Origin of the sequence: Rhizobium sp. CSW-27 (assembly GCF_018760785.1) — a bacterium.
GTDB lineage: Bacteria > Pseudomonadota > Alphaproteobacteria > Rhizobiales > Rhizobiaceae > Neorhizobium.
In genome coordinates this window covers 230325-286869 of record NZ_JAHHZO010000007.1, presented here as the reverse complement: position 1 = coordinate 286869, position 56545 = coordinate 230325, and the positions used below count along the sequence as shown (strand labels likewise).

Genomic DNA, 56545 nt, shown 5'->3' with positions numbered 1-56545 from the left:
ACCGCGACCACGGCGCTGGCCGTGCTTCTCGGCGCACCGGCCGCCTTTGCGCTGGCACGCTATGATTTTCGCGGCAAATCCGACCTCTGGTTCTGGTTCATCTCGAACCGCATGACGAGCCCGATCGTTCTCGCCCTGCCGGTCTATATTCTGGCCTTGCAGTTGAAGATGCTCGACACGCATCTGGTGCTGATCCTGATCTACCTGACGTTCAACCTTCCGATCGTGGTGTGGATCTGTACCGACCAGTTCAAGTCCATTCCACCGGACCTGGAACAGGCCGCGCGTCTGGATGGTGCCGATCAGTTCACGATCTTCCGCAAGATCTACCTGCCGCTCGGCGCACCGGGCATTGCCGTCTCCGCGATCTTCTCCTTCATCTTTTCGTGGAACGAGCTTCTTTATGCGCTGGTCCTGACGCGCCGCGACGTGCAAACCGCCCCCGTTGTCGCAACCAGCTTCATGTCCGGTTACGAATTGCCCTGGGGCAAGATCATGGCGACCGGCACGGTCATCGTTCTGCCGGTGACGATCTTCGCGCTGATCGTCTCGCGTCACATGGTGCGCGGCCTGACCATGGGAGCGACGAAATGAGCCAGCGGAACGGCACCAATCCGGGGATCAATCTCTCCTTTTGCGTCAAGCGCTGGATCACGCCGGACCGCTGGGCTCCTGTGGTTCGCGATCAACTGGGCCTCGACCTCATCCAGTTTTCCTTCGATCTGGTCGATCCGATGTGGCCTGCTTCCGTGCTTTCCCGCCATGCGCGAGAGGTGAGAAAGGCTGCCGACGACCACGGGATCACAATTCACAGCGCCTTTATCGGGCTGGCGCACTACACCTTCAACCAATTGCTGCATCCGGATGAGGAGGTGCGCCGCGTCGCCGAAACCTGGCTGGAGCGCGCCTATGGTTTTGCAGCCGAGGCCGGCATTCCAGGCGTTGGCGGGCCGCTTGGCGCCATCGCCTCACGCACGGATGGAAAGGAGGCCGACGCCATCGATGAGCGGGACTATGCCGACCTCGTGGAGCGCATGTTGCGGCTTGGCAACAAGGCCAAGGCCGTGGGCCTGTCGGAGCTTTACGTCGAACCGACGCCGATGCGACGTGAATGGCCGTGGACCATTGAGCAGGCCCGCCAGATGATGACCGATGCTGCTGGCAGCGCGACTCCGTGGCGTCTGTGTGTCGACTGGGGCCACGGCACGTTCCAGCCACTCTACGGGCCGCAGGCCGACACGATGGAGCCGTGGTTCACTGAGTTGCACGATGTCATCGGTGCGGTTCACATCCAGCAGACAGACTTCCAGTTCGACCGGCATTGGGATTTCACCGAGAAGGGCCGGGTCGACCCCGCCGAAGCCCGGGCGCTCCTTGCACGGACAGGACTTGCACAATCTCCGGTATTCCTTGAAGTGTTCTACCCGTTTGAACGGGATAGCATATCCCTACTGGAAGCACTGAAGGCATCGGCCGCGTCTCTCAAGCAGGCCTTTGCCTGAAATCAAGGAGACGACACAGCATGCCGCCCAAGGGACCAGATACGCCGCCAACGCCGATCGAAGACATGGACGCGCAGCAGATCCGTGCACGCGTGGCATGGCTCTATTTCATCGGCGGCCTGACCCAGCAGGAAATTGCCGACCAGTTGGGGCTGACCCGTCTGCGCGTCAACAAGACGCTCGGGCAATTGCGCACCGATGGCTCGGTGGTGGTGGATATCCGTCTGCCCATGGCCAATTGCATCGAGCTTGAGAAGAAGGTGCAGGCGCGTTACGGGCTGGAAGAGGTCTCAGTCATCCCAACCCTGCCGGACGAGGCCGAAAACCAGCGCGCCATCGGCGATGCGGCGGGCGGAGTTCTGGATCGGTTGCTGCAAGATGGCATGGGGCTGGGTGTCGGCTGGGGGAAAACCCTCACCGCCGGTCTCAAGCGGCTGACCCCGCGCCCCCTGCCCGATAGCTGGGTGACCTCGCTCATGGGCGGTCTGACGCGCGGTTCCGGCTCCAGCACCTTCGAGGTTGCGACCGGCTATGCGCGTGCGATTTCCGCCGAGTGCTGGTACCTCACGGCGCCTCTCTATTTCCCTTCGGTGGAAAGCCGGGAGGCCCTTCTTTCTCATCATGGCATCCGCGAAACCATGCGCCGTGCCCGGGCGGTCGATGTGGCGCTCGTGTCCTGCGGCGACATGACCGCGCGCTCGTTGCTGGTACAGACACCCACCGTCTCCGAAAATCTGGACGGTCTGCTTTCGGCGGGTGCAGTGGGCGATCTGCTCGGCGTCTTTCTGGATGCCAACGGTCAGCCGGTCGATCATCCCTTGAATGAGCGCGTGCTTTCGCTGACGCCGGAGCAGTTGAAATCCGTCCGGCATTCGATCCTCGCCTCCGGCGGCTGGTACAAGGTCGATATCATCCGCGCCATTCTGCGCGGCGGCTATGTCAAGCGCCTGGTTACGGATGAAAACTGTGCAGCCGGCCTGCTGCGGGACGAGATCCAGACACACAACAAAAGCCAATAGACAAGGCGAGGCTGGCGGCCCTGCCCCGGCATCGAAGAAGTGGGAGTAACGAGACGATGACTTTCCTGCAGTTGGACAACATCAAGAAGACGTTCGGGGAACTGAGCGTCATCAAGGGTGTGAATATTTCGGCCTCCAAGGGGGAGTTCGTCGTTTTCGTCGGTCCGTCCGGCTGCGGAAAATCGACGCTGTTGAGGATGATCGCCGGGCTTGAGGACGTCACGTCCGGCACGCTGTCCATCGATGGCAAGGATGTGACCTATGAAGAGCCCGCCAAGCGCGAAGTGTCCATGGTCTTCCAGTCCTATGCGCTCTATCCGCACATGAGCGTGTTCGAGAACATGGCGTTCGGCCTGCGCATGGCCAAGCTTTCGGAAGACGAGATCAAGCGCCGGGTGGCGGAAGCTGCCCGCATTCTGCAGATCGAACCCCTGCTGGAGCGCAAGCCGCGGGCACTGTCCGGCGGGCAGCGCCAGCGTGTCGCGATCGGCCGATCGATTGTCCGCAATCCGAAAATCTTCCTGTTCGACGAACCGCTGTCGAACCTGGATGCCGAATTGCGCAGCCAGATGCGCGTCGAGATCGCCAAGCTGCATCGCAATCTCGGCGCCACCATGGTTTACGTGACACACGACCAGGTGGAAGCGATGACGCTCGCAGATCGCATCGTCGTGCTGCGGGCGGGGCTGGTGGAGCAGATCGGCTCACCGACCGAACTGTACGACCGCCCGGCCAATACCTTCGTGGCCGGTTTCATCGGTTCGCCCAAGATGAACTTCCTCACGGCAAAGGTCACGGGCGCAGATGCCTCCAGTCTTCAGCTGTCGCATCCAGCCTTTGCCGGTGAAAGCCTGTCGCTTGCCCACGGCTCCGCCAGCAAGGCAAAGGTGGGAGACAAACTTCTGGTCGGCCTTCGGCCGGAACATCTGGATGTGGCAGCCCCCGCTCCCCTTCTCCGCCTGACGGTCGACTTTGCCGAAAACCTCGGTGGCTCCACGCAAATTTATGCCCGGACGGGTGAGGAAGCCGTCACCATCCTGACCAATGGCCGACCGGACCTGACACCAGGTGACCAGATGGCAGCAGGGATCGATCCGCGCCACATCTATCTCTTCACCCCGGACGGGTTGGCGCTTTGACACAAAGGAAACGAACATGAAGGCTCTGGTTCTGGAACGCAAAGGCGAGCTGTCGCTGCGTGATATCGAGCTTCCCTCCAAGGTCGGTCCCACCGACGTGAAGATCGCCATCCACACCGTCGGCGTGTGCGGCAGCGACGTGCATTATTATACGCATGGCGCCATCGGTGCATTTGTCGTGCGAGAGCCGATGGTGCTCGGCCACGAAGCGGCAGGCACAGTAATCGAAGTCGGCTCCAACGTCAGGACCCTGCGGGTCGGAGACCGGGTCTGCATGGAACCGGGAATTCCCAACATGGAATCGCGTGCGTCCAAGCTTGGCATTTATAACGTCGATCCTGACGTGCGCTTCTGGGCAACGCCCCCCATTCACGGCGTGCTGACGCCAGAAGTGGTGCACCCGGCAGCCTTCACCTACAAGCTGCCGGACAATGTCTCGTTTGCCGAAGGTGCGATGATCGAGCCCTTCGCTGTCGGCATGCAGGCCGCCACCCGCGCACGAATTACACCCGGTGACGTTGCGGTGGTGATCGGCTGCGGCCCGATCGGCATCATGACCGCCATCGCGGCCCTTGCGGGGGGCTGCTCGCGTGTGATCATCGCGGATCTCAGCGCGCCGAAACTGAACATCGCCGGTCAATATGCCGGCATCACACCGGTCAACATCACGCAGACTTCGCTGCGCGACGCCGTGATGAACGCAACGGACGGCTGGGGGGCGGATGTCGTCTTCGAAGCCAGCGGCAGTCCGAAGGCGTATCAGGACATCTTCGATCTGATGCGCCCGGGCGGCGCGCTGGTGCTGGTGGGCCTGCCGATCGAGCCGGTCAACTTCGATGTACCCGCTTCGATCTTCAAGGAAGCGCGCATCGAGACCGTCTTCCGCTATGCCAACAACTTCGATCGCGCCGTCAATCTGATCGCATCCGGCAAGGTCGACCTCAAACCGCTGATTACCGACACCTTCGATTTCAGCGAGAGCATCGCTGCCTTCGAGCGGGCCGCCAAGGGTCTGCCTGAGGATGTCAAGCTGCAGATCCGGCTTGTCGATTGACGACGGGACATTCCGACGGGAGTTTCATCATGACGAACAGTATGGACGGCAAGGTCGCGGCCATCACCGGGGCCGCTTCGGGCATTGGCTTGTCCTGTGCCAAGAAGCTGATCGCTGAAGGCGCAACGGTGGTTCTCGTGGATCGTGCCGAGGACAGGCTGAAAGCCCTTTGCGAGGAGCTGGGGGATCGCGCACGCATGGCGGTGGTCGATCTGCTGGATGGGCCACAGGTCTCCGGTCTTCTTCCCAAGATCCTGGAGGTGGCAGGGCGGCTGGATATCTTCCATGCCAATGCGGGCGCCTATGTCGGCGGGCCAGTGGCGGAGGGCGAACCGGATGCTTGGGACCGGATGCTGAACCTCAACATCAACGCCGCCTTCCGCAGCGTTCATGCGGTTCTGCCCCATATGATCGCCCAGAAGTCCGGCGACATCCTCTTCACGAGTTCCGTCGCCGGTGTCGTGCCCGTCGTCTGGGAACCCATCTACACCGCCTCGAAATTCGCGGTGCAGGCGTTCGCGCATACGGTGCGCCGCCAGGTGTCGCAGCATGGCATTCGCGTCGGTGCCGTTCTGCCTGGTCCGGTGGTGACGGCCCTTCTGGATGACTGGCCGAAGGAGAAGATGGAGGAAGCGTTGGCGAATGGCAGTCTCATGCAGCCGCAGGAAGTGGCGGACGCTGTCTTCTTCATGTTGTCTCGTCCGCGCAATGTGGTGGTCCGGGACCTTGTGATCCTGCCCAATAGCGTCGATCTATAGGCCAGATCCAAACTGCACGCATATCCGGAGGAGCAAGGCATGAACGGTTCGAAGTACTTTATCGGGGTGGATGTCGGCACGGGCAGTGCCCGCGCCGGGGTCTTCGATGAAGAAGGCAAATGCCTTGGAACCGGCAAGCGCGATATCGAGATCTATCGCGATCATGTGCATATGGTCGAGCAATCCAGCGCCAATATCTGGGCCTCCGTGTGCCATGCGGTTCAGACCGCACTTGGTGAGGCAAACGTTTCCCCGGATCAGGTTGCCGGCCTTGGGTTTGACGCGACCTGCTCGCTCGTCGTCCTGGGTGAAGGCGGGCATCCACTCGCCATCGGCCCCTCCGAGAATTCCGCGCGCGACATCATTGTCTGGATGGATCACCGGGCTGTCGATCAGGCGGAACGTATCAACGCGCTGGGCCATGGTGTGCTGCGTTATGTTGGCGGCCGCATCTCACCCGAGATGCAGACGCCGAAACTCTTGTGGCTGAAGGAGAACCGGCCGCAGATCTTCCGTCAGGCCTGGCAGTTCTTCGATCTGGCGGACTTCCTGACCTGGAGGGCCACGGGCAGCCTCGCACGCTCCACCTGCACGCTGGCCTGCAAATGGACCTACCTTGCGCATGAAAACCGCTGGGATCCCACCTACTTCCGCCAGATCGGACTTGCGGAACTGGCCGACGAGGATTTCGCCCGGATCGGCCAGGAGATTGTTGAACCCGGCACGGCCGTCGGCAACGGCCTGACAGAGGCGGCAGCGCATGAGCTTGGCCTGAATCCAGGCACACCGGTGTCCGCCGGAATGATCGATGCGCATGCGGGCGGCATCGGAACGGTCGGCATCGGCGGAACGCCGGAGCGCAATCTTGGCTATGTGTTCGGCACGTCATCCTGCACCCTGACCTCGACCGGCAGCCCGAAGTTCGTGCCTGGCGTCTGGGGGCCGTATTTTTCTGCCATGGTGCCGGGCCTCTGGCTGAACGAAGGCGGGCAGAGTGCGGCGGGCGCTGCTATCGACCAATTGATCAGCTTCCATCCCGCCTTTCACGAGGCACGGGAACGGGCGAAGGCTCAGGGGCTGTCCCTGCCTGTCATGCTTGCCAATCTGGCCGTGGAAGCGCAATCGTCCGCGTCCCGTGTCGTCTCGCTGGCACGTGGGCTTCACGTCGTGCCGGAATTCCTCGGCAATCGCGCGCCCTTTGCCGATCCGGCGGCGCGCGCGGCGATTGCCGGCCTGGGCATGGAACGGGATCTCGACAGTCTTGTCGCACTCTATGTCGCCGGCCTTTGCGGCATCGGGTATGGCCTTCGTCAGATCATCGAGGCGCAGGAGGAAGCCGGGGCGGAGGTGCAGCAGATCATCATCAGCGGCGGCGCAGGCCAGCATGATCTGACCCGCCAGATTCTGGCGGATGCCAGCGGAAAACCGGTGATCGCGCCGCAAACATCGGAACCCGTGTTGCTGGGCGCAGCCTTGCTCGGCGCGACGGCGGCGAAGTCCTTTGAGAACCTCAGGCAGGCCATGCAGGCGCTGAGCAAACCGGGCCGCATCTATCAACCTGCTTCCGGCGATATCCGCACCATCCACGATAAGCGTTTCAACGCCTTCCGCACGCTGCAGGCGGAATTGCGAAAGATCCGGGATTTCTAGGCCAATCCCCTGCGGGTCGCGGGAGCTTATCGCGACCGGGAGAGCGGCGCCCCCAGAATCTTCCGCCAGCGGACTGGCGGAAACCCGACATGTCGAGACACTATTCGTCACGGGATGGTCTATGGTGCGGCGCCCCTCGTGGCTCTTGGCACAAGGGGCGCCGGTCAGAAAGCCTGCGGATCAGCCGCCCAGGACAAAACGGGAAAAGGCGAGAGAATTGCGTGCGTCCTCATCCATCTTCGCCTCATCGGCGCCATTGGTGAGATCGCGCCATACCCGGATGTCGGAGCCGATCGTGCCGCCGGTCTTGACGAAGGGTTCCATGACGACTGCGCCGGTATAGTTGATCTCTCGAAGAGCCGCGCCGATCTCATGCCATGGAAGGCGGCCCTTGCCAGGCACGCGGCGATTGCTTTCGCCGGTGTGGAAATGACCGAGCAGCGGGCCGGCCGTGCGGATCGCATCGCCGAAACTGTCTTCCTCGATGTTCATATGGAAGGTGTCGAGCATCACCTTGACGTTCGGCTTGCCGACATCCTCGACGAAAGCGACGCCTTCGGCCGCCGTGTTGAGCACATGGTTCTCGAACCGGTTCAACACCTCGATGCACAGATTGATGCCGAGGTTGTTGGCAAAATCGGCGATGCCGTGAATGCCTTCAACGCCGCGCGCGCGATCCCCATCCTTGTCAACCGGCTGCGAATAATCGATCGGCCAATACGAATGCAGCGCGCCCCCGATCGTCCTGATGCCGAGCTTGGCGACGTTGGTCAGGGTCTTTTCGAAAAAGGCCTTGCCCGCGGCACGCACGGACGCGTCCGCCGATGCGAGGTTCTTGGCTTTCGACGGACCAATCCCGGCTGTCAGAATGATGTTGTTGTCGATGGCGCTCTGCCGGATGGCGGCCAATTCGGCATCGCTGTATTCGTTGATATGGTGCGCGGCGACCTCGATTACGTCGAAGCCGAGCTTTGCGACCTTCTCGATATAGGGGCCGAATTTCGCACTCCATTCGTGCTCCCAGTACGAGTAATAGATTCCGTGTTTCATGGATGGCTCCTTTTGATAACAAATCTTGGAGAGGATGCCCGAGGTCCCTGGTGGCCACGGCGTGGTTTCGCCTGCGCCCTGGCAGCCTCAAGCACCGTTGTTCACGCGCAGATTCGGTTCCGCGCTGTTCGACATGATGAAGAGACCGTTCGGCAGATCGTTCTCCTCCACTTTCCGGGTGATGTCCTGAGGGGCGAGGCCGAAGCCCCGCCAACGCTCCTGAAGCCGATGACGCAACGTTTCCACATCGACATCGACAAAAATCGCGAGATCGAAGATTGGCTTCAGCCGGTCCCAGGGGGGCTGCTGCGCAAGCAGATAGTTGCCTTCGCAGACGATGACTTCCGTCGATTGCGCGATAAGGCGGCCGCCGGCCCGGGCGATTTCGATGGAACGGTCGAAGACGGGGACGGCGACGACATCGTCCTCGTTCGCCTTCAGCCGCATCAGCATATGGCGCAGGCCATGCGCATCGAAGGTATCAATGGCGCCCTTGAACGGACGGCGTCCCATGTCTTCCAGAACGGCGTCGTCATAATGGTAGCCGTCCATGGGAAAGAGTCCTGCACGAAGACCATGCTCTGCGGTGAGCATCTGGACGGCCTGTTCCGCGAGCGTCGACTTGCCGGAACCCGGAGCGCCGGCGATCGCCACGAGAATGCGGCTGCATCCCAGCTTTGCGAAACATTCGGCAGCTGCCGCAGCGATCTCCCTGGCGTTTGCATCCATGCTGTTCACGCGCTTCTCAGTCATGCTTGAACTCCCCACCGCGTTCGGCGCATTCACGCCAGTCCATACTGGACGGCCTTGTTGCGGATGAAGGACAGGCCGTTTTCGAATACCTCATCCGCATCGCGCGCAACCGGCCTCCAGGTCGAAATGGCTCCAGCCATCTCGACCGGCATGGCCGCAAAGCTTTCCAGCGTCAGCGCGCCTTTGAAGCCGATGGCCGCAAGGGCTGCGAAGATGGGGTCCCAAGGTACGTTGCCGTAACCCGGTGTTCCGCGATCGCTTTCGGACAGATGCATGTATTTGAGGTGGTCGCGGGCGGCGAGGATGCCGTTGGCGACACCCTTTTCCTCCATCGTCATGTGGAAGGTGTCGAGATGGACAAACACGTTATCCATGCCGATCCGCTCGACCAGCGCCACCGCCTGTGCGGCGGTGTTGATCAGATGGTTTTCATAGCGATTGACCGCCTCGATGCCAAACTGGAGCCCGAGTGACTTCGCATGCCTTGCAGCGACACCCAATGCGCGCGTGAGGTTGTCATATTCCGCCTCAGTCGGCGGGAACCCCGTCCGTTCGTTGGTGCCGCCGAAGGTGACGCCGGTCAAAGCCTCCGCCCCCATGTTCGCGGCCGTGTCCAGTGCAGCCTCGAGGTGGTCGATCGCAGCATCGGGCCGCCGGGAGGGCCATGCAGGCTCGGGCATCACCAGAGAGCAGGCCGCGCGAAGCGCGTGTTTCTCCAGCAAGGCACGGCTGTGCTTCGCATCCACCGAGGAGATATCGATAAGCGGGATCTCGATGAAATCCTGCCTGTGGTGGGCAGCACCTGCAATGGCGCGTTCTGCTCCCGCGTGGTCCCACACGGTGGTCCACATCATGGCGTGAATACCAAAACCCTGCACGTCAAACCTTCTTTCCAGTGAAGATACGAAATTTCGAAACGATGGTCCGCGCCGCCATCACCACGATCATCAGCACGCCCCAGAGTGCGGTTGCGAGGTGCTGGTTGGCGCCCATCAGGTTCAGGCCGGAGGACAGGAGCTGAAGGACAATCAGCGCCACGAAGACCGGGAGAACACGTCCGAAGCCGCCGAACGGATTGATCCCGCCCAGGAATGCCGCAAGGACAGTGATGAGAAGGTAGGATTCGCCATGGCCGACGCGCACGGAGTTGAAGCGCGCCAGCATGATGATGCCGGCGATGGCGCACATGATCCCCGAAAGGGTATAGACGAGCACCACGATCTTGCGCGTGTTCAACCCGGAATAATCGGCGGCCTCCATGTTGGAGCCGATCATCAGCAGGCCGAAACCGAGCTTGCTGCGCGTCAGCAGCACGTGCCAGACGGCGACGCAGACGATGAAGATCAAAAGCGGGATCGGAAGGCCGAACAGCGATCCGTGGCCGATCGGCGCGACGTAGTCCGGAAACCCGGAGACATCGCCGCCCCGCGTCAGGAACTCGCCGAGACCGCGCAGAAAGATCATCATCGACAGCGTCACGAGGATGGGATGCGCCCTTGTATAGGCAATCGCGACACCGGTCAGCGCGCCGGCTGCGCCACCCGTCACCAGTGCTGCAACGCATGCGAGGGCGAAAACGCCGGCGGAGGCATCGACGCCTCCATGCGACTGGAGAACCCAGGCGGCGGCAAGACCGGAGAGGTTTGCAGCAAAGGTAATCGACAGATTGATGCCACCGGTCAGCAGCGGCAGCAGCATTGCCAGCGTCAGCAAACCCAGTTCCGGAAGCTGAAAGGCCACGGACCCGAAGGTCGCCATGGACAGGAAGTTGTCTGCCGCCAAGCCGAAGATCACCATCACCGCAATGAAGGCAACGACAGGACCGGCCATATCCGCGCCGAACCTAGCGTTGAACGTCTGAATGAAAGTCTTCATGGACGCTGGCTCCTCTTTCGTGCCGAAGCCTTCATGGCATTCGGCAAAAGTCTGTCGAACCGGGCGGAGGACAGCGTGATGGCGACCAGGATGATGGCCCCGACAATCATCTTGAAGGCAAAGGGCGAGACACCCATGAGGTTGAGACCGTTCTGGGTGATGGAGACGAGAAGAACCCCGAGCACACAGCCAAGGACGGACCCCTTGCCGCCGCCCAGTCGTGCGCCGCCGAGTACCGTCGCAGCCAGAACATCGAGTTCGCGGCCATAGAGCGCATTGGGCACGACCTCCTGCGCATAATGCGCCTGCATGAGGCCGGCGATGCCCGCCATCAACCCGAGCCAGCCGAAGGAGATGACATGCATCGCGCCGATATTGATGCCGAAGCGACGGGCGCCCTCGGGATTGTCGCCGAAGGCGTAAAGCTTGCGACCGATCGTTGTCCGAGACATCATGAACCAGGTCGCGATGCAGCAGAGGATCATCACCACCACCGGCAGGGTAAGCTCGACCCAGGAACCGTCGGCCATTTCGCGCTCATAGAAGACGACGCGGTTCGAGAGCCAGTCCGGCAGATTGTAGATCGACACGCCCTTGGTGAAGAACATCAGGAGGCCGAAGAAGATGTTGAAGGTCGAGATCGTCGCGACAATCGAGATGATTTGCAGGCGATAGATCAGGAAGGCGTTGATCGATCCGAGACCTATGCCGACGAGGCCGGCGATTATGAATCCCTCTGCCCAGTTGCCGCCACCCAAGGCGCTGAGCGCCAGGACTGTCACGTACTGGACGACGGACGCGGCCACCGCAAAGGAGATGTCAATGCCGCCCGAGATCAGGACGACCAGCAATCCGACAGCAAAGATGATGTTGACCGCCGATACGTTGAGAACGTCGAAGGCATTGGACACCGTGAGAAACCGGTCCGTACCGAAGGACAGTCCGATGCAGAGCAGCACCATGACTGCCAAGAGCGCAAATTCGGTGGTGTGAGACGAGACGAGCCTACGCATAGACGGCGGACTCCAGTTCGCTGAGCGACGTATGGCGCGGGTCATAGACAGCCTCGAGACGCCCCTCCACCATGTGGATGACGCGGTCGGCATTGAAATAGACTTCCGGCGGTTCGTCGGAGATGATGATGATCGACAGGCCTTCGGCGGCGAGTTTTCGAACGATCTCGAAAATGCCGGCGCGTGCGCCAACATCGACACCGACCGTCGGTGCATCGAGGATCAGGATCTTCGGGCTTATCGCCAGCCATTTGGCAATCGCCACCCTTTGCTGGTTGCCGCCAGACAGGGTGCGGATCGGGTCATCCGGCGTGCCGATCTTGACGCCCAGCGCCGAGATCCAGTGCGACACGACATCCCTCTTTTTTGCCGGAGAGATGAGCCCGTGAGAAAGAATGCGGTCCAGCGATGCCATGACCAGATTGTCGGCGATCGACTGCGGCTGGTTGAGGCCGAGCGACAGCCGGTCCTCCGAGAGATAGGCGACCCCTGCGCGGATGGCGTCGCGATTGGAGGCGAAGTCAACTTTCTGCCCCTCCAGGAGGATTTCGCCTTCATGCGGCCGATGCATGCCAAACAGCGTCAGGGCAAGTTCGGTGCGTCCTGCCCCCAGAAGGCCGGTGATGCCGAGGGTTTCGCCACGGCGCAGGTCGAAGGAGACATTGCGGAATTCGCCATGCCGGGTGAGATTGCGGACAGACAGCACAACCGGCGCTTCATCATGATCGGAAGCGATCACGGCACTGTCGAAATTGCGGCCCGTCATCAGTTCCGTCACGCGCGACTGCGTCATGCCCTCGACCGGATAGACGCCGACCAGCGAACCATCGCGGAGGATAGTGATACGGTGCGAGATCTCCAGCACTTCCGCGAGGCGGTGAGACACGAAGACGACCGCAACGCCCGAGGCAGACAGGTTGCGCACGATCTCGATCAGGTAATCCGCTTCGGACTGCGTGAGCGACGCAGTCGGTTCATCCATGAACACAAGGCGCGCTTCGCCGACCAGAGCACGGGCGATCGCCACGATCTGCCGCTGGGCAATCGGAAGTTCCTTCAACGGCTTGTGAATATCGAGACGGACTCCAAGCCGCGCCAACGCCTTCTCGGCCGCCTCGTCGATCGCGTGCTTATCGACCATGCCGTAGGTACCGGTGACTGCCAGCTGAAAGCCAATATTCTCGGCAACCGACATTTCGCCAAACAAGGCCAGATCCTGCCAGATCACCTGGATCCCGAGGGACTGGGCAAGCGTCGGGGTCATTGCGGAAACGGGCTTTCCGTCAAAGACGATCTCCGCGCCCTCTTCCGGCTTGTAGACCCCCGTGATCACCTTGATCAGCGTGCTCTTGCCGCAGCCGTTTTCGCCGGCCAGGCAATGAACTTCTCCCGCATTGACCTCGAAAGAGACCCCCTTCAGCGCGCGCACGCCGCCGAACGTAACCTTGATGTTTTTCAGGGAGAGAAGCGGTTCTGCACTCATGATGGCGCGTTTCCTCTTCTGGACGGGTTGATCCCGACGGCTTGATTTTTTTGAGATTGGGGCTGCGCGGATCTGTGGTGCCGCGCAGCCCCCTCGGTCTCCGGGAGGATCAGAGACCCATGGACACCAACTTGTCGATGCTTTCCTTGTCGATCTTCAGAAGCTGGTCGACAACGATCGTGTTGCCCTCCGGCTTGATGGTGCCAAGGCCCTCGATCGTATCACCGGCCTTCGGCGTCTGCCCCTTGGCAATACGATCCGCCAGCGTCACGAAGACTTCCCCGGCCTGTTTCGGATTCCACATGAAGCCACCCGTCAGGGCACCACTCTTGATCAGCTTGGCGCCCTGCCCCGGCGAGAACGGACCGATGACGAAGACCTTGCCGTCCTTGCGCCGCTCCTCGACGGCGCGACCGGCACCGATCGGACCCTGCGAACCGAACGCGAGGAAGCCCGCGAGATCGGGGTTGGCAGACATCAGGTCAAGGGCGGTCGAGCGGCTCTTGTCGAGATCTTCAGCAACGCCGTACCGATCGCCGATCAGCTTCATGTTGGGATAGTTCGCCTTGATGTAGGCAATCGCGGCATCGGCCCAGGCATTGTGCAGCGGGACCGTCAGTGAACCGACGAAGACGGCATAGGAACCCTTGCCGCCCATCTTCTCTGCCAGAAGCTTGCCATGCGCCTCCCCGAAGCCCTTGGCGGAAGCCAGCTCGAAATCCCAGTCCGCACCCGCCTGATTTGGCGATTCATGGGTGATGACCTTGATGCCCGCGGCCTGCGCCTTCTTGAGGACCGGCTCCAGCACCTTGGCGTCGTTCGGCACAACGCCGATGAAATCGACCTTCTGGGCAATCAGGTCTTCGATGGCACGCACCTGAAGGGCCGGGTCAGCGCTGGTCGGCCCGACCATGAAACCATTGACGCCAAGCTTGGCGCTCTGTTCCTTGATGCCTGCCTCCATGGCGTTGAACCACGGAATACCACCGATCTTGACGACGACGCCGATCTTCGTTTCGGCGGCGAAAGATGCGGTGGATGCGAAAAGCGCCAGCGAAACGCCGAGCGCGGCTGCAAGAATTCTCTTCATGGGGTTCTCCTCCTCTGAATATCCCCTGACGCGGAAAGGAATGCCGGCAAAAGCATTTGCTCCGGACAAACCCTTTGAACCCGATACAGGCTCCTCCCTCGTCGCTCCTCTAGCGAACCACCTGCACAATCGATATTTCTCTCTTGCACAATCGATGGTGCAATTACATTATCACCCAACGGACTTTCGTCAAGAGGGCCAGTGATCTACAAAATGCCAGGAGCGGGGAGATTCCGGCATGAGCGAAAACGAACAAAAGAAAGCAACGATTTACGATCTCTCGATCCAGTCGGGCGCGTCGGCATCCACCGTCAGTGCGGTGCTGAATGGCACATGGCGCAAGCGGCGGATTTCGGAGGAAACAGCGAGGAGAATTATCTCCCTTGCCGAAGAGTTGCGATACACGGCCAACCAGCAGGCGCGGGCGTTGCGCAGTTCGCGCTCAGGGCTGGCGGGCCTGCTTCTTCCGGTCTACGACACACGCTTCTTCTCTTCCATGGCGCAGACATTCGAAGCGCAGGCGCGCCAGCGCGGCCTTCTGCCAGTGGTGGTCTCCGGACGGCGCGATCCGGAAGAAGAGCGTCGTGTGGCGGAGTCACTCGTCGCTTATTCGATCGATTCATTGTTCATCGCGGGTGCGACTGATCCTGATGGCGTCCATAAAGTGTGCGCGCGGGCGGGCATTCCGCACGTCAACATCGACCTGCCGGGAAAATTGGCCAGTTCGGTCATCTCCGAAAATCGTCAGGGTGCCAGGGCTCTCACCGCGGCGATCATTCGCCATGCCCAGCAAACCGGGCCGCTGAGCCCGGATGATGTCTATATGTTCGGCGGCCGCGACGACCACGCAAGCCGGGAGCGCATCATCGGTTTCCATGCGGCCAAGGCCGAGATCTTCGGCACCGCAACCGGTAACGACACGGAAAGCACAGGCTATTCACCAAGCATGACCGCTCTCGCGTTTGAGCGCTTTTACGATCGCCACGGCCGATTGCCGCGGTGCTTTTTCATCAATTCCTCGATCAACTTCGAGGGCCTCCTGCGCTTCATGGGCAAACATGACGGTGAAGCCTTCGGGGATATCGTCGTTGGCTGTTTTGACTATGATCCGTTCGGTTCCTTCCTGCCTTTTCCCGTCTACATGATCCGGCCGAACATCTCCGAAATGCTAGAGAAGGGGTTCGAACTCCTGGAGTCGGAAGAAACGGGGCCGCATATCATCCTGGTCGAGCCGCAACTGGTTGCGCCAAGAACGGCTCTCGAGGGTCCTTTGGATGCCCTGAAGGACAGTAACTGTGATTAAGCATTAACGTTTGACCCCTTTCGGCGCGGGAGACTGACCCCGGTCGGTACAGGTCAACACGCTGATCAATTTGCCTTTTCTTCGGCGTGGCGGGGTCAGCCGTCGGTGCCGATGGTGGTGTCAAATGCCACGCCGAAACACACCGAAACATCTGTGCCACCGGGTTAGCCGGAAGCCCTTCCGGCTGCCGCGAGACTTTCGTGGTATCGCCGGTAATTGTAATGCTCGACGAAGGCCGCCATCTGGGTTTCGAGGTCTTCCTTGAAGAAGTAGTTTTCCAGCAGAATGCGATTCTTCAACGTCTGGTGCCAACGTTCGATCTTGCCCTTGTGTCTGCGGATGAGTGTTCTGCCCCTGTTCACGCCAACCGTTGTTCAGCGGGAAACCAACGCGATGCCCTCTATGTCATCCGGAAAGGCACAGGCAGCAGCACCGTCTTACGTGGATGCCGATGATCGGCAGTCCGCATGGCATGCCGATCCAGCCAAAGCCCGCCGCTTCGCCACCTATGACAGCGCCGACGATCTTCTCCACATTCTTTTGAACGGGAACGGTCTCCCGGCGGCGGCAGACGACTATGACACCCTGCCGGCATGAGATCACGCGGACATTGGAAAATCATTCTTCACGCATGGCGTAAGCCCAATAGCCAGCGATTGGCTTGAGCAGAAAAGAAGCCGGCGTTCGCGCATCGGTCCGGATGAAGGCTTCGACCGGCATTCCCGGCAAAATTGATTGGTCTCCGAGGTTCTTTTCCGAATCTGGCTTAAGCGCCAGTTCGGCCACAAAGAACCTGCGCCCTGACGTCGGACACGCGAAGACAACCATGCACCCGGCAGAGCGATATTTCCATAAAACTGCATTGACGCCACGACTGCGATCAGGAAATCTCAGCAGCTCACATCTCTCCATTCTTGGCTGAATATTGAACCATCAAATGCCGGGACTAAACACCTACAGAGCGCCGCTGTTGAGCAGGTACAGGATCGCGAAGAGCCCGAGGATTGCCAGGAAGCCGATTCTTTCGTAGTTTGGAGCCGTTTCCATCTCCTCAGGCCTTCTAATTTAGAATCAATTTATTTTCTAAAATTATGGATACAATCGAACGGAAATCGGATGAAGTGCGCATTCTTGCGGATGATTTCTTCGCACCCCCGCATGTCACACCGCAGACCGTGTTGAAAGACAGACGTCGAGCCCCTCCCCGGAACGGGAAATGCAGTCCTAACCGGCAACCGGAAACACCCGCCAGTGGCGTGGCCGGAAGTTGAGCCCGGATTTCATGGCGGCCGGATGATCGACGGGCACGTCGATCTCCACGCGATGGCGGCCGCCACCGAGTTCCACCTCCAGACGTCGGGCGCCGGCGAGGCGGCGGCTCCCCACGACCACACCTTCAAAGCAACCGCCGCAACCCGTAAGCAACTCCAGATCATGCGGGCGGAAGAAGAGCCTTGCCGGGCCGTTTCCATCGGCCTTCAGGCCCACGGTGCGATCGTCAATCCAAACCTCGCCATCTTCCATCCGCACCGCGACCTCGGACGCCTCGCCTATGAAGCGGTGGACGAAGGGGGAGCTCGGCCGGTCATAAACATCATCGGCAGAGCCGACCTGCTCGATCCGGCCCTGGCTCATCACGACGACCCGATCGGCCAGTTCCAGCGCCTCCTCCTGGTCATGCGTGACGAAGACGGTCGTGTGGCCGGTTCGATCATGGAAGTCGCGCAGCCATTTGCGCAATTCCTTGCGGACTTTTGCATCCAATGCACCGAAAGGTTCGTCGAGCAGCAGCACGCGCGGCTCGATTGCCATGGCGCGCGCCAAAGCCACGCGCTGCCTTTGACCGCCGGACAACTGGTTCGGATAGCGTTTTTCAAGACCTGAGAGCTGTATCATTTCCAACAGCTCGCCGACGCGTCGGCGAATCTCGGTCTTCGGGGGGCGCGCTGCAGCCGGCCTGACCTTCAAGCCGAAGCCGATGTTTTCCGCCACCGTCATGTGGCGAAAGAGCGCGTAGTGTTGGAAGACGAAGCCGATATTACGCTCCTGAACGCTTTTGTGCGAGGCATCCTCGCCGCCGAACAGGATCTGCCCGTCTGTCGGTTGGTCGAGCCCGGCGATCAGACGCAAGAGCGTCGTCTTGCCTGAGCCTGACGGCCCCAGCAGCGCGATCAGTTCGCCCGAGTGGATGTCGAGCGAGACATCGTTCAGCGCCGGGAAGCGGGCAAATTCCTTGGTCACATGGGAAACGGAAACATCCATGATGTTTTCAGGCCTTTCAGTGTCGGCGTCCGCCGGCATTGCCGGCGTCGAAGCGGATTTCCAGAAGGGTCTTGAGGGCGAGCGTGACGAGCGCCAGCGCTGCAAGCAACGAGGCCACCGCGAAGGCGGCCGCCATGTTGTATTCGTTGTAGAGGATCTCGACATGCAGCGGCATGGTATTGGTGAGGCCCCTGATATGGCCGGAGACCACCGAGACCGCTCCGAATTCGCCCATCGCGCGCGCATTGCAGAGCAGCACGCCGTAGAGTAGTCCCCATTTGATGTTGGGAAGCGTCACGAACCGGAAGGTCTGCCAGCCGGAGGCGCCAAGCGAGAGCGCTGCCTCCTCGTCGCCCGTGCCCTGGTCCTGCATCAGCGGAATCAGCTCACGCGCCACGAAGGGAAAGGTTACGAAAACGGTCGCCAGCACGATACCTGGCACGGCAAACAGGATTTCGATGCCGTAGCGCTTCAGGATGGGGCCAAGCAGGCTCTGGCTACCGAACAGCAAAACGTAGACGAGACCGGAAATCACCGGCGAGATCGAGAAGGGCAGGTCGATCAGCGTGATCAGAAAGGCCTTGCCCCTGAACTCGAACTTGGCGATCGCCCAGGCTGCCGCCACGCCGAAGACGAGGTTGAGCGGCACGGCAATGGCCGCGACCGTGAGTGTCAGGCGGATCGCCGCCGCCGCATCCGGCTCGACCAGCGCGTCCCAGTACCGGCCGATCCCATTGCGAAACGCCTCGACGAAGACGACGATCAGCGGCAGGAACAGGAAGAACGCAAGAAAGCTGCCCCCGATGCCGATCAGTACCAGCTTGGTCAGCAGCGTCTCGTCCGTGGGGCTACGCAGGTGGGGCTTGCGCAACATGCGGTCAGTCATGGCCATACCTCGCGCGGCTCCAGGCCTGGATCAGGTTGATGACGAGCAGCATGGCAAAGGAGATCGCCAGCATGATGGTCGCGATCGCCGTGGCGCCGGCATAGTTGAACTCCTCCAGCCGGATGACGATAAGGAGCGGCGCGATTTCCGAGACATAGGGAATGTTGCCGGCAATGAAGACGACGGAGCCATATTCGCCGACACCGCGGGCAAAGGCCAGCGCGAAGCCAGTGAGGATGGCCGGAGCCAGGCCGGGCAGCAGGACCTTGAACACGGTCTGGAAGCGGTTGGCACCAAGCGTCGCGGCCGCTTCCTCCACATCGCGGTCGATCTCCTCCATCACCGGCTGCACGGTGCGCACTACGAAGGGCAGGCCGATGAAGATCAGGGCGATGGTGATGCCGATCGGCGTATAGGCGATGCGGATGCCGAATGGCGCAAACCAGGCGCCAATCCAGCCCTGCGGCGCGTAAAGTGCGCTGAGCGAGATGCCGGCAACCGCGGTCGGCAGAGCAAAGGGCAGGTCCACCATGGCATCGATCAAGCGCCGGCCGGGGAAATCGTAGCGGACAAGGACCCAGCAGATCAGCACCCCGAAGACGGCATTGACGGCTGCGGCGATCAGCGCCGTGCCGAAGCTGACCTTCAACGCGGCGAGCGTGCGGGCGTCGGTGAGGATGGCCAGCAACTCGGCGCCTGATAAGGAACTGGCGCGCCAGACGAGACCCGCCAGTGGGATGAGGATGATGAGCGAGAGGTAGGCGAGCGAAAAACCGAGCGTCAACCCGAAACCCGGGATGATGCTCGGCTCCTTCACGCGCCACCGCTTGAATGCGGTTGCAGATGTCATGCCGAGCGGGGCTCCCTAGCGCGCGGGCTTGTAGATCTGGTCAAAGATGCCGCCGTCGCCGAAATGTTCGGGCTGCGCCTTCTTCCAGCCGCCGAAGATCGGGTCGTCGATCGTCACGAGCTTGATGTCCGGCAGGGCCTTCAGCAGTTCGGGCTTGACGACCTCGCGCCTGGCCGGACGGTAGAAGTGCTTGGCGGCAAGGTTCTGACCCTCATCGGAATAAAGATACTGCAGATAGGCCTCGGCCACCTTGCGCGTTCCCTTGGCGTCGACATTGGCATCGACCACGGCAACCGGCGGTTCCGCGAGAATGGACATCGACGGCACGACGATCTCGAAGGCATCCTTGCCGAATTCCTCGCCGGCCAGATAGGCCTCGTTCTCCCAGGCAAGCAGAACATCGCCGATCTGGCGCTGCGCAAATGTGACGGTGGAGCCGCGGGCGCCGCTGTCGAGAACCGGTGCACGTCTGTAGAGATCGGCGATATAGGCCCTGATCTCCGCCTGGTCGCCCTTGAATTCCTTACTCGCCCAGGCCCAGGCCGCCAGATAGTTCCAGCGCGCGCCGCCCGAAGTCTTCGGGTTGGGCGTAACGATCTGTACGTCACCCTTCACCAGATCGCCCCAGTCATGAATGTTCTTCGGATTGCCCTTGCGGACCAGGAAAACGATGGTGGATGTGTAGGGGGCGGAATTGTTGGGCAAGCGCCCGCGCCAGTCCGGCTTGATCTTTCCTCCGTTTGCCGCGATCGCGTCGATGTCGCTTTCCAGTGCCAGCGTCACGACATCGGCCTCCAACCCGTCGATGACGGAACGCGCCTGCTTTCCGGAGCCGCCATGCGATTGCTGGATGGTGACGGTCTCACCGGTTTCCGCCTTGTAATGCCTGGCGAAGGCGGCATTGAAATCCTTGTAGAATTCGCGGGTCGGGTCATAGGACACGTTGAGCAGCGTCGTGTCCGCCATGACCTGCGGTGCAACGAGCAGGGTTGCAAGCAGGCTGGCAGCGGCCAGGGTGAACAATCGGGCGGGTCGGGTCATGATGGCTTCCTCCGTTTGGTGCATTTAGTCTATCGACAAAATAGACATTTTCAACGGAGCAACGCGCCGCCGCAAAACCGTTTCCCTTCGCCCCGTCGCGGCAGAACGAAGCGGATGTGGCGGGCATGAAACGCGCAATGGATACAACCGGTCTCCGGCCTCCGGCAGCAGGATTTTCCGGCCAAGAGGCCGGAAATTTGCTCACCAGTACAGAAGCAGCGCCACTCCGGCCGCAAACCCGGCCGCCAGCGACACCGGCCAGCCGGCCCTCAGAAAGTCCCGGAAGCGATAGCTGCCGAGACTATAGGCCAGCGTGTTGTTGTGGTGGCCGAAGGGGGTCAGGAAATCGAGTGACGCCCCGACGGTGACGGCCATCAGCAGCATCTGCGGCGAGAGCCCTTCGGCGCGCGCAACCTCGAGCGCGATGGGCGCAAGGATTGCCAGCGTGGTGGTGTTGTTGACGAAGGGCGTGATCAGCATCGCCAGCGCCAGAAGCAGGAAGACAGCGGCCGCGCCACCCTGCACCGGCAGCCAGTCGACGAGCGCATGCGCAATCCCCGCCGCCGCACCCGTCGTTCCGAGCGCCGATCCCAGCGGCAGCATGGCAACCAGCAGAATGATGATCGACCAGTTGAGATTCCGCAGCCCCAGCCGAAGGTCCAGCCATCCGGCGAGGCAAAACACGACCACGACGCCGCCCAGTGCGAGTTCGGCAGCCACAAGACCGAGTGCCGCGGCAACAACGCCGAACACGAAGACGATCATCGAAATCACGCCGACAGGCGATGACGCAGCCTCCTGCTCATCCGCCACCTCGACAAGGTCGAAATAGGCGATGAAGGCGCGGAGCGCCTGGCTTTCTCCTTCCAGCCGCAGACGATTGCCAACACGCAGCGGCAGTTCCTCGAAGGGACCTTCGAAACGGGCGGGTTCTCCCTCCACGCCCAGGATTGTCACCCCAGCCGCCACCTCCGGATCAAGCGTTGCCATGCAGGACCCCAACATCACGCTGTGCGGCATGACCACGGCCGCAGCCCGGCGCCGGTGATGGCCCCGCCGCGCGAGTGCATACGTAAACGAGCCGGTTGCGAGGCACGCATCGAGCTTCGCCGGATGGGCTTCCACCAGCAGGCGATCCTGCAGCATCACCGGGGTTTCAGGCTTCAACGGAAACACTCGGCGCCCGTCGCGCACGATGTTGCGGATGCGGCCGCCCATTTCTTCCTCGATCATCGCCACCGTGGTTTGCCCGGAACTGTCGGACCACACCAGAAGCTCGGTCATCACGTGCCGAAAAAGGGTGCTCTCCTCATCCTCCTGCGGCAGGTCGTCTTCCGTCATCAGCGAACGCGGCAGCCAGAACACCATGACTGCGAGTGCTGCGGCGCTTGCCGCCAGTCCCACCGGCGCAAAATCGAGGAACGCATAGGTCCTGCCCGTGGCCTGGGTCAGCAGCGCGCCGGCCACCAGATTGGGTGGTGTGCCGATCGACGTCCACGCCCCGCCGAGAAGCGTGGCGTAGGACAGCGGCAGAAACATCCAGCGCGCCGGAATCCGGTTGCGCGCCATCACCGATACACAGACCGGCAGCATCAGCGAGAAGGCGGCGACATTGTTCATGACACTCGAAAGGAGCGCGGCCAGCACGCACAATCCCAGCACCGCTCTTCGGGGGTGATGCAAACGGGCCTGAAGCCATCCTCCCATCTGGCCGAACAGGCGGGCCCGTCGCAGCACCTGCACGATGAGCAACACCTCGATCACGGTGATCGCGGCAGGTGACGTGAGGCCGGAAAAGACCTGCCCCAAAGGCACGAGCCCCAGGATCGTTGCCAAGGCCAGCCCGCCGATCGCAACCGATTCCGCGCGGAACCGATCCATGGCAAACATCAAAACCAGCCCCAAGAGCAGGACGATGATGAGCATCTGATGAGGTGTCACGCCGGGCCAATCTCGCATTCTCCAAGGCTTTCCAGCATAGGCAATTTGCGCACCGCCGCCAGTAACGATACCGGTGGGCACAATCAATCTACTTTTTTAGTAGATATTTTGCCGCCCTTCGCTAGCTTTTCCTTCCGGCAGCCGAACGGAAACGCATGCAGCTCCTCTTCCGCAAGGAACAGATCATGTCGAAACGCCGCCTCGCGATCACCTTCAGCCCTCTGCGCCACGCGCCGGGTTCAGCGGTGCAGGGACGAAAAAGACAATGGACCCTCGCGGCTATCTGGAGTGGCAAGTCCAACCCTCCGCCGCTATATGGACAAAAGGGAATTTCTCCTGCTGCCGGGCGAAAGGAAAGTACGCTCCATGTTGTCGATGAAGGGCAAATACGGACTGAAGGCGCTCTGTCACCTTGCCGGTCTGCCCGAAGGCGCCGTTGCGCAATCGGTGGAAATTGCCGAGGCACAGGCCATATCCAAGAAATTTCTCGACGCGATCCTCGCGGATTTGCGTCACAGCGGGTTTGTGGTGGCCCGCAAGGGACGAGGCGGCGGCTACTGCCTCAGTCGCTCGCCGGATTCGATCATGGTCGGGCACGTGCTGCGGGTTCTGGACGGGCCTCTGGCCCCGATCCTGTGCGCCAGTCGCACGGCCTACTCACGCTGCCAGGATTGTCCCGACGAGAACGCCTGTGCGGTGCGCCTCACCATGCTCGAGGTGCGTGAAGCGATCGCAGCTGTCCTCGACAACAAGTCGCTGAGCGCCATGCGCCGGATGGTCGAGGACGAGAAATCGGACATCGACCGGGTGCTGGCAATGTCCTGATCGGCCGAGTTTCGCAGATCTCCCGGCTTGGCGCCGTGGAGGAAAGACAATGACCCGTCATGTCGTGATTATCGGAGGCGGCGCGAGCGGCACGCTGACGGCCGCACATCTGCTGCGCCAGCGCTTCGCTCCCCGCCAGTTGCGTGTGACGCTGATCGAAGCCCGTCGCGGCCTGCTGCCACAGCAGCACCGGATGACGCAACCACTGCCGCTTGCCGCCGCCGATATTCCCTTCGGCACCAGTCTTGCCTATCTGCTGCATTGGCTGCGCGCCACGATCCGCGCCCATGTGTCCCATGGCGGCGACTGGCGGGACCTGATCGACGGACTTCGCCCGCATACCCGGGCGCTCTGGCACCACATGCCCCCCGATTCAGCCCGGCAGATTGCCGAAGCCCGATCATCAGGACAGTTGCAGCTCATCCGTATTGGGAAATCACTGCCGTTCCCGACATCCGCGAGCAGGCAGCCCGGCTTGCTGCGCATCTGCTGGACGACGACTGGCAACAACCGTCGCCTCCTGACCTTTCGCCGCATCGCGATCGCGTATAGGGACACTGGCGAAACCACATTGCGGGGAGCCCGTCAGCATCATGGAAACCACCTCGATCGAAAATCGCGCCGACTTCGCCCAATGGGCCATCGAACGCGCCCGCGCCATCGTTGCCGATCAGGGCAGCGACCTGGCCCTTGCCGCCCGCGACATGGACGAGGCGAGGATTGCCGAAACCGGCAACGCCCTCGGCCAGGCGATCGTGGAGGCCCTGCTTGATGTGTTCGACGGCCTGCTGTCCGAAGGCTGAGTTGCAATACAGCGGGCGGGCCGCAACCGACCGCGCGCCCTTCGCCATGGGATCACGCAGATCGTTGCGATCCCTCCGCCCGCGCGCGCATCAGGGACATGACCATCGGACCAAGCCCGAATTCGCCACGCGCCGCTTTTCGCGTCAGATCGCGCAGATAGCCGCCGGCGGAATGGATGTGTCCTGCCCGTTCCAGAATGCAGGCAACCGCAATGGCGGCATTTTCACCTCCCATCACCTCGCAGGCTTCCTGATAGGCCGAAGGGCTGACCCCCAGCATCGAGCGGACGACCACGGCGGCGGCCATCAGGTCGCGCCATCCCGATACAGCACCGCCCGGTGCGTAGTCGACAATCTGCGGGCAGGCCCGCAAGACAACGCCGAGCGGGAAGGACGGAGTTTTATCCCCCGTCGCTTCGACACCCGATGACTTCCTGCCGTTCGGCCTGGCGCGAGGTTGCCGATCGGGCACCGCCGCCGCGCCCTGCTCCTGGTCGGAGCATGGTTCAAGTTCATGGATGGATTCGGGTTTTGAATTCTGTATGTGGGCGCCATTTTGGCTGTCATTGCCGTCTGTATTTTGTGCTTTTTTCTGGAAATCCAGCAGGTTGAGGATCTCCGCGCGCAACAGTCGCATCTCGTCCAGCACGCTCTCTGCCTGCAGCCGGTCCGGATGTCGCGGCAGTCGGGCAACAAGTGCGATATACATGGCCTCAATCGCATCCCAATGACCTGAGACTCCCTCGTCCATAGCCGCCGAGATCAGTTTGCGGACATCGCGCCGGCAGATGGTCAGCTCTTCCTTGGCGCGGCGGAGACGCTGTCGTTCCGCGGCAATATCCTGCGCCAGAAGCGCCAGTTCCGCTGCCCGCGCCACCAGAGGCGCAAGATCGAAGCCATAGGCCTGTTCGATCGTGCCGTCCCGCCCGCGATGAACATAGCGCTTGCCATTGGGACTGTCGCGCCGCTGGATGAGGCCCGCCTCGACAAGTGCTGCCAGATGGCGCCGAAGGGTCGTTCCGGTGATGCCATGCGCCCGCACCGAAAGCTGGGCATTCGACGGAAACACCACGAGGTCCTGCTCGCCGTCCAGTTCCGTGCTCGGATAGAAGGTCAGCAGTGCATCAAGAACCGTCAGCGCCCGGTCTGGAAGACCGAGCCGTTCACGCGCCTCGCAGGTGTCGCGAAACACCTTCCACTTCTCCACCGGCCTGGCCGGCTTCGTCTCTGCAGCCTGCAACTGCTCCCTCACGAGGGCAAGTCGCACCGGCCGCCGCCCGAAGGGCGTCGTCACACTTTCTTTTTGCATTTTCCTTCACCCTACGATTGGCAAAAGAAAACTGCTCGCCGAAACGGCGCCAAGACTCTTGACTATGATTCGTGGAAATGCGATTCTCGGAGTGTCTAGTTCAGAGAGAGGCTTCCACGGGCAACCGTTCGGGGGCCTTTTTCTTTTGTCGTTCAGTCTCCCTTGTTCGTTTCATCAAGAAAACGCTCGTAGAGAGCGTCGAGGTTTCGTGACAGGAAGTCGCCGAAACGCGTGGCATTGCGGGCTTTCATCGACAGCGAAAAGCCCCTGCCATCGTTTTTCATTTCGATGACGACGCCGCCATCCTCCGGCTCCCATTTGGCCTTGGCCGCCTCCGGCGAGGACTTCCTCACCGCGCGGGCCGACCGGTTCAGGCCGTTATAGATCGCCAGGAACCGCTCGTCGGACCCCATCTCGGCGAACGCATCGTCGGCCAGGATCTTCTGCAGCCGGATGCCGTTCGCGGCCCTGCCGACCAGCAGCGACAACTCCACCCAGCGCTCGCGGCCGATGGAGGGTGCGTCACCGATCATCTGGATGACATCGGCCGGAATGCGCTCCGTCACCGCCAGCATCTTGGAGATAGCAGAGGCATCGGCCGCCAGAGCCGCGCAAATCACTTCGCGATCATAGCCCAGCTTTTCCAGGCGGCTGGCAAACAGGGCGCGCTCGATGAAGGTGAGATTGGCGCGCGCCGAATTTTCCTGCCCCTGGGCAATGACATGGGTACGATCATCGATGACCTTGACGACCGCCCTCACCTTGCGCCCCAGTTCGCGGGCGGCCCGAAGCCGCCGATGGCCGAAGACGACCTGATAGATGCCATCGCGGGCAGGATGCGGGCGCACCAGAATGGGCGTGTCCTGTCCGCGAAGCCGGATGGCTTCCACCAGATCGCGCACATCCTGATTGTCCCGCGCCAGGCGATCCTGCACGAAGGAATCCTCGACCAGATCCGGCGCAATTTCCACCACGACCTCGCCCTCGAGATATTTCTCGGCCTGCTGGGCAAGCTCATCCAGAGAACGCACCAGCGATTTACCGGCTCCGCGCATCGGATAGGACACGACGGCAGCCTGCTCTTCGTGAAGAGCAGTCAAGCCTTCGAGCAGGTTCTTTCTTGCCATCCTGTGCACTCCGTTCGTCTCTATGTCGCTGTTTGTTATTTATAATTTGTTCGTTTTGTCGGCCGACAAGTCATCGCCCCCATGACCGATGAATCAGCTCGGCAATCTCCCGATTGACCGCATCCAGAGATTCGATCGCCCGGTCATAGGTCCCCCTGTTCATCGAGGCGCGTTCCACCTCGTAAAGGGTCTGCTTGGTGATGCCGGCATCCGAGACGGCCGTCGACTTCACCATCTGGTTCTTCAGCATGAACTCGTGGAACATGGTCGACATGAAGCCCACCATCTGCGCCTGGGGCACGTCGGTCGGCTCGTACCGGGTGATCAGATAGCGATACCAGGCAAGGTTCACCTCGGCGCCCGCAGCGCGGATCGGCTTTAAAATGCCGCCCAGCATCAGCAGGAACTGCCCCATCGACATGACGTCCAGCATCTGCGGGTGAATGGTGATCAGCACGCTGGTCGCAGCCGTCAGAGCCGTCAGCGTCAGGTATCCCAGTTGCGGCGGACAATCGACCACCACCACGTCATAATTGCTCTCGACCTGTGCCAGTGCGCGCGAGATGCGCGTGAAGAAGGTCTTGCCGTCATTGGTCGTCTTGTCCGCCATGGCCAGCGGCGTATCGTATTCGTATTCCTGAAGATCCAGGTTGGCGGGAACGATATCCAGGCCGGGAAAATTCGTCGGCTTGATGATGTCCGCCAGCGGCTGGCGTTCGCCATCATAGCGGATGGCGTCGTAGATCGAGGCAACCTGATCAAGTTCCGGCTGAAATCCATGCAGGGACGACAGCGATGCCTGCGGATCGAGATCGACCGCCAGCACGCGGTGCCCGGTCAAGGCGAGATGCTGCGCGAGATGCGCCGCCGTGGTGGTCTTGCCGGAGCCGCCCTTGAAGTTGACGACGGCAACCACCTGCAGCTTTTCGCCATTGCGCCGGTGCGGCACATACATCCGGCTTTCCGAACGGCCATGCTGGTCGAGGTACCGGCGCAGTTCGAGCATCTGCTCGGCCGTATAGGAACGCCGACCGGAGGACGAGGTCTGGGGCGAAGGCCCCTTGCCTTCCAGATGCAGTTTCTTCAGGGTACTCTGCGAAACGCCGACATAGCTTGCGACCTCGGCCAGCGTGAATGACCGCAGCGTCTTCTTCGCGTTCGGGGGAAACCGCTGAACGCTGAGCAGGTGCAGCTTCTTGGAGATGAGGTCGCCCTGTTCGAGGATCTGATCCTCGAAATGCATGGCGCTCCCTCTTGGCGAGAAGCCGATATTAGCGTTCATGGACTCAATGCCCCGAGATAACGGTTTTCAGGCCTCCACAGCCATCTAACCGTTATTATCTGCGATTCGGCAATTGGAACAAGGCGTTTACGTCGGCGCCGGTGTTGATAGCCGCCAAACTATCGCGCGACACTGAACGCAAACGGCGATTAACTTCATGCAAACAAAGGCTTGACCTCATTGAAGAAAAGCGGCCGGCCGGAGGCGTCCTGACCGTCGCCTGACGCCCTCATGGGCCGCAAGCCTCCGCGAATCGCAAAGAAGGCGGCCATAAACGCTGTCCAGGCCCCGACTCAGGACACATCGATTCCCGGCCAACAGAGGCACAGGTCCTCAGAACCGGTGATTGCGAAGCCCCAGGAACGTCTCCGTCACCACGAACACGACAAGGGTTGCACCACCGAGAGCGTCGAGACGGCAGCGGCTTCCGGCCTGAAGTTGGTCCTCAGATAGTCGTAGAGATGGATCGGCAGCGTCGCGGTCCCAACACTCTTCCGGCGGCCTTTGCCACGGCCAGCGGATCGAGTTGCCCGGATCGTGTTGCCGCCCCTGCCAGTCGCCCACCCGCATCGCCGAGACGCACGAGAATGGCACTGGCAATCGAGAGCGGAGAGATTGCGCCGGCACATGCGGGGGCAGCCGGTTCGACAGCGCTGCAAGCAGGATGCGAACACGTTTGTCCGGGGCTAAGGGTGTCGCACGACGCAATGCGCCATCGACCGGATCGAGACGGGGCCGGCAGACCATTCTGAATGTTCCCCTTGTTTTATGGGGTCATCGTGATCCACGCGCAGATATTTGTCAGACCTATATTTAAAAAATATAGCCATTTCCCTCTGCCCGTGCGATGGTTTCCGGGACGCGAGTGGAGAGGGGTCATGATCCTCAAATATGATGAAGTGGTGCGATCCGGCATTGCCAAGCAGGTTGCCGAGAACATCCGTTCCGCCATCATGGATGGCAGGCTGAAGGTGGACGAACGCCTGCCAAGCGAAGAGGATCTGGCCCGCAGCTTCGGCATATCGCGCCCGACGGTGCGCGAGGCGCTGAAGCGGCTTGCAGCGCAGAACCTCATTCACTCCAAACGCGGGCCGACAGGCGGCAACTTCGTCAAGCGGCCCGATCCCGAAGGCCTTTCGAAGGCCATTACCGGTGCAGCGACACTGCTGGTCGGCGTAGGGGCCTTCGACATCGAGGAAATCATCACCGCCCGCCGCGAAACCGAGACGATCTGCTGCCGGCTCGCCGCGGAACGTCCGGATCCCGCCTATCTGGCGCTGATGGAAGACGAAATCCGCGTGCAGGAGGACAAGTCGCTGAGCGACGAGGATTTCTGCGCCTCCGACGTGCGCTTTCACCGCGCGCTGGTGGATTCCACCGGCAACGGGCCGCTGAAGCTGATGATGTACACCGTCATCGAAGCCTTCATTCCAATCACCAACATGATCGTCTTTCGCGTGCGCGAGCGCCGCCGGGTGGCATCGCTGCACCGGGATATCCTCGAGGGCATCCGGGCGGGGGATGCCGCCCGCGCGGTTGCCGCGCTCGGGCAGTTGCTCGATTACGTCAGCCAGTCCTATGCCGCTGCCCTGCAGGCACGGGAAAACCGCAAGCTCGCCGGCTCCCCCGAAGCCTGACCATCGCTTTTTCATCCATCAGGAGCGTGTCTTCCCATGAGCGAAACCTTCACGGCCCTCGTCATCGATCTTGTGGATGGCAAACCGAAGGCGGAATTCCGCACCCTCAGCCTCGACGACCTGCCGGACCATGAGGTGCTGGTGGAGATTGCTTGCTCCGGCCTCAACTACAAGGATGGCCTGGCGGTGAGCGGCAAGGGACGCATCGCCCGCCGCACCCCCATGGTGGCCGGCATCGACATTGCCGGAACCGTGGTGGAATCCCGTTCGCCGCTCTGGAAGGCGGGCGACCGGATCCTTGTCAACGGCTTCGGGCTGTCCGAAACGGAATGGGGCAGTTACAGTCGCTTTCAGCGCCTGAAGGCGGAATGGCTGATGGCCATTCCGGATGGTTTTTCCTTCGAGCAGGCCATGGCCATCGGCACGGCCGGCTATACGGCAGCACTCTGCGTAAACGCGCTGGAAGCCTGGGGCGCCATCCGACCGGGCGGCGGAGAGGTGCTGGTCACGGGGGCTGCCGGCGGTGTCGGCTCCGTTGCCGTCAGCCTTCTGGCCAGCAAGGGCTACACGGTCACCGCCTCGACGGGCCGGCCGGAAACGCATGATTATCTGACCACGCTCGGCGCCAGCGCCTTCATCGAACGGGCGAGCCTGACGGAAAAGGGCGGCCCGCTGCAGAAGGAGCGCTGGAGCGGCGCGGTGGATTCCGTCGGCTCCACCACGCTCGCCAACATCCTGTCGCAGACGGTCTATGGCGGCGCAGTCGCGGCCTGCGGTCTGGCCGGCGGCGCCGATCTGCCGGCAACCGTGCTGCCGCATATCCTGCGCGGGGTCGCGCTTCTCGGCATCGATTCCGTGATGGCGCCGATGGAAAAGCGGCATGCGGCCTGGACTACCCTCGCGGATCATCTCAACCGCGACCATCTGGCGGCGATGACGACGGTCGAGCCGATGTCCCGCCTTCCCGAACTCGCCGCCGATATCATCGCCGGCAAGATCCGCGGCCGGGTCGTCATCGACGTGACGGCCTGAGGCAGGCACCCTCCTCCCGCACCGCGGCCCGCCGAACGGATGCCCGGCTCGCACCTCCATGGCGCGCCGGCAGCCACCTTCCGACCGGGATCGCCCTTTGCCATTTTGTCGCCGTGGCGCGCGCCCGGCGGGTGCATCAAGGTCCACCTCTCCGGCAATCGCGCCGGGCAATCGCGCTCTCCTGCCGATTGCGTGATCAGTCGCGGCAGGTGCTCCTGCAAGTCGCAGTGCTGAACCGTCAATGACCTGCGCGCAGACGCGCCCGTCAGAAGGCGGACGCAAGCCATGTCTGGACAAATGCAAAGATCACGCGCTATCAAGTCCGTACATAAACACAAAATCCAGGGGCGACGATGTCGATCGGGAAGAGCCAGGCCGCCATGCCGTCGCGTAAAGGCGGTAAAACCGTCGCCCGGTGCCAGCGCCGGCACGGAGGCGGGGTTGCGTCGCCGAGGCGCGTACCGGCCTGCCAGTAATCACCCCGACGACAGCAAAGGAGGATAAGCCATGACGGACGCGCGTCTGAGAGAAGCCCTTGAGGCGAAGGAATTCATTCTCGCGCCGGGGGTCTTCGACCTCATCTCGGCGCTGATAGCCGACCGGCTGGGCTTCAAGGCACTCTATGTCACCGGCTATGGCACGGTTGCCTCCCATCTCGGACTGCCCGATGCGGGGATCGCCACCTATCGCGACATGATCGAGCGCATCGGTCAGATCGTGAAAATGACGAAGACGCCGGTGATTGCCGACGCCGATACCGGCTATGGCGGGCTTCTCAATGTGCGGCACACGGTGCGTGGCTATGAGGAGGCCGGCGTGACGGCCATCCAGATCGAGGACCAGGAATTTCCGAAGAAATGCGGGCACACCCCGAACCGCCGCGTCATTGCGCTGGAAGACATGGTGCGAAAGGTGAAGGTGGCAAGCGATGCGCGCTCCAGCCGCGATTTCCTGATCATTGCCCGCACCGATGCCCGCACCAGCCTTGGTCTCGACGAGGCGCTCCGGCGCGGCGAGGCCTATCGCGAGGCCGGTGCCGATATCGTCTTCATCGAATCCCCCGAAAGCGAGGAGGAGATGCAGCGGATCGCCGGGCAGATCAAGGCACCGCTGTTTGCCAACATGGTCAATGGCGGGCGCACGCCGCTGCTGTCGGCCGAACGGCTGCAGGCGCTCGGCTATGCCATCGCCATCCATCCGGCGCTCGGTTTCCTCAGTGTCGGCGCAGCCCTCGACAAGGCCTATCGCGACCTGAGGGACAACGGCATCACCTCGCCGCAGATCGACCTCTATTCCTTCGCGGAATTCAACAAACTGCTGGGCTTCGAGGACGTGTGGGACTTCGAACGGCGATACTCGGAAATCTGAGGCAGACAACAAAGGGGAACCGCCATGACTCAGGACCTCGATGACAATTACAGGATCGCCTATGGCACCAGAGCCGGTTTCGGCAAGAAGCCGGCCCTGGTGCTGATCGATTTCGCCGAGGCCTATTTCGACCCAGACTGCGTCCTCTATGCCGGGGTGGACGACGCGCTGGCCTCTGCGCTGCGTATTCGCGAGGTCGCTCGCCAGCATGGCATTCCGGTGATCCTGACGGAGGTCACCTACCAGCCGGGCGGCATCAATGGCGGCCGCTTCTTTGAAAAGGCCAGGCCGCTTGCCTCCTTCATCAAGGGGCGCAGGACGGCGGAATTTGCAAACGGACTCGTGCCGCGCGAGGACGAGATCATCGTTTCCAAGCAATATCCCTCCGCCTTCTTCGGCACCTCGCTGGCCTCGACGCTGACGGCGATGGGCGTCGACAACGTCGTCCTGACGGGGTTGACGACGAGCGGCTGCGTGCGGGCCTCCTGCGTCGATTCCATGTCGCACGGCTTCATCACCACCGTGGTCCGGGACGCCTGCGGCGACCGGCATCCGGCTCCGCACGAGGCGAACCTGTTCGACATGAATGCCAAATATGCCGATGTCGTCTCCGAAGCGGAGATCATCGCCTTCTTCCGCTCGCTCGGACAGGACAAGCCGGCGCAGGGGTGACGCGAGCCTGCCGGGCCGGGCCTTGCCCGGGTGGCAAGCGGACGCGTGCCACAGCCCGCTGCCGATCAAGCCTCGAGGATGGCAACCGCCCGGCACCAGCCGGCCGAACCACCCCTGATCTTGACCGGCAGGCAGGAGACGGTGAAGCCTGTCGCCGGAAGATCCGCAAGCCGCGTCAGTTTCTCCATGTGCATGAAGATGCCCTCGCGCCCGGCCTTGTGACCTTCCCAGATGAGCCCTGCATCACGTGTCTCGGCAAAACGGCGCGCGGTGACGGGAAACGGCGCGTCCCAGGACCAGGCATCGGTGCCGGCAATGTGGACGCCCTGCGCCATGAGCCAGAGCGTCGCCTCGCGGCCGATGCCGCAGCCGCGACCGAGATAGTCCGGGCGACCGTAGGCCGCGCCGGCGGCCGTGTTGATGAGCACGATGTCGAAGGGCTGCAGGCTGTGGCCCGTCGCCTTTACGGCGGCCTCGAGATCGGCAGCCGTCGCCACGTATCCGTCCGGCAGGTCGCGCAGGTCAAGCTTGACGCCGGGGCGGATGCACCAGTCGAGCGGCACCTCGTCGATGGTCCAGGCGCGCTCACCTTTGTTCATGGTGGAGGCAAAATGCCAGGGCGCATCGAGATGCGTGCCGGCATGGGCGGTCAGGTTCAGCTGCTCCACCGCCCAGCCCTCGCCGCCCGGAACCTCGGCAATGTCGAGACCGGGAAAGAAGCGCAGCACTTCCTCGCTTCCTTGGGCATGGCTCGTATAGCTGATCCTCGGACCAAGGCCGGGCGGATCGGCGGGCACGTCGTTCTCGATGGCGACGGAAAGATCGATGATTGTCATGAGGCTCAGTCTCCGGAAAGGGCGGCTTGCGCCAGCGTGTCGAGATCGGCATCGCCACGAAAGCCAAGCGAGAGGGCCAGCGCGGCATCAAGCGGCGGCATGGCGCCAAAAATCCGCCGGAGGCCTTCATCATTGACCCAGCGAATGTCGGCGGGTCGACCGGCAAGACGGGCGACGGCCTGCGCCACCGCATCGACGCTCGCATGAAGAACCGGCGGCTGAACGAGGTCGGCGGCATCGCCGCCAGCCCTTGCGGCATGCAGCAGCGCTGCCACCGCCGCCCGTCGAGACATCCACCAGCAATGGCTGTCCGCCGGAACGGGACAATCATAGGCCTCGCCAGCCGCCACGCGGTGAAAGATCAGGCTCATGAAGGCCGAACCATGTCCGCTTTCGCTCGCCGGGCGGGCGACGATGCCGGGAAACCGCAGGCTGACGGCCGACAATGCACACCGCCGCCGCAGGTCGGACAGTAGGATTTCCGTCATGCGCTTGTGCGCGCCATAGGTAAGATCCGGGGCCGTTGGCGTGTCCGGCGTCACCGTCCGGCCGGCGAGATCGCCGTAGACGGCAATCGAGGATGCAAAGACGAAACGGCAGCCAGGCTTGCGGGCGGCCGCCGTCCGCGCCAGCGCAAGCGGCACGAGAAGATTGGCCGCATGTCCGAGTTCCTGCTCCTTCTCCGCCAGCGCACCCGGCAGGCTCGCCAGATGAAAAACCAGGTCGAAGCCGGTCTCAAGCAGATCGGCGAGAAAACCGGCCTCGGCCAGGTCGCCGCAGACCGTCCCGGCGCCCGGCAGAGGCGGTTCGCCAAAGGCCCGATCCGTCAGCACCACCTGCCGGGCCTCCGGAAAGGCTTCCATCAGGCGGGCCACGAGCCCGCGTCCGAGAAAGCCGTCTGCGCCGGTTACGAGGATACGCATCAGGCCTTCACCACGCGCTGCTCAATGGTGCCGAACGGAGCAGAGCCGTCCGGCAGGCGGGCTTGCATGCGCACCCGGTCTCCCCAGCTGAGGAAGGGCGTGCGCGCTGCGCCATCGTCCAGCATCTCGATCACCCGGATTTCCGAGATGCAGGAGGAGCCTGCGGCGCGATCGGCATTGGAGACCGTGCCGGAGCCCAGGATGGTTCCCGCCGAAAGACGCCGGGTGCGGGCGCAATGGGCGATCAGTTCCCCGAAGGAGAAGTGCATTTCGCCGCCATGCGCGCGGCCGACCTCGCGCCCGTTGATATCGACATGCAGCGTGAGGCCGACGCGGCCATCTCTCCAGTGCGGGCCGATCTCGTCGGGGGTGATGGCGACCGGGGCAAAGCCGGTGGAGGGCTTGGCCTGCAGGAAGCCGAAACCGGCGCGCATCTCCCGCGGGCCGACGGCGCGCAGCGACCAGTCGTTGATCTGAACGAGCAGAAGGACATGGGCCTCGGCCTGCGCGGCCGTCGTGCCCATCGGCACCTGCGACAGCACCACGCCGAACTCGCCTTCCATGTCGATACCAAGGGCATCATCGGCAAATTCCATATCCGCCAGCGGCCCGCGAAAATCGTCGCTCGCCCCCTGATAGATGAGGGGAATGGTCTCGAAATCCGGATTGGGCGGGTTGTCGAAAGCCCGGTCCATCAGCCGCCCGTGGTTGAGAAAGGCCGAGGCATCCAGCCATTGCGGCGCGCGCGGCAGCGGCGCAAGGCAGCGTTGCGGCTCAAAGCGCGTGGCAAAGGGTTCCTGCCCATCGTTCAGCCGCGCGGAAAGCGCCTCAAGCCGGGGCGCCACGGCCTGCCAGTCCTCGATGGCAGACAGGAGGGACGGGGCGATGCCGGCCGCCGGGACGGCCGATTGCAGATCGCGCGAAACGACCCACAGCTGTCCGTCGCGGCTTCCATCGTGATAGCTAGCGAACTTCATGGCAACCTCGTTCGGCCTTAGGAAACGGCCGCTCTGTTTCAGTCTGTGCCGCCGGGCGTCAGTGCCCGGCCAGCGTCTCCGCCAGGGCCGGCTCATAGGCACCCGAGATGAGCACGAACAGCATGCGGCAGGGCGCGCCCGAGCGATTGGCCCAGGCATGGTTGGTGCCGCGCTGGATGACGACGGAGCCGGGCTTCAGAAGCACCTCGTCCTCATCGAGCACCAGCGTCATCTCGCCTTCGATGACGATCCCGTAGTCGATGGATTCCGTCCGATGCATCAGCGGATGCGGCGAGTTTTCCCGCACGGTGGAGGCAGCCCTGTCGCCGATCTCCTCGAAGGCCTCGCCCATGCGCCGGTGACCGGTCTTCAGGAAATCCTCAGTATCCGGCGGAATGTCGACGAAGCGGATACGGGTGCCGCCGGGCGGTGGCGGCAGCACCAGCGGACCGATCGTCGGGTCCGCGCCGTTGGCGACGCGGGCCGGGCTTTCGCCGGTCGACCAGACCTCGTGAAAGACCGTGCCCGGTATCGCGGCCAGTTCCACGACCGTCGGCAACGGCCCGACCTCGCTCAGGATCGAGCGGCCGTCGTCAGCATGGCCGGTGACGATGCGGGTGATGGAAGGAAATGCGCTCATGCGATCTTTGCCTTTGTGAAGAAGCCAATGGAGACAACCGCGACCAGGACGCCGGCGAGGCCGAGTGCGGCAAAGCCGAGATTTTCGCCCAGCGCGCCGCCGACAAGCGGACCGAGCGCCGCGCCGACCATCAGCATGGCGGGCGTGGCGGCGGCGGCCCGTCCGCTCGGATCAAGCGTGGCAAGCCGGCCGAAGACGAAGGTATGGGTAAAGATCTGCACCGCGACGAAGATGGCGGTTGCCGGAGCCCAGACGGTGAAGATGGTGGCACCTGTGACGACGACCGCCAGCAACGCCTGGATCGCCGGGCCGATCTGGGTGATCAGCGGCGCAGGCACCCGCGTCTGCAGGAAGGCCGCCAGCGGTGCCGGCACCAGGAAATTGACGAAGCCGAGGGCGACCAGCACGGCCAGCACATGCGCCGGCTCGAAACCGCGCGCCTTGCCGATCACCTCCACGAAGGAAAACACCATCGACTGGTTGAAGGTCATGATGCTGATGCCGAGAATGGTGAACCAGGTGGCGCGGCTGAAAGGCAGACGGCTGTGCTCAACCCGCGCCGAGGGGTTGCGAAAGAGCAGTGCCGAACACAGCGCCGCGATCACCATGACACCGCCGAACACATGGAACAGCACCGGTCCGCCCCGCGCGATCAACAATTGCGGAATGGCCGCAAGCAGGATGATGGCGAACAGGCCGAGCGCCATGCCGGCGGCCGCAAACAGGCGATGCGGATTGGCGCTCTGCCCCATGGTTCCATGCACCATCGACAGCGCCGTTCCAGCCGAAACGCCGGCCAGAAGATGAAGGATGGCCAGCGGCAGAAAGGCGGTCTGGCTGGAGGCGATAAAGAAGGAGGCCGCAGCAATGGAAAAGCCGAGAATGGCAAGCAACCGCTGGTTCAGCCGGTTGAAGCGCGGCGCGCTTACCCCGCTTGCAACCACGGCGCCCAGCAGGAAGAGCGTCGCCAGCGCTCCTGCCTGCTGCGGGCTGAAGCCGTAGCGCTCGACCAGCGCTCCGACCCAGACGGGAAGTGCCACGAGATCGAGCATCCCCGCGCAATGGCCGATGACGAGTGCCGCCGATCCGGCAGCACCGAATTTCTGTCCTGACATGCCTTCTCCTCCGATGTTCATGCGCCAGGGCAAGGGCGGGCGGTCTCCTCAACCACCGCGCCGGCGCGATTTTGGTTGTCAGATGGCTTCCGCCAGCGTTTTCATGGAAACCTGCATGATCGAGGCATGCTCCTCGCGGCTGCCGCCGTGGATCTCGATGTCGGCAAGCCGGCCGGAATTTTCGACCACCATCCGGCAGCGCTCCCAGCGGCGCGCCTCGAAGGCCGCAAGCGCCGTGGCGGCATCTCCGGCCGCCCCCAGTTCCTCGGCCAGCACCATGGCATCCTCGATGCCAATGCAGGCGCCGGCGGCAAGATGCGGCGTCGTGGCGTGTACGGCATCGCCGATCAGCACCACGCGGCCGCTCGACCATGGGCGCGGCAGCAGCATCTGCTCCAGCGGGCGATAGATGATCTGATGCTCTGACGAAAGCTCCGACGCGATCTTGCGGATGATCGGGGAGGAAAACCGCTCCAGCAGGCTACGCAACGTTTCCACGAAGGTTTCGGGGGCGACGAAATCGTTGGTCGGGCGGTCTTCGGTGAGAAACAGGTAGGCCTGATCCTTGTTGACGCCGTTGAGGCCCACCTTGAGCGTCGGGCCCATCCACATGGCGACCGTATTGATGTCGTGCGGTCTCGGCAGCACGGCCCGCCAGACCGACTGACCGATGAAGCGCGGCTTCGGCGCCTCCGGAAAGACGTGGGCCCGGACCGCGGAATAAAGACCGTCAGCGCCGACAACCAGATCATAGCGGCCTTCAGTGCCGTCGTTGAAGTGAACGGTGACGCCATCCGCATCCTGGTGCAACTCGTTAAAAGTGACCCCAAGCCGCACGCGCGTCGTGGAGGCTCGCACGGCCTCCGACAGGATCTTGGCGAGTGCCGGCCGCATGATGCCGCCGCCACCAGGAATATCGGGACCGGCGACACGCGGGGTCGGCAAGGTCACCAGCACGCGGTCGTCGGGGCCGCGGATCTCGACGCCGTCGCTGACGAAGCCTTCCTCGAAGAAGCGGTCCATCAGCCCGAGCTGGGCGAGAACGCGCAAGGTGGAGCCATGCAGGCTGATACCCGCTCCATAGGAGCGCCATCCCGCATCGATTTCCACGAGATCCACCTGGAATCCCTTGCGGGACAGCTGCAACGCCGCCGTCATGCCGGCAAAGCCGCCACCGATGACCAGCACAGTCTTGATAAGCGATTTCATGTCATGTCTCCTCAGCAGGCGCCGCGACGAACACGTCGCCCTCCTCGCCCACCACGATGTCGATACGTGTCAGTGTCTGTCCGAGGCACGGGCCAAGGACGCATTCCCCCGTCTCCATGTCGAACAGGGCATGGTGGGAATGGCAGGTCAGATGCGTCTTCTCGCCATTCAGATAAGCGTCGGTCTTCCAGGCCATCGGGGTGCCGGTCGCGTAATGCGGACAGGCATCGAGCCAGGCATGCAGCACGCCTTTGCGCCGGAGCACGATGATCTTCCGCTTCGAGCCGGGGAGCGGTCCGAACCCCCGCGCCTCGCCTTCGCCAATGTCCTTGACATGGCAAAGACGCCGGGCAGCGGGCGCAAGGCCCGGCCGCTCATCGATCAGGACATCGTTCTGCATGGTCTCCTCCCGCAGATCGCCGTGAGCCAGGGCAAGCCTCAACCCTTGGCACCGGGGGGCGGGCCGCCGCCAGGCGCCCATTTTTCGCGCATCTCGAACAGCACGATCTGCGACGCCTCCGCACCGTTCGGTGCCTCGCGCGCCACCCAGCTGTCGTCATGCTTGTCCATGTCGGCGTCGTATTCGAAGTGACAGCCGAGCGGGCTGTTGAAGTACCAGAACCAGTTCGAGCCGAACTTGTGACGGCCCGGACCCCAGAAGCTCTGGTAACCCTTCTTGACGAAGCGCGTGCCGGCCACCATCAGCTCGGTCGGACCGCCCATGTGGAAGGCAAGATGCTCGCAGCCCTTCATGTAATCGGGGGTGCGGATGAAGAAGAGCGTGTGGTGGTCGTCATTGGCCTTCGGGCGCAGGAAGGGACCGGCACCGGTCAGGATATCGGTGACGACGAAGCCGAGCCGCTCGCAATAGAAATGCGTGGCAATCTCGATGTCGGGCACGAACAACACCACATGGCTCAGCGTGCGCGGCAGGGCCGGCATGTCCTCCCAGACACCGATCTCGTTCGGACCACGCTGGGCGGGGGCGCCGGGGGCGTTGATCTTTTCGGCCGGCATGTCGAGTTCGCGGCGGATCGTGACCTGGAACTTCAGCTCGAAGCCATGGTCGTCCTTGAGCTCGATCGAACCGTCGGAAAGACGCGTGACGCGGCGGTCGCTGGACAGTTCCGCCTCGATCGCGTCGAGATCGGCTGCGCTGCGCACGCCATAGACCTGCTGGCGCAGCATGTTGGAGGTTGGCAACGGCGGCGGCAGGGTTGGGTCGGACTTGTGGCGGACAACGACGCCCGTGCCGTCAAGGGTCTCGAAGCGACCGCCCTTTTCCGTCACGTCGACGGGCTTCAGGCCGAAGGCGGTCAGATATTCGCAGGCGGCAGCGACGTCGTCGACGCCGAAGACCAGATAATCAGGGCCGATGATGTTCATGATGACAATCCTCTGATTGCGTCGGCGCCGGCTCAGCCGGCGTGAAGAACGTATTCGCGGGCAAGAGCGATGGAGATGCTGCCCTGACCGGCGGGCAGGCGATGCAGGACCGCTTCGCGAAGGTCCTGCGCGAAGACCTGTCCGGTCTCCTCATTGGCCAGCCAGAAGGCATCGACCGCCTTGACCGGCGAGGGCACGGCCGGCGTGCTGCGACAGTGGCCGAGCGCGGATACCGCCGCGGCGCCGAGCGCCTCAAGAAGCGCCGCGACCTCTGCCGGACCGGAATGCCAGAAGACGAAGACCTTGACGTGGTTGCGGGCGGATGCCTCGGGTGCACGTACCACCTCCTCGGTCGAGGGAATGCCGATGACACGCGCGCCATCCACCATGCGCGGCTCGTCCGGCAGGAGATTCATCCGGTAGAAGGCCGTCTCCCGCGAGGCCTTCAGCGCCGCCAGATCCGGAAACCAGACCTCGGTCACGAAGTCGGGCCCGAAGGTGAAGACATCCGCCAGCCCCTCCCCGCCCGGATAGATGCCGTCGAACACGTGGTTCTGCACATAGCGGCGCGGGGCGTTTTCCGGCTCGGCGGCGATGTAGTCGAGCACCAGCCGGCCGTGAACATCCTTCATGTGAGTGCGGTGTTCCATCAGCGTCTGGCCCGGCCGGCGACGGCCGACCATCAGGATCTTGATGCTCATGCCGCACCGCCCTTCGTGGTCCTGCCGCCGAGCACTTCGGCCACCCAGTCGGCGATATAGGCGCCGGCATTGGCGGAATTGTCGAAGCTCGAATGCTGCACGCCGCCGGTCCGCTCGTCGAAGATCTTCAGTTCGCGCTTCGGGCTGTTGACCAGCTGGTCATAGGTCGCATGCGCCCATTGCAGCGGGATCTGGCTGTCCTTTTCGCCGTGCGTGACGAGGAAGGGCACGCGGATGCGATCGAGGATTCCGTTCAGGTGCACCTTCTCGGCAATGGCCATGAAGTCGTCCATGTCCTTCGCACCCCAGACCCACATGACGTGGCTCCAGTAATGCGGAACTGGGAAATTGCCTTCGCGGGCAAGGCGCTTCTTCTGGACGTCGCGCCAGTCGTGATTGGCGCCCCAGACGACGCCGCAGGCAAAGCGCGGCTCGAAAGCAACCGCGCGCGGACAGTAGTAGCCGCCGAGCGAGACGCCTTCCATGCCGATGCGCCTGGGATCGACATCGGGCCGGGTCTCAAGCCAGTCGACGACGCGCGAGGCCCAGTGCTCGCTGTCGAAGCGGGCCGTCAGCCCCTGCAGGCGAAGCGCTTCACCGGTGCCCGGCTGGTCGACGATCAGCGAGGCAACGCCGCGCCTGGCAAGCCAGGCCGGCAGGCCGACCAGCAACTTCATCTCCTTGGTGCTGTCGAGACCGTTGACCTGCACCAGCAGCGGCGCCGGACCATCGACCCCTTCGGCCGGCACATAGAGCGCCGACAGATGCGTACCTTCATAAGGAATTTCGACACGGCGGCAGGACGAGCCTGAAAGGTCCAGCCCCTTGGCAAAGGCGGCGAGGAAGCGCTGGTAAAGCGCCATGCGCCCTTCGGAGCCATGCGCAAGAAGCCGCTCGGCGGTCAGCATGTAATTGGCGGCGCGGATCAGCTTGTCGCCGGCCGAGATCATGCGGCCGCGCGCCTCGTCCTCATCCGCCAGCGAAACGAGCTTGTCGGCCATGCGGATCCAGGTTTCGCGAAACGCCTGGGTGCCGGCGGCATCGGGGGCCTTGGCCGCGTCCTGCAGCGGCGCGCACATTTCCTCGATCTCGCCCATCCGGGCGCCCATCTCGATCGACAGGTTGACCGAGAGGTTCCAGACGTAATTCGTCGGAAAATACTTGAACATTGGGTCTCCTCGAAATCGCCACCTCCGGCGATGCTGTCGACGGGAGAACCGCCGCGCAGGACAGCTTGCGTCCTGCCTCGACATCTCCTCCCCGACCCGAGACTTAACGAACATCAATCTGTTTACAAAATTGCTTCGATGAATGATTTGTATTTATCTAGTGAATAGTCAGGAGGGGACGCCATGCGATTCAAGAATCTCGACCTCAATCTGCTGGTGGCGCTGGACACGCTGATCCGCGTGCGCAATGTCAGCCGGGCGGCCGAGGAGATGTTCATCACCCAGTCGGCGATGAGCAATGCGCTGGGACGGTTGCGCGATTATTTCGACGATCCGCTGCTGATCCAGGTCGGCCGGTCGATGGAACTGTCGCCACTGGCCGCCTCGCTGGAGGAACCGCTGCGCGACATCATCGTGCGCATCGAGGCGGCGGTCGTTTCCACGCCGTCCTTCAACCCGGCCGAAGCGACGCGCAGCGTCAGTCTGGTGGTTTCCGATTACATGCTGCATACGGTGATGCCCGTTTTCCTCGAGCGGGTCAGCGTCCGAGCCCCGGGGATGCAGATCCACTTCAGGGCACAGCAGAACTTCCCGCATCTGCTGCTGGAGCGTGGCGAGGCCGATCTGCTGATTGCCCCCTCCGTTTTCTGTTCCACAAACCACCCCTCGGAGGTGCTGCTGGAGGATACGCTGTGCTGCGTCGTGGATGCCGGAGGGGACCACCGCGGCGAGAGCGTGCCCATCGAGGCATTCCTGGCCGCCGGACATGTGGTCATGCGGCCACCGAACGGCGGCGAGAGCTTTGCCGAACGGGCCTGCCGGCAGGTGGGGCTGTCGCTTCGCGTGGAGGTGACGACCTTTTCCTTTTCCTCGCTGCCATTGCTGGTGCGCGGAACCGACCGCATCGCCGTCGTCCAGCGCAGTCTTGCGAACCGGATGCTCAACCTCGGCGGGATCCGCATCGTTGAACCGCCGGTGGCACTGCCCGCACTGGAGCAGTCGCTGCAATGGCACAGCCACCGTGTGCGCGACCCGGCACTCCTGTGGCTGCGTGAACAGATGCACGCCTGCGTTCGTGTCGATTGACGCACAGAACTCGACATGTTCAGTCGTTCACGCATCACTCCTCATCAATACAGCCTGCAGTTAGTATTGATCTGTTGAATAGCAAGCATTGCCAATGACGATTTTACATTCGTCAAGTCCAGCCCTACTCAGTTGGGAAGGGCGTTCGCTGGGCGTATCGGGAGTGAGGGTACCAGCAGGGCGGATCGGAGGGGGTCGCACAGCCGTTCCGGCATCAGCCGGGATACGGCAGATGCCTTGAAGGGCAGGACCACACGACAATCAGGATCATCGGCTGACCGTCTCCGGCGGTGGCGATGCTTTTGCTTTGCCTTCCATCCACCGGCACCGGCACGGCGCACAGAATGCGCCGGGCCTTTGCGACCACAGCGTCCGGGAGTGGCGCCTGTATCGTGTTCTTTAGGAGGATGGAATGAACCTGCACAATAGCTTGAAGTGTCTGCTGCTGGGAACGGCGCTGATGACGGTTGGGATCGGCGGCGCCCAGGCGGCCGAAGGTGGCAACACACAATATTCGCCGGGCTCGGCACAGTTCTTCGCCGGCGGCATTCCCCCCTTCCCCGGCCTATATTTCCTGTCGCAGACGAGCTATTTCACCTCCGATCGCACCAATGATTCCAATGGCGACCGCATTCCAATCGATTTCAAGGTCAAGGCCTTTGCCGAGACGATGCGCTTTCTCTATGTGAGCGATCTGGAGGTCGGCGGCGCGCAGGTCTGGGGTCAGCTGGTGGTGCCGCTGGTCCATCTGGATCTTTCGCTGCCCTTCGGCGAGGATACGTCCTTCGCCCTGGCCGATATTACCTCCACCATCGGCCTTGCATGGCATCTCGACCAGAAGAGCGCGATCACCTTCGGCCTCGACGTGGGCATGCCGACCGGCCAGTATGATACATCCGACATTGCCAATGTCGGCGTCAACCACTGGTCGTTCCAGCCGACGCTCGGCTATCACTACAGCGATCCGCAGGGGCTGGAGATCGGCACCACGGCACGCCTGATCTTCAACACGAAGAACACCGACACCGACTACAGGACCGGCACGGAACTGGTGATCGACTATGCTGTCGGCTGGAACATGGGACCCTGGCGCCTCGGCGCGGTCGGCTATTATCTGCAGCAGCTGACGGACGATACCGGCCCGACCGCGCCCTCCGACGGTCATCGCGGCAAGGGCTTCGCCATCGGCCCGTCCGTGACCTACAGCTTCAATCCGGGCACGCAGATCAGCGCCTCCTGGCAGCACGACCTGGTGGCGGAAAACCGCGCGCAGGGCGATATCTTCTGGTTGAATTTCGCAGCAAAGTTCTGAACGGGACCGGACGAGCCGCCGCACGCATCGGCGGCTCGTGACGGTTCCCGCAGCGGCTGCTGTCATGCAGGCACCAGCCTTGACCGGCGGCGCGAGCCCGCCCAGCGCAATCTCAGCTCGCCTTCTTCTGCCGGCCTGCAGCCTGCGTCCATTCCGGCAGCCAGTCGCGATGGGCAATCAGCAGCTCATCGACCAGCGACCAGATCTGGTCGAGATCGAGTTCGGCGGCTGTATGCGGGTCCATCATGGCAGCGTGATAGATGTGCTCGCGGTTTTCGCTCATCAGCGCCTGTACCGTCAGTTCCTGCACGTTGATATTGGTGCGGATCAGAGCCGTCAGTTGCGGCGGGAGATCCCCGATGACGGTGGGCTGGATGCCGTTATGGTCCACCAGACAGGGCACTTCCGCCGCGCAATCCGCCGGCAGCGAGGTGATGCAGCCATTGTTGCGCTGGTTGCCGTAGATGACCGAAGGTTCGCCGGTCCAGACCGAGTTGATGATCGAGGACGCATATTCCTTCGACTGTTTCACCTCGATGCGATCGGCGGAGCGGTATTCAGCGGCCTGCGCCTTCCAGCGGTCGATCTGCTCGATGCAGCGCTTGGGATATTCATCCAGCGGAATGCCGAATTTTTCGATGAGATCCTCGCGGCCCTCCTTGATGAAATAGGGCGTGTATTCGGCAAAATGCTCCGAGCTTTCGGTGACGAAATAGCCGAGACGGGTCAGCATCTCGTAGCGCACCTTGTTCGGGCAGCGCGGGTTCCAGCCGGGTTTTGGTGCACGGCCCTCGCGATAGGCGCGCACGAGATCCGGATAGAGGCTGCGATAGCTGCCGTCCTTCTGCCGATGTTCGAACTCCAGGAAGAAGGCCATGTGGTTGATACCGGCGGAGCGGTAGCGGATCTCCTCATAGGGAATATCCAGATCGTGGGCGAGTTCCATCGCAGTGCCCTGCACCGAATGGCAGAGCCCCACCTGCCGGATGGCCGGATATTTTTCCGCGATCGCCCAGGTGTTGATTGCCATCGGGTTCACATATTGCAGCATGATGGCCTTCGGGCAGACGGCCATCATGTCCTCGCAGATCTTCCAGAGATGCGGCACGGTGCGAAGCCCCCGCATGATGCCGCCGACGCCGAGCGTGTCGGCGATCGTCTGGCGCAGGCCAAACCTCTTGGGAATCTCGAAATCGGTGACGGTGCAGGGTTCGTAACCGCCGATCTGGAAGGCGACGACGACGAAATCGGCATCCTGCAGGGCGCGGCGCTGGTCGGTATAGGTTTCGGCCTTCGCCTTGACGCCAAGCGTCGCGATCAGCTTGTTGACGACGATGGCGCTTTCTTCCAGGCGCTGCGGATTGATGTCCATCAGCGCAATGGTGGCCTCGGATAGGGCGGGCCTTTGCAGCACGTCGCCGACGATGTTCTTCATGAACACCGTGGAACCGGCGCCGATGAACGTGATCCTGGGATGTCTTGCCATGTCATTCCTCCTGCGATCAGGCAATCTCGAAGGCGGCTTTCACGAGCCGCCGTGTATAGTCGGTCTTGGGATTGGACAGCACGTCTGCCACCGGGCCTTCCTCGACGATCCGGCCGTGCTGCATGACGATGACGCGGTGGCAGAGCGCCCGCACCACCTTGAGGTCGTGGGAAATGAAGAGGTAGCTCAAGCCCCGCTCGTCCTGCAGCTTGCGTAGGAGCTCGATGATTTGCGCTTGGACGGAGAGATCCAGAGCCGAGGTCGGCTCGTCGAGCAGGATGAATTCCGGCTCCAGAGCAACGGCTCGCGCAATGGCGATGCGCTGGCGCTGGCCGCCGGAAAACTCATGCGGGAAGCGCGACAGGATATTGCCCGGCATTCCGGCAGCCTCCAGCGCATCCTGCACCCGCTCTAGCCGTTCGGCCCTGCTTCTGCCGATGCCGTTGACGACCAGTCCCTCCTCGATGATCTGGCCGATCGTCATGCGCGGGTTGAGCGAGGCGAACGGATCCTGAAACACGATCTGCATGCGCGCGCGCAGCGGCCGCATCTGCGCGCGCGTGCGGCCATCGACCCGCTCGCCGTCGAACTCGATCTCGGCGGCAGCCGGCTCGTTGAGGCGCAGCAGGGACTGGCCGAAAGTGGTCTTGCCCGAGCCGGATTCGCCGACCAGTCCAAGCGTCTCATGTCGCCGCAGCGTGAGGCCGAGGCTGTCGACAGCCACCAGTTCGCGCAGGTCCGGCCTGAAAAATCCGCCATGCCGCATCATGAAGGACACCTTCACGCCGCGCGCGGTCAGCAGCGGCACGGCATTTTCCGGCAGCGGGGCAGCGCTGCCATGCGGTTCGGAGGCAAGCAGCGTCTTCGTGTAGGGATGGCGCGGATTGGCGAAAATCTCCGTTGTCGTGTTGTGTTCGCGCATCTCGCCATGCTGCATGACATAGACATAGTCGGAGAATTTCCGGACGATGGTCAGGTCATGGGTGATCAGTACAACTGCCATGCCGCGCGCCTGCTGCAGATCGCGGATCAGCTGCAGGATCTGCGCCTGCACCGTGACATCGAGCGCGGTTGTCGGCTCGTCGGCGATCAGCACGTCCGGGTCGTTCGAGAGCGCCATGGCGATCATGACGCGCTGTCGCTGACCGCCGGACAGCTGGTGCGGATACTGCTTCAGGCGCGCCTCCGGTTCCGGGATCTGCACCTGGCGCAAAAGCTCCAACGCGCGTGCCTCCGCCTGTGCCTTGCCGATGCGCGAATGGACGCGGATCGCCTCTGTGATCTGGCTGCCGATCGTGTAGAGCGGGTTCAGCGAACTCATCGGCTCCTGAAAGATCATCGAGATGCGGTTGCCGCGCAACGCACGACGGGCACGAGACGAGAATTTCAGAATGTTCTCGCCGTTGAAGGCAATTTTCGCATCTGGCGATACCTTCGCCCGCTTGGTCAGCAGGCCCATCACCGTGCGGGCGGTGACAGACTTGCCGGAGCCGGATTCGCCGACGATGGCGATCGTCTCGCCTCGATAGAGCTGGAAGGAAATATCCTTTACCGCCTCCACCTGACCGTGCTCCACCTTGAAGGTGACCGCCACATGGCGCGCATCGAGGATCGGCTCTCCGGTGCTTTTCGCGTGGTCGAAGCGGGTTTCGGGCGCAAAGCCATTCTGCCGTGCATGAACCATGGGACATTCCTCAATAGGGATCGACGGCATCGCGCAGACCATCGCCCAGAGCATTGAAGGCGAAGACGGCGACGAGCACGAAGGCGACGGGTGTCAGAATCCAGGGATAGGAACCGATCACCGAATAGGTGGCGGTATCCTGCAACATCAGGCCCCAGGAAATCAGCGGCGGCTTCACGGCAAAGCCCAGGAAACCGAGGAAGGATTCCAGCAGGATCACGCTTGGAATCTGCAACGTCACCGCCACGATGACATGGCTCATCACGTTGGGCAGGATGTGCTGGAAGATGATGCGCCGGTCGGTGGCACCGACTGCAATCGCAGCCCGCACATATTCGATGCGGGCGAGTGCCAGCGTCTTGCCGCGCACCTCGCGCGACATCTGCGCCCAGCCCAGCGCCGACATGACGACAACCACGAATGTGAGGAACACATGGGTGGGAGCCGTGACCGGAATCAGCGAGGTCAGGGCCAGATAGAGGGGCAATTGCGGGAAAGCCAGCACGACCTCCACGAAACGCTGGATCCAGGCATCGGCCGCACCGCCGAAATAGCCCGAGATAAGGCCGACACTGGTGCCTACAATGGTGACGATGGCAACCACGCTGAGCGCAATCGCCAGGGAGATGCGCGAGCCGTGAATGGCGCGCGAGAGAACGTCGCGCCCGAACTTGTCTGTGCCAAGAAAGTGCACCGGCGCATCATCCGTCGAGCCGAAGAAGTGGCGATCCGCGGGCAGCAGCCCGAACAGGCGATATTCCGCCCCCTTCACGAAGAAGCCCAGCAGCCGCGGATTGTCGAGATCGGCCCCGACAATCGGCTGGAACGTCACCGGGTCCAGTTCCCCCGTCTCGGCCGTTGCATAGACGCGCGGCCGCCAGGTGAAGGCACCGTCCTTGTCGCGGAAGCTGATCGCCTGCGGCGGCAAGAAACTCTCATGCGTCGCAACCGGGCTCATTGGTGCGATGAAATCGGCGAAGATCGCCACAACCACCAGAAGAACGACAAGGATGAGCCCCATCATGCCGGTGAAGGAACGGTGGAAGCGACGCCACACAAGAGCCCCGTAGCTTTCATTAGGCTGGCTGGAACGGCTGGAAGTCGCCGCCACCGTTTCAGTCTGGATCTCGTTCATGGCCAGCATCTCACGCTCTCCCGGATTCGCGCACGCGCGGGTCGAGCAGCGCCAGCAGCATGTCGGCAATGATGTTGCCGACCACCAGCGTTGCCGCGAGCACCATCATGAAGGTTGCCGTCACATAGACATCGCCCACCGCCATGGAGCCGACGATGGCAGGGCCGACGGTCGGCAGGGCGAAGATGATCGCGGTCTCGATCTCGCCGCTCAGCATGTAGGGCAGCACCACGCCCTGATACATGACGAGCGGGTGCAGTGCGTTCGGCACCGCGTGGCGCAGGATCACGGCTCCTTCCGAAAGGCCCTTGGCGCGTGCGGTCTCGATATACTGCGCATTCAGCGTATCAAGCAGGTTGCCGCGCATCACCCGCATGTTATAGGCAAGCCCGCCGAACACGGCGATGGCAACCACCGGCCAGACATGCTGCACGAGGTCGGCGAACTTCGCCCAGGACCAGGGTGCCCCGCCATATTGCGGCGAAAAGAAGCTGCCGATCTCAGACACGTCGAAATGAAAGACCATCAGATAGACCAGGACCAGCGCCATCAGGAAACGCGGCACGGTCATGCCGAGGAAGGAGACGGCGGACAGAAGATTGTCGACCCAGGAGTATTGTCGCGTCGCTGCCCAGATGCCGAAGGCGATGCCGAGCAGCGAGGCGAGGATGTGGCACACCAGCGCCAGCGCCAGCGTTCGCGGCAACCGTTCGCCCACGACCTCCGCCACCGGCTTGTTGTAATAGAAGCTGAAGCCGAAATCGCCGCGGGTCACGATACCGCCGACCCAGTTGAAATACTGCACGACCATCGGCTGATCGAGACCGTGCTCGACCCGGTAGGCCTGCGCCTGGGCTTCGGCCTGTTCAAAGGAGGCGCCGCCCTGGTTCATAAGCTGCGCGCGGATGTAATCGGCATAATCGCCGGGCGGCGCCTGGATGATCGCAAAAGTAACGATGCTCAGGATCAGCAGCACCGGCACGGCCGAGGCAATCCGCATCAGGAGAAATCGCAGCATGATATCCTCTCTGCCTTGCGAGGGCCACGTCGCGCGGCCGTTCGATCGTTCCGCCCGGCCGCGCATCACACGCGGCCGGAGTGCTTTTCAGGGAGGAGCTAGTTGATCGGACCGCTTTCGCCGGGCTTACCGGGAAGCTGCTGCGGATAGAGTTCGTATTTGCCCTGCCTGTCGGCAGCGACCCAGACCCGCTCGCGCATGATGGCGTCTTCAGCCCAGTTGAACATGTAGATCGGCGTTCCCGGGGGGATGTTGGAGAAGCGCTTGTTGATGATCAGGGCGCCCGGATATTCCGTCAGTCCGACGGTGTAGAGATTTCGCGTGTATAGCTTCTGGTACTGTTTCATCAGCTCTGCCCGTTCGGTATTGTCCTGCGAAGCGATGAAGCGGGTCACCAGATCGACCATCTGCTTTTCGAAGGGCAGGATGTCGAGTGCCTTGCCTTCCGGTGCGCGGTGGTTCCAGCTGGTGCGGGGACCGACCGGAGCCAGTTGCTCGGTGTTCTGCACCACGGAAGCCAGTTCCGAGCTGTTGCGCCGCACCGCCCAGTCGAAGCGCCCTGCAAAATGGGCGTCGTCGCGCTGGTTGGAATCAAGCGCATTGATGATGACGCGGATACCAAGCTTCGCCATATGCCCGACCAGCCCTTCCGCCAGGCTCTTGTCGGTCGTGTAGCTGTTGTTGACCAGCAGCACGATCTCGACATTCCTGCCGCCTGCCGTGCCCTTGGGGAAGTTGACGAAGCCGTCATTGTCGGTATCGACGAGACCGATCCTCTTCAGCGTCGCCTTGGCTTCTTCCAGATCATACGGGTAGTAGACGGTCGAGGCGCGGTCATAGAAGCTGGTGCCGGAGGAAAGCCCGCCGGGATAGATGGCCGTAAAAGGTCCCTTGACCAGACTGTCTCCGACGGCCTTTCGGTCGATGGCGGACGTCACGGCCTGGCGGAATTCCAGGTTGCGGTTCAGCTCGCGCACCGCCTGTTCGCGTTCGTCCGGCGAACCCCAGCCATTGGCGGAAAAATTCATCAGCAGGCTGTAGCCGATCAGGCGCGGGCCGAAGGCGAGGCGTGCCGGTGCGCTCGGTTCGGCGGCACGCTTCAGCGAGGCAACGAAGTTCTCCGGCTGCTCCAGGTTGGAAATATCGCCGGAACCTGCGACCGCCTGCACGTCACGATCCGCCCAGGTGGAGAGCTTGTAGTGCATCTCGTTGAGATAGGGCAACTGCTGGCCCTTCTCGTCGACCTTCCAGTAGTAGGGGTTGCGCCGCATCACGATGATGTCGTCCGGGCGGTATTCCACCGGCACCCAGGCACCCATCACCGGCATGTTCATGTATTCCGGCGGAAAGGCGTTCTTGAATTGGTTATAGGTGTTCTTCGAATATTTCGGGTGCTGCGGCTTCAGGATATGGGCCGGTCCGGGGCAGAAGTTCGGATAGGCCATGGTGTAGAGATACTGCTTCGGGAAGGCTGCCTTGAAGGTCCATTCGACCGTGTAGTCATCCACCTTGCGCAGCGTCGTGCCCTCGCCGAAGGCTTCCGGCGAGGCACCACCGCCGAGCGGCGAGACATTGGGGTCGAGAACGCCGTCTTCCCAGTAGAACATCACGTCATCGGCGGTGAAGGCAACGCCATCGGACCACTTCGCACCCTTCACCAGATGCATGGTCAGCTTGTGGCCATCGGCGGCCCACTCCCAGCTCCTGGCAAGGTTCGGCAGCGGTTCGGTATCCTTGGCATCCACCTGGAACAGCGGTGCCGTGCGCGTCAGGCATTCGGAAAGCGCGATGTCGATGCCGCCCCAGCCCTGATTCTGGCCGGCCATGTAGTTCCATCCTTCCGGACGCCCGCCAATGACGTGGCGCATGGTATCGCCGTAGACGCCGATGCCATCCGGCATGTTGCCGGTCTTGTAGACGAGCGGTTCTTCCGGCAGGCGCTCCTTCAGCGGCGGCAGCTTGCCGGTCTTCTCGAACTTTTCAACCACCCAATCCGGCTCGCTGTAGGACGGCAGGGCCTTGAATTCCAGGATGGAGTCACGCGGCACATAGGTGATCTTGCCCTGCGCCGGAAACGGTGGCGGCTCCGGCGGCGGGCTCGTCTCGAAGGCTTGCGCCTGAAGCCCAAAGACAGAGACGCCAAGGCTGAGCGCTGCAATCCTGCTGATCTTTCGGTGATGTTGCATGCTTCCCATTCCTCCCTTTCGGCGTCGCCTTGGGCGCGCCGCTCCTCGTCATCGACAGGATTGCGGAACTCCTCCTTCCGCAGTCCCCGCTCTGCTCCGGCGGCCGCTCCTCAGCCGGCCGCCTTCAGCGCGGCCTTCTCGGCCCGCAATTCCTCAATCGATCGCACCTGGCGGCGCGCCGCCCCGGCCCAGTCGCGCGTCGTCACCCGAGACCGCGCAAGACGCTCCTGCGCGGCGGGAACCGCATCGGCATATTGCGGCAGCCAGCGCGCCTGGGCGACCACCATCTCATCAACCATCTGCCAGACCTCCTCGGGCGTCGCGACGGCGCCGACCAGCGGGTCGTGCAGCACGGCAAGCTTCAGGAGAGCGATATCGCCGGTGACGGCCGCATGCACCGACATGCGCTGCACGTTGATGGAGGCCATGCAGGTGGCGACGCATGCTTCCGGCAGCGTGATGCCCGACACCATGTTGATGCCGAAGCGGTCGACGAAACCGGGCGATTCGATGATCGCATCGGCCGGCAGATTGGTGATCACGCCGGTATTTCTGACATTGAAGTGGCCGCGATAGACCCGGCCGGTTTCCAGCGCTTCAAGAATGTGGCTGGCGTGTTCGTTCGAGCGACGGGCCGGATCGATCGGCGTCTTCGCCTGCTCCAGGAATTGCGGGAATTCCGTCTCAAACCAGTTGCGCGTTTCCGTCGAGTGACGCAGATAGCCGCCCGTCTCGCCGTGAATCCAGTCGGACATGTCGATCCAGCGGGTGATCTCGTCCGGACGCTTGCGATACCAGGGCAGATATTCGGACAGATGACCGTTGCTTTCGGTGGAATAGAAACCGAACCGCTTCAGCACGTCGATGCGCAGCTTTTCCTGCTGCGAATAGACCGGATGCGCCTCGAAGGCGGCAATCAGCTCGTCCTTGCCGATCCTGCGGCCATTCAGTTTCAGGTCGATGAACCAAGTCTGGTGGTTGATGCCGGAGCAGATGTAATCCAGTTCCTTCACCGAGGCGGCACCCAATACTTCAGCGATCTGCTCCGCCCCATGCTGCACGCCGTGGCAAAGGCCGATCGCATCGACCCTGCCATATTCGATGGCAGCCCAGGTGTTCATCGCCATCGGGTTGGCATAGTTCAGGAACTTCGCGTCCGGTGCAGCCACCTCGCGGATGTCCTTGCAGAAATCCAAGATCACCGGGATGTTGCGCTGGCCGTAGAGAATGCCACCGGCGCAGATCGTGTCGCCGACGCACTGGTCGATCCCGTATTTCAGCGGAATGCGGATATCCTCCGCATAGGCCTCAAGCCCGCCGACGCGCACGCAGCTGATGATGTAGCGCGCACCTTCCAGAGCGCGGCGGCGATCCGTGGTGGCGGTGACGCGGGTCGGCAGGCCGTTCGCCTCGACGATGCACTCCAGAATCTCGCGGATCATGCCGAGATTGTGCTCACTGATGTCGGTCAACGCAAATTCGACATCCCGAAATTCCGGCACGCACAGGATGTCGGTGAACAGCTTCTTGGTGAAGCCGACGCTGCCGGCGCCGATGATAGCAATTTTGAAACTCATCCGTCGCATCCTCCTTGCGAATTCCAAGCCATGACGAAAGCGGGCGATTCCTGTGCAGGAAACGCATAGGTTTGCACGCAAAACCGCAGCAAAGGCTGGCCTTTGCCTCAACGTTCCGATCCGTCTCTTTCTCTGGCTTCTCCTCGGAAACTGATTATGCGTATATTTTCCCGAGGTGACAGAGAAGGATTATGCTTTCATGGGTAATTTTGTGCTCCAGGATCTCGTGGATGAAGGCCCGGCCATGCGCACAGTTTCCCTTCCCCGCGGGCGTCAGACCCTGCACACCATGCCGACCAGCGCCGGCTATGAAATCCGCACGGACGTGACCTATGACTGGGACGGTCGCAAGCGCGGCCTTGCCCCCTTCACGGTGCTGCAGCACACCATCGGCGGGCGCGGCAACCTGCGCTACGAAAGCCGCACCATGCAGTTGAAGCCGGGGGAGACGCTGCTGCTGCTCATTCCCCACAATCACCGCTACTGGCTGGAGAAGGGTGACCGCTGGGATTTCTTCTGGATGTCGATGAACGGCGAGGAAGCCCTGCGCATCCATCGCCTGATCCTGTCCATCGCCGGCCCGGTGCTGCGCCTGCAGCCGGCGACGATCGACCATCTGGCCCATTGCTGCCACCGGCTGATGACCGGCGGCGAAACGCCGGGCGCCGCCTCGGCCATCGCCTACGAGGCGGCCATGGTGCTGTATGACGACGTCTTCGGCTCGCACCCGACCTTTGCGCAGGAATACCGGACGCTGCAGCATGTGCTGGCGCATATCGAAAACAATCTCGACCAGCGGCTGAGCGTTGCGGATCTCGCAGAGGTCGCGGGCCTCAGTCGCGCCCATTTTTCGCGCATATTCGCCAATAGCGAAGGCCTTCCGCCGGCGGAATTCGTGCTGCAGAAGCGTCTGCGCCGCGCCGCCAAGCTTCTGACCAAGACGGCCGACATGCCGATCAAGGAAGTGGCCGCCCTTTGCGGCTTCGAGGATCCGAACTATTTCTCCAAGGTGTTCCGCCGTCTCTACGGAACCAATCCCAGCGATTTTCGAACCAGCGGCATGTATGCAAGCCTTGCGCCGCCCTCCCGGCGGGAAGCCAGCTAGACGCCCTTGCGCGGCGAAAGGCGGACGTCGATGCGGAAGGTCAACCCCTGCGGGGCGAGGTCGTTGACGATCTGCGGGTCGTGACTGGCCGGAACGGCCAGGCGGATCAGGCGGGAGCCGAAGCCCTCGCGCTGGCTTTCCACCACATCCGGCCCGCCCCGTTCCGCCCAGGTCAGCTTCAAGCGGTCATCCTCCACTTCCCAGCATATGGAAAGATGGCCTTCGGGCACGGAAAGAGCGCCGTATTTCAGGGCATTGGTGCCCAGTTCGTGCAGGATGAGAGACAGCGCGACCGCCAGTTCCGCATCGAGCACGCAGTCGGGACCGGAAATGCGGACTGCACCGTCATCCAGGTCGCGCAGCGGCCGCATCACGCTTTCGATCAGTTCGCTCAGCGAGGCGCCCTGCGCATCCTCCGAGAGCAGCAGATCATAGCCGCCGGCCAGCGCCACCAGCCGCTTCTGAAAAGAAGCGATCTGCTCGTTCTGGCCGCGGAAAGTCTGCCGCACGATGGCCTGGATGACCGAAAGCGTGTTCTTGACCCGGTGAGACAGTTCCCGCGCCATGAGCCTGCGCTTTTCCTCCGCCTGCGCGGAAATGCGGCGCTGGCGGTCGACCTCGTCGAGCAGACCGTCAACGGAGGCGCCGACCAGCCCCAGTTCTCCGCGTTCGGGCCTCATCCCGGTGCGTGCGCCAAGGTCGCCGTCGCGCCAGCGCGTTACGGTCCTGACAATCTGATGAACCGGATCGACGATGAAGCGCTGGCCGACATAGATGGCAGCCAGGAAGGCGGCGAGGCAGCCGGCGAAGATCAGGACGATGCCGGTCAGCGCCGCCGCATCGAGGGGCGCGAAGGCCGTATCGCGTGCAATTCCTGCGCTGACATAGAGCGGGTTCTTGGCCGAGACGGGCTGATAGCCGAGAATGCGCACCGTCCCATCCTGACTGACGACTTCGATGGAGCCGGGCGACGCCGCCGTGACGAGCGGGCGATACCGCTCGGGAATGACGGTTCCCACAAAGGATTCGGGATACGGATTGCGGGCGACGATGACGCCGTCGCGATCCGAGACCGTGACGGAGCCTCCGGAGGGCACATCGCGCAGGAACAGGCGCTGCTGCAGCCAGTCGAGCCTCAGCCCTGTCATGATCACGCCCACCGTCTCCTTGTCGCGGCTCAGGCGCAGGGCCACCGGCAGCACGGCGCGGTTCGACACGCGGGCGATCGTATAGCCGCCGATCACGATATCGTCCGTCGCCAGGGCGCGCTGCACGTAATCGCGGTCGGAGAAATCGGTGCCGGTCGGCCAGTTGAGGCTGTCGCACAGCAACCTGCCGTTCCGGTCCAGCACCACCAGATTGCCGACGAAGGCGTCCAGTCTCGCCGAAACGGCCTTCAACGTCACGTCGCAGGCGTCCGGCTCACCCCCCGCAACGGCCGGGATCGCCGCGGCCGCGATCAGAAGTCCCCTGATGCCTTCCAGAATGGCCTCGATCTCCATCGAAACCTGCCGGGAGAAGCGCACGGCCTGTTCATGCACCTCAAGCTGCCGTTCCTGCCTGAGGCTCAGCTCGTTATAGGCCAGCATGGCAAGCGCCGGGAGCAGCGCGATCAGCGTCATCGCTGCCAGACGTCTCTTCATCCTCGTCCCCCGACAACAGCAGTCTGCCCATGCGACCGGTCCATCACGACGCAGCGCAGAGGTTATCCGCGATGGCCCGCCACCTCAAGCATCCGTTGCACACCGCGCCGGACTGCAGCTGCTACAATTGCAGCCGTTCCTGGATCCTTGGCGGTCGCTGCCGGTCGCCGCCTGAGAGGACACGATTCGAGGGGCTGCTTTGGCGCAGATCTTCGCCGCATCGGCAGACACGCGCCTGCGCTTCATCGTGCTGTTGCTCGTCCTCGGCGTGGCGGGGCTCTTCGTGTTTCTCGGCGGCTATGCGGAATCGGGCCATAGCACGATGGTCGGCTGGTTTCGCATCAGCCCTTGCCGCCTCCACCTTGCTGCTGATCTTCCTCGCGCTGGCCTTCAGCGACTATCCGACGCGATGAGCGGCCATTATCCGGCCTGCCGCAAAGGCCTCAGCGCGCCCTGGTCTGCATCTTCATCGACTGGATTCCCGCCACCAGATCGCTGAAGCGGTCGCCCTGGACGACGATATGGCTGCGCAGCAGGGCGCGGGCTTCCTCGGCGTCTCCGGCCAGAATGGCATCGACGATCGCGCCATGCTCCCGGACCGAGGTCTGCATGCGATTGCGCACCCGCAACTGC

General features: G+C 62.6%; 52 protein-coding genes and 2 pseudogenes (2 of these 54 only partly in view). 19 read left to right on the top strand and 35 right to left on the bottom strand.

Going from position 1 to position 56545, the window contains the following annotated elements; all coding sequences use genetic code 11:
- The 7 genes in view from KLP42_RS15765 to KLP42_RS15735 are tightly spaced (at most 56 nt apart) and all read left to right on the top strand, a layout consistent with a single transcriptional unit that may run on beyond the window.
- On the top strand, positions 1-594 hold the 3' portion of the coding sequence (locus KLP42_RS15765) for a carbohydrate ABC transporter permease (protein WP_215567755.1). 225 nt of this gene lie to the left of the window's left edge; 594 of the gene's 819 nt are visible here — the last part of the coding sequence; its start codon lies beyond the left edge, outside the window; its stop codon occupies positions 592-594.
- On the top strand, positions 591-1502 hold the full coding sequence (locus KLP42_RS15760) for a sugar phosphate isomerase/epimerase family protein (protein WP_215567753.1): 912 nt from the start codon (positions 591-593) through the stop codon (positions 1500-1502). Before KLP42_RS15765 ends, KLP42_RS15760 begins: the two co-directional genes overlap by 4 nt.
- A gap of 20 nt (positions 1503-1522) precedes the next feature.
- Positions 1523-2521: a sugar-binding transcriptional regulator gene (locus tag KLP42_RS15755; RefSeq protein WP_215567751.1), complete on the top strand. Its 999-nt coding sequence runs from the start codon at positions 1523-1525 to the stop codon at positions 2519-2521.
- Between the two features lie 56 nt (positions 2522-2577).
- Complete coding sequence (locus tag KLP42_RS15750) at positions 2578-3660, top strand: ABC transporter ATP-binding protein (RefSeq protein ID WP_215567749.1); 1083 nt, start codon at positions 2578-2580, stop codon at positions 3658-3660.
- 16 nt (positions 3661-3676) lie between these two features.
- Positions 3677-4714, top strand: coding sequence for an NAD(P)-dependent alcohol dehydrogenase (locus KLP42_RS15745; RefSeq protein ID WP_215567747.1), 1038 nt, complete (start codon positions 3677-3679; stop codon positions 4712-4714).
- Between the two features lie 29 nt (positions 4715-4743).
- On the top strand, positions 4744-5472 hold the full coding sequence (locus KLP42_RS15740) for an SDR family oxidoreductase (protein WP_215567745.1): 729 nt from the start codon (positions 4744-4746) through the stop codon (positions 5470-5472).
- A gap of 39 nt (positions 5473-5511) precedes the next feature.
- The gene (locus KLP42_RS15735; RefSeq protein ID WP_215567743.1) at positions 5512-7122 is read left to right on the top strand and encodes an FGGY-family carbohydrate kinase; all 1611 of its coding nucleotides are present in this window, start codon (positions 5512-5514) and stop codon (positions 7120-7122) included.
- Between the two features lie 180 nt (positions 7123-7302).
- Here KLP42_RS15735 and KLP42_RS15730 read toward each other — a convergent pair whose 3' ends face one another.
- From KLP42_RS15730 to KLP42_RS15700, 7 genes are all read right to left on the bottom strand, one after another.
- Entirely contained in the window at positions 7303-8172 is an 870-nt protein-coding gene (locus KLP42_RS15730) for a D-psicose 3-epimerase (protein ID WP_215567740.1), read from the bottom strand.
- 87 nt (positions 8173-8259) lie between these two features.
- A complete protein-coding gene (locus KLP42_RS15725) occupies positions 8260-8910 on the bottom strand; it encodes a nucleoside/nucleotide kinase family protein (protein ID WP_215567869.1) in 651 nt (216 codons plus the stop codon).
- A 44-nt stretch (positions 8911-8954) separates the two neighbouring features.
- Positions 8955-9803: a sugar phosphate isomerase/epimerase family protein gene (locus tag KLP42_RS15720; RefSeq protein ID WP_215567738.1), complete on the bottom strand. Its 849-nt coding sequence runs from the start codon at positions 9801-9803 to the stop codon at positions 8955-8957.
- A gap of 1 nt (position 9804) precedes the next feature.
- A complete protein-coding gene (locus tag KLP42_RS15715) occupies positions 9805-10800 on the bottom strand; it encodes an ABC transporter permease (protein ID WP_215567735.1) in 996 nt (331 codons plus the stop codon).
- Positions 10797-11813, bottom strand: a complete 1017-nt coding sequence (locus KLP42_RS15710; protein WP_215567733.1) for an ABC transporter permease — start codon at positions 11811-11813, stop codon at positions 10797-10799. Before KLP42_RS15710 ends, KLP42_RS15715 begins: the two co-directional genes overlap by 4 nt.
- Positions 11806-13296: a sugar ABC transporter ATP-binding protein gene (locus KLP42_RS15705; protein WP_215567731.1), complete on the bottom strand. Its 1491-nt coding sequence runs from the start codon at positions 13294-13296 to the stop codon at positions 11806-11808. Before KLP42_RS15705 ends, KLP42_RS15710 begins: the two co-directional genes overlap by 8 nt.
- Positions 13297-13405: 109 nt before the next feature.
- The gene (locus tag KLP42_RS15700) at positions 13406-14386 is read right to left on the bottom strand and encodes an autoinducer 2 ABC transporter substrate-binding protein (protein WP_215567728.1); all 981 of its coding nucleotides are present in this window, start codon (positions 14384-14386) and stop codon (positions 13406-13408) included.
- A gap of 238 nt (positions 14387-14624) precedes the next feature.
- On the opposite strand from KLP42_RS15700, the gene KLP42_RS15695 reads away from it, so the two are divergent.
- Positions 14625-15689: a LacI family DNA-binding transcriptional regulator gene (locus KLP42_RS15695; protein ID WP_215567726.1), complete on the top strand. Its 1065-nt coding sequence runs from the start codon at positions 14625-14627 to the stop codon at positions 15687-15689.
- Positions 15690-15880: 191 nt separating this feature from the next.
- Here the strand turns inward: KLP42_RS15695 and KLP42_RS15690 are convergent.
- Positions 15881-16046 (bottom strand): annotated as a pseudogene (locus tag KLP42_RS15690) (integrase core domain-containing protein); the annotation flags it as partial.
- On the opposite strand from KLP42_RS15690, the gene KLP42_RS15685 reads away from it, so the two are divergent.
- Positions 16029-16286: a hypothetical protein gene (locus KLP42_RS15685; protein WP_215567873.1), complete on the top strand. Its 258-nt coding sequence runs from the start codon at positions 16029-16031 to the stop codon at positions 16284-16286. The pseudogene KLP42_RS15690 and the gene KLP42_RS15685 sit on opposite strands and share 18 nt — an antisense overlap.
- Before the next feature lie 21 nt (positions 16287-16307).
- Here KLP42_RS15685 and KLP42_RS15680 read toward each other — a convergent pair whose 3' ends face one another.
- The 6 genes from KLP42_RS15680 to KLP42_RS15655 all read right to left on the bottom strand — a co-directional run bounded on the left by KLP42_RS15680 (position 16308) and on the right by KLP42_RS15655 (position 22654).
- Complete coding sequence (locus KLP42_RS15680; RefSeq protein ID WP_502941307.1) at positions 16308-16517, bottom strand: beta-barrel domain-containing protein; 210 nt, start codon at positions 16515-16517, stop codon at positions 16308-16310.
- Between the two features lie 396 nt (positions 16518-16913).
- On the bottom strand, positions 16914-17951 hold the full coding sequence (locus KLP42_RS15675) for a sulfate/molybdate ABC transporter ATP-binding protein (protein ID WP_215567867.1): 1038 nt from the start codon (positions 17949-17951) through the stop codon (positions 16914-16916).
- Between the two features lie 16 nt (positions 17952-17967).
- Positions 17968-18825: a sulfate ABC transporter permease subunit CysW gene (cysW, locus tag KLP42_RS15670; RefSeq protein ID WP_252193045.1), complete on the bottom strand. Its 858-nt coding sequence runs from the start codon at positions 18823-18825 to the stop codon at positions 17968-17970.
- Positions 18826-18829: 4 nt separating this feature from the next.
- The gene (gene cysT, locus KLP42_RS15665; protein WP_215567720.1) at positions 18830-19687 is read right to left on the bottom strand and encodes a sulfate ABC transporter permease subunit CysT; all 858 of its coding nucleotides are present in this window, start codon (positions 19685-19687) and stop codon (positions 18830-18832) included.
- A gap of 15 nt (positions 19688-19702) precedes the next feature.
- Complete coding sequence (locus KLP42_RS15660) at positions 19703-20728, bottom strand: sulfate ABC transporter substrate-binding protein (RefSeq protein ID WP_215567718.1); 1026 nt, start codon at positions 20726-20728, stop codon at positions 19703-19705.
- A gap of 201 nt (positions 20729-20929) precedes the next feature.
- Positions 20930-22654 carry an SLC13 family permease gene (locus KLP42_RS15655; protein WP_215567716.1) on the bottom strand — a complete coding sequence of 575 codons (1725 nt, stop codon included), beginning with the start codon at positions 22652-22654 and terminating at the stop codon, positions 20930-20932.
- A gap of 381 nt (positions 22655-23035) precedes the next feature.
- Between KLP42_RS15655 and KLP42_RS15650 the strand changes: the two genes are divergently transcribed.
- The 3 genes and pseudogenes from KLP42_RS15650 (at position 23036) to KLP42_RS15645 (ending at position 24297) form a co-directional block, all read left to right on the top strand.
- On the top strand, positions 23036-23494 hold the full coding sequence (locus KLP42_RS15650) for an RrF2 family transcriptional regulator (protein ID WP_215567714.1): 459 nt from the start codon (positions 23036-23038) through the stop codon (positions 23492-23494).
- 49 nt (positions 23495-23543) lie between these two features.
- Positions 23544-23660, top strand: a pseudogene (locus KLP42_RS27270) (FAD-dependent oxidoreductase); the annotation flags it as partial.
- Between the two features lie 427 nt (positions 23661-24087).
- Complete coding sequence (locus KLP42_RS15645) at positions 24088-24297, top strand: hypothetical protein (protein WP_215567711.1); 210 nt, start codon at positions 24088-24090, stop codon at positions 24295-24297.
- A 52-nt stretch (positions 24298-24349) separates the two neighbouring features.
- Here KLP42_RS15645 and repC read toward each other — a convergent pair whose 3' ends face one another.
- The 3 genes from repC to repA form a co-directional block, all read right to left on the bottom strand.
- Positions 24350-25606 (bottom strand): plasmid replication protein RepC, encoded by a 1257-nt coding sequence (gene repC / locus KLP42_RS15640; protein WP_215567709.1) that lies wholly within the window; start codon positions 25604-25606, stop codon positions 24350-24352.
- Positions 25607-25758: 152 nt separating this feature from the next.
- Positions 25759-26733 (bottom strand): plasmid partitioning protein RepB, encoded by a 975-nt coding sequence (gene repB / locus KLP42_RS15635; RefSeq protein ID WP_215567707.1) that lies wholly within the window; start codon positions 26731-26733, stop codon positions 25759-25761.
- A 70-nt stretch (positions 26734-26803) separates the two neighbouring features.
- Positions 26804-28015 (bottom strand): plasmid partitioning protein RepA, encoded by a 1212-nt coding sequence (gene repA, locus KLP42_RS15630; RefSeq protein ID WP_215567705.1) that lies wholly within the window; start codon positions 28013-28015, stop codon positions 26804-26806.
- Between the two features lie 878 nt (positions 28016-28893).
- On the opposite strand from repA, the gene KLP42_RS15625 reads away from it, so the two are divergent.
- From KLP42_RS15625 to KLP42_RS15610, 4 genes are all read left to right on the top strand, one after another.
- Entirely contained in the window at positions 28894-29652 is a 759-nt protein-coding gene (locus tag KLP42_RS15625) for a FadR/GntR family transcriptional regulator (protein ID WP_215567703.1), read from the top strand.
- Positions 29653-29688: 36 nt separating this feature from the next.
- Positions 29689-30684 carry an MDR family oxidoreductase gene (locus KLP42_RS15620; RefSeq protein ID WP_215567702.1) on the top strand — a complete coding sequence of 332 codons (996 nt, stop codon included), beginning with the start codon at positions 29689-29691 and terminating at the stop codon, positions 30682-30684.
- A 507-nt stretch (positions 30685-31191) separates the two neighbouring features.
- On the top strand, positions 31192-32052 hold the full coding sequence (locus tag KLP42_RS15615; protein WP_215567700.1) for an isocitrate lyase/PEP mutase family protein: 861 nt from the start codon (positions 31192-31194) through the stop codon (positions 32050-32052).
- Between the two features lie 24 nt (positions 32053-32076).
- A complete protein-coding gene (locus KLP42_RS15610) occupies positions 32077-32724 on the top strand; it encodes an isochorismatase family protein (protein ID WP_215567698.1) in 648 nt (215 codons plus the stop codon).
- 65 nt (positions 32725-32789) lie between these two features.
- Here the strand turns inward: KLP42_RS15610 and KLP42_RS15605 are convergent, their stop codons facing one another.
- The 10 genes from KLP42_RS15605 to KLP42_RS15560 all read right to left on the bottom strand — a co-directional run bounded on the left by KLP42_RS15605 (position 32790) and on the right by KLP42_RS15560 (position 41680).
- Entirely contained in the window at positions 32790-33560 is a 771-nt protein-coding gene (locus KLP42_RS15605) for a cyclase family protein (protein ID WP_215567696.1), read from the bottom strand.
- Positions 33561-33565: 5 nt separating this feature from the next.
- Positions 33566-34483: an NAD-dependent epimerase/dehydratase family protein gene (locus KLP42_RS15600; protein WP_215567694.1), complete on the bottom strand. Its 918-nt coding sequence runs from the start codon at positions 34481-34483 to the stop codon at positions 33566-33568.
- Positions 34483-35460, bottom strand: a complete 978-nt coding sequence (locus tag KLP42_RS15595; protein ID WP_215567692.1) for a fumarylacetoacetate hydrolase family protein — start codon at positions 35458-35460, stop codon at positions 34483-34485. The genes KLP42_RS15600 and KLP42_RS15595 overlap by 1 nt, the downstream gene beginning before the upstream one ends.
- A gap of 58 nt (positions 35461-35518) precedes the next feature.
- A complete protein-coding gene (locus KLP42_RS15590) occupies positions 35519-36100 on the bottom strand; it encodes a cupin domain-containing protein (RefSeq protein ID WP_215567690.1) in 582 nt (193 codons plus the stop codon).
- Complete coding sequence (locus tag KLP42_RS15585) at positions 36097-37215, bottom strand: MFS transporter (protein ID WP_215567687.1); 1119 nt, start codon at positions 37213-37215, stop codon at positions 36097-36099. The genes KLP42_RS15590 and KLP42_RS15585 overlap by 4 nt, the downstream gene beginning before the upstream one ends.
- A 78-nt stretch (positions 37216-37293) precedes the next feature.
- Positions 37294-38424: an FAD-dependent oxidoreductase gene (locus KLP42_RS15580; protein ID WP_215567686.1), complete on the bottom strand. Its 1131-nt coding sequence runs from the start codon at positions 38422-38424 to the stop codon at positions 37294-37296.
- Position 38425: 1 nt separating this feature from the next.
- Entirely contained in the window at positions 38426-38824 is a 399-nt protein-coding gene (locus tag KLP42_RS15575) for a Rieske (2Fe-2S) protein (protein WP_215567684.1), read from the bottom strand.
- A 38-nt stretch (positions 38825-38862) separates the two neighbouring features.
- Positions 38863-39810: a VOC family protein gene (locus KLP42_RS15570; protein WP_215567682.1), complete on the bottom strand. Its 948-nt coding sequence runs from the start codon at positions 39808-39810 to the stop codon at positions 38863-38865.
- Positions 39811-39842: 32 nt separating this feature from the next.
- Positions 39843-40511 (bottom strand): EthD domain-containing protein, encoded by a 669-nt coding sequence (locus tag KLP42_RS15565; protein ID WP_215567681.1) that lies wholly within the window; start codon positions 40509-40511, stop codon positions 39843-39845.
- Positions 40508-41680: an alpha/beta hydrolase family protein gene (locus KLP42_RS15560; RefSeq protein ID WP_215567678.1), complete on the bottom strand. Its 1173-nt coding sequence runs from the start codon at positions 41678-41680 to the stop codon at positions 40508-40510. The genes KLP42_RS15565 and KLP42_RS15560 overlap by 4 nt, the downstream gene beginning before the upstream one ends.
- Before the next feature lie 183 nt (positions 41681-41863).
- On the opposite strand from KLP42_RS15560, the gene KLP42_RS15555 reads away from it, so the two are divergent.
- Complete coding sequence (locus tag KLP42_RS15555) at positions 41864-42766, top strand: LysR family transcriptional regulator (protein ID WP_215567676.1); 903 nt, start codon at positions 41864-41866, stop codon at positions 42764-42766.
- 412 nt (positions 42767-43178) lie between these two features.
- Positions 43179-44078 carry a SphA family protein gene (locus KLP42_RS15550; protein WP_215567674.1) on the top strand — a complete coding sequence of 300 codons (900 nt, stop codon included), beginning with the start codon at positions 43179-43181 and terminating at the stop codon, positions 44076-44078.
- 112 nt (positions 44079-44190) lie between these two features.
- On the opposite strand, the gene KLP42_RS15545 is transcribed toward KLP42_RS15550, so the two are convergent.
- The 6 genes from KLP42_RS15545 to KLP42_RS15520 all read right to left on the bottom strand — a co-directional run bounded on the left by KLP42_RS15545 (position 44191) and on the right by KLP42_RS15520 (position 53164).
- On the bottom strand, positions 44191-45564 hold the full coding sequence (locus tag KLP42_RS15545) for an alpha-glucosidase/alpha-galactosidase (protein WP_215567673.1): 1374 nt from the start codon (positions 45562-45564) through the stop codon (positions 44191-44193).
- 16 nt (positions 45565-45580) lie between these two features.
- The gene (locus tag KLP42_RS15540) at positions 45581-47248 is read right to left on the bottom strand and encodes an ABC transporter ATP-binding protein (protein WP_215567671.1); all 1668 of its coding nucleotides are present in this window, start codon (positions 47246-47248) and stop codon (positions 45581-45583) included.
- 10 nt (positions 47249-47258) lie between these two features.
- Positions 47259-48383 carry an ABC transporter permease gene (locus KLP42_RS15535; RefSeq protein ID WP_252193043.1) on the bottom strand — a complete coding sequence of 375 codons (1125 nt, stop codon included), beginning with the start codon at positions 48381-48383 and terminating at the stop codon, positions 47259-47261.
- A 10-nt stretch (positions 48384-48393) separates the two neighbouring features.
- Positions 48394-49401: an ABC transporter permease gene (locus tag KLP42_RS15530; protein WP_215567667.1), complete on the bottom strand. Its 1008-nt coding sequence runs from the start codon at positions 49399-49401 to the stop codon at positions 48394-48396.
- A 98-nt stretch (positions 49402-49499) separates the two neighbouring features.
- Positions 49500-51587: an ABC transporter substrate-binding protein gene (locus tag KLP42_RS15525; RefSeq protein ID WP_215567666.1), complete on the bottom strand. Its 2088-nt coding sequence runs from the start codon at positions 51585-51587 to the stop codon at positions 49500-49502.
- A gap of 110 nt (positions 51588-51697) precedes the next feature.
- Entirely contained in the window at positions 51698-53164 is a 1467-nt protein-coding gene (locus KLP42_RS15520; RefSeq protein WP_215567664.1) for an alpha-glucosidase/alpha-galactosidase, read from the bottom strand.
- 199 nt (positions 53165-53363) lie between these two features.
- On the opposite strand from KLP42_RS15520, the gene KLP42_RS15515 reads away from it, so the two are divergent.
- Positions 53364-54269 (top strand): AraC family transcriptional regulator, encoded by a 906-nt coding sequence (locus tag KLP42_RS15515; RefSeq protein ID WP_215567661.1) that lies wholly within the window; start codon positions 53364-53366, stop codon positions 54267-54269.
- Here the strand turns inward: KLP42_RS15515 and KLP42_RS15510 are convergent.
- Both KLP42_RS15510 and KLP42_RS15505 read right to left on the bottom strand, forming a co-directional pair.
- Positions 54266-55912, bottom strand: a complete 1647-nt coding sequence (locus KLP42_RS15510; RefSeq protein WP_215567659.1) for a sensor histidine kinase — start codon at positions 55910-55912, stop codon at positions 54266-54268. The genes KLP42_RS15515 and KLP42_RS15510 overlap by 4 nt on opposite strands.
- A gap of 443 nt (positions 55913-56355) precedes the next feature.
- Positions 56356-56545, bottom strand: partial view of a GntR family transcriptional regulator gene (locus KLP42_RS15505; RefSeq protein ID WP_215567657.1) — the 3' end only. The gene runs 482 nt beyond the window's last position; 190 of the gene's 672 nt are visible here — the last part of the coding sequence; its start codon lies off the right edge, out of view; it ends in the stop codon at positions 56356-56358.

Excerpts from the sequence above, each read along its gene's own strand:
- KLP42_RS15610 (WP_215567698.1), top strand. The coding sequence starts at position 32,077 with ATGACTCAGGACCTCGATGACAATTACAGGATCGCCTATGGCACCAGA.
- KLP42_RS15520 (WP_215567664.1), bottom strand. The coding sequence starts at position 53,164 with ATGAGTTTCAAAATTGCTATCATCGGCGCCGGCAGCGTCGGCTTCACC.
- KLP42_RS15750 (WP_215567749.1), top strand. The coding sequence starts at position 2,578 with ATGACTTTCCTGCAGTTGGACAACATCAAGAAGACGTTCGGGGAACTG.
- KLP42_RS15625 (WP_215567703.1), top strand. The coding sequence starts at position 28,894 with ATGATCCTCAAATATGATGAAGTGGTGCGATCCGGCATTGCCAAGCAG.
- KLP42_RS15575 (WP_215567684.1), bottom strand. The coding sequence starts at position 38,824 with ATGCAGAACGATGTCCTGATCGATGAGCGGCCGGGCCTTGCGCCCGCT.
- KLP42_RS15705 (WP_215567731.1), bottom strand. The coding sequence starts at position 13,296 with ATGAGTGCAGAACCGCTTCTCTCCCTGAAAAACATCAAGGTTACGTTC.
- KLP42_RS15735 (WP_215567743.1), top strand. The coding sequence starts at position 5,512 with ATGAACGGTTCGAAGTACTTTATCGGGGTGGATGTCGGCACGGGCAGT.
- KLP42_RS15675 (WP_215567867.1), bottom strand. The coding sequence starts at position 17,951 with ATGGATGTTTCCGTTTCCCATGTGACCAAGGAATTTGCCCGCTTCCCG.
- KLP42_RS15590 (WP_215567690.1), bottom strand. The coding sequence starts at position 36,100 with ATGAGCGCATTTCCTTCCATCACCCGCATCGTCACCGGCCATGCTGAC.
- KLP42_RS15530 (WP_215567667.1), bottom strand. The coding sequence starts at position 49,401 with ATGCTGCGATTTCTCCTGATGCGGATTGCCTCGGCCGTGCCGGTGCTG.
- KLP42_RS15515 (WP_215567661.1), top strand. The coding sequence starts at position 53,364 with ATGGGTAATTTTGTGCTCCAGGATCTCGTGGATGAAGGCCCGGCCATG.
- KLP42_RS15560 (WP_215567678.1), bottom strand. The coding sequence starts at position 41,680 with ATGTTCAAGTATTTTCCGACGAATTACGTCTGGAACCTCTCGGTCAAC.
- cysW (WP_252193045.1), bottom strand. The coding sequence starts at position 18,825 with ATGTTGCGCAAGCCCCACCTGCGTAGCCCCACGGACGAGACGCTGCTG.
- KLP42_RS15745 (WP_215567747.1), top strand. The coding sequence starts at position 3,677 with ATGAAGGCTCTGGTTCTGGAACGCAAAGGCGAGCTGTCGCTGCGTGAT.
- KLP42_RS15550 (WP_215567674.1), top strand. The coding sequence starts at position 43,179 with ATGAACCTGCACAATAGCTTGAAGTGTCTGCTGCTGGGAACGGCGCTG.
- KLP42_RS15620 (WP_215567702.1), top strand. The coding sequence starts at position 29,689 with ATGAGCGAAACCTTCACGGCCCTCGTCATCGATCTTGTGGATGGCAAA.
- KLP42_RS15760 (WP_215567753.1), top strand. The coding sequence starts at position 591 with ATGAGCCAGCGGAACGGCACCAATCCGGGGATCAATCTCTCCTTTTGC.
- KLP42_RS15710 (WP_215567733.1), bottom strand. The coding sequence starts at position 11,813 with ATGCGTAGGCTCGTCTCGTCTCACACCACCGAATTTGCGCTCTTGGCA.
- KLP42_RS15595 (WP_215567692.1), bottom strand. The coding sequence starts at position 35,460 with ATGAAGTTCGCTAGCTATCACGATGGAAGCCGCGACGGACAGCTGTGG.
- repB (WP_215567707.1), bottom strand. The coding sequence starts at position 26,733 with ATGGCAAGAAAGAACCTGCTCGAAGGCTTGACTGCTCTTCACGAAGAG.
- KLP42_RS15540 (WP_215567671.1), bottom strand. The coding sequence starts at position 47,248 with ATGGTTCATGCACGGCAGAATGGCTTTGCGCCCGAAACCCGCTTCGAC.
- KLP42_RS15730 (WP_215567740.1), bottom strand. The coding sequence starts at position 8,172 with ATGAAACACGGAATCTATTACTCGTACTGGGAGCACGAATGGAGTGCG.
- KLP42_RS15715 (WP_215567735.1), bottom strand. The coding sequence starts at position 10,800 with ATGAAGACTTTCATTCAGACGTTCAACGCTAGGTTCGGCGCGGATATG.
- KLP42_RS15580 (WP_215567686.1), bottom strand. The coding sequence starts at position 38,424 with ATGAAATCGCTTATCAAGACTGTGCTGGTCATCGGTGGCGGCTTTGCC.
- KLP42_RS15535 (WP_252193043.1), bottom strand. The coding sequence starts at position 48,383 with ATGAACGAGATCCAGACTGAAACGGTGGCGGCGACTTCCAGCCGTTCC.
- KLP42_RS15650 (WP_215567714.1), top strand. The coding sequence starts at position 23,036 with ATGTTGTCGATGAAGGGCAAATACGGACTGAAGGCGCTCTGTCACCTT.
- KLP42_RS15570 (WP_215567682.1), bottom strand. The coding sequence starts at position 39,810 with ATGAACATCATCGGCCCTGATTATCTGGTCTTCGGCGTCGACGACGTC.
- KLP42_RS15685 (WP_215567873.1), top strand. The coding sequence starts at position 16,029 with ATGAGTGTTCTGCCCCTGTTCACGCCAACCGTTGTTCAGCGGGAAACC.
- KLP42_RS15565 (WP_215567681.1), bottom strand. The coding sequence starts at position 40,511 with ATGAGCATCAAGATCCTGATGGTCGGCCGTCGCCGGCCGGGCCAGACG.
- KLP42_RS15755 (WP_215567751.1), top strand. The coding sequence starts at position 1,523 with ATGCCGCCCAAGGGACCAGATACGCCGCCAACGCCGATCGAAGACATG.
- KLP42_RS15555 (WP_215567676.1), top strand. The coding sequence starts at position 41,864 with ATGCGATTCAAGAATCTCGACCTCAATCTGCTGGTGGCGCTGGACACG.
- KLP42_RS15700 (WP_215567728.1), bottom strand. The coding sequence starts at position 14,386 with ATGAAGAGAATTCTTGCAGCCGCGCTCGGCGTTTCGCTGGCGCTTTTC.
- KLP42_RS15525 (WP_215567666.1), bottom strand. The coding sequence starts at position 51,587 with ATGCAACATCACCGAAAGATCAGCAGGATTGCAGCGCTCAGCCTTGGC.
- KLP42_RS15585 (WP_215567687.1), bottom strand. The coding sequence starts at position 37,215 with ATGTCAGGACAGAAATTCGGTGCTGCCGGATCGGCGGCACTCGTCATC.
- KLP42_RS15695 (WP_215567726.1), top strand. The coding sequence starts at position 14,625 with ATGAGCGAAAACGAACAAAAGAAAGCAACGATTTACGATCTCTCGATC.
- KLP42_RS15655 (WP_215567716.1), bottom strand. The coding sequence starts at position 22,654 with ATGCTCATCATCGTCCTGCTCTTGGGGCTGGTTTTGATGTTTGCCATG.
- KLP42_RS15740 (WP_215567745.1), top strand. The coding sequence starts at position 4,744 with ATGACGAACAGTATGGACGGCAAGGTCGCGGCCATCACCGGGGCCGCT.
- KLP42_RS15680 (WP_502941307.1), bottom strand. The coding sequence starts at position 16,517 with ATGGTTGTCTTCGCGTGTCCGACGTCAGGGCGCAGGTTCTTTGTGGCC.
- KLP42_RS15645 (WP_215567711.1), top strand. The coding sequence starts at position 24,088 with ATGGAAACCACCTCGATCGAAAATCGCGCCGACTTCGCCCAATGGGCC.
- KLP42_RS15545 (WP_215567673.1), bottom strand. The coding sequence starts at position 45,564 with ATGGCAAGACATCCCAGGATCACGTTCATCGGCGCCGGTTCCACGGTG.
- repC (WP_215567709.1), bottom strand. The coding sequence starts at position 25,606 with ATGCAAAAAGAAAGTGTGACGACGCCCTTCGGGCGGCGGCCGGTGCGA.
- KLP42_RS15605 (WP_215567696.1), bottom strand. The coding sequence starts at position 33,560 with ATGACAATCATCGATCTTTCCGTCGCCATCGAGAACGACGTGCCCGCC.
- KLP42_RS15660 (WP_215567718.1), bottom strand. The coding sequence starts at position 20,728 with ATGACCCGACCCGCCCGATTGTTCACCCTGGCCGCTGCCAGCCTGCTT.
- cysT (WP_215567720.1), bottom strand. The coding sequence starts at position 19,687 with ATGACATCTGCAACCGCATTCAAGCGGTGGCGCGTGAAGGAGCCGAGC.
- KLP42_RS15600 (WP_215567694.1), bottom strand. The coding sequence starts at position 34,483 with ATGCGTATCCTCGTAACCGGCGCAGACGGCTTTCTCGGACGCGGGCTC.
- repA (WP_215567705.1), bottom strand. The coding sequence starts at position 28,015 with ATGAACGCTAATATCGGCTTCTCGCCAAGAGGGAGCGCCATGCATTTC.
- KLP42_RS15510 (WP_215567659.1), bottom strand. The coding sequence starts at position 55,912 with ATGAAGAGACGTCTGGCAGCGATGACGCTGATCGCGCTGCTCCCGGCG.
- KLP42_RS15615 (WP_215567700.1), top strand. The coding sequence starts at position 31,192 with ATGACGGACGCGCGTCTGAGAGAAGCCCTTGAGGCGAAGGAATTCATT.